The sequence below is a fragment of the Staphylococcus sp. GDY8P198P genome, assembly GCF_017891615.1.
Lineage (GTDB): Bacteria > Bacillota > Bacilli > Staphylococcales > Staphylococcaceae > Staphylococcus > Staphylococcus cohnii.
Genome location: NZ_JAESJQ010000005.1, coordinates 230687 through 288357, shown reverse-complemented (window position 1 = coordinate 288357; position 57671 = coordinate 230687). Strand labels below are relative to the sequence as shown.

Annotated in this window: 57 protein-coding genes (2 of these 57 running past the window's edge); 32 read left to right on the top strand and 25 right to left on the bottom strand. The window is 32.4% G+C overall.

All coding sequences use genetic code 11. The features are described 5' to 3' along the window. The 7 genes from hisD to KA824_RS05810 all read right to left on the bottom strand — a co-directional run. On the bottom strand, positions 1–930 hold the 5' portion of the coding sequence (gene hisD, locus KA824_RS05840; RefSeq protein WP_233422628.1) for a histidinol dehydrogenase. 333 nt of this gene lie to the left of the window's left edge; 930 of the gene's 1263 nt are visible here — the first part of the coding sequence; the start codon lies at positions 928–930; its stop codon lies off the left edge, out of view. After that, positions 920–1537, bottom strand: a complete 618-nt coding sequence (gene hisG, locus KA824_RS05835; protein ID WP_107384109.1) for an ATP phosphoribosyltransferase — start codon at positions 1535–1537, stop codon at positions 920–922. Before hisG ends, hisD begins: the two co-directional genes overlap by 11 nt. 16 nt (positions 1538–1553) lie before the next feature. Beyond that, positions 1554–2369 carry an ATP phosphoribosyltransferase regulatory subunit gene (locus KA824_RS05830; protein ID WP_107384108.1) on the bottom strand — a complete coding sequence of 272 codons (816 nt, stop codon included), beginning with the start codon at positions 2367–2369 and terminating at the stop codon, positions 1554–1556. 417 nt (positions 2370–2786) lie between these two features. Beyond that, positions 2787–4085, bottom strand: a complete 1299-nt coding sequence (locus KA824_RS05825; RefSeq protein WP_181187361.1) for a D-serine ammonia-lyase — start codon at positions 4083–4085, stop codon at positions 2787–2789. Positions 4086–4324: 239 nt separating this feature from the next. Next, positions 4325–6484: an RNA degradosome polyphosphate kinase gene (locus KA824_RS05820; protein ID WP_107386254.1), complete on the bottom strand. Its 2160-nt coding sequence runs from the start codon at positions 6482–6484 to the stop codon at positions 4325–4327. 67 nt (positions 6485–6551) lie between these two features. Then, positions 6552–8081: an exopolyphosphatase gene (gene ppx / locus KA824_RS05815; RefSeq protein WP_181187392.1), complete on the bottom strand. Its 1530-nt coding sequence runs from the start codon at positions 8079–8081 to the stop codon at positions 6552–6554. 165 nt (positions 8082–8246) lie between these two features. Beyond that, positions 8247–9785, bottom strand: a complete 1539-nt coding sequence (locus tag KA824_RS05810; RefSeq protein ID WP_107384104.1) for an AbgT family transporter — start codon at positions 9783–9785, stop codon at positions 8247–8249. A 192-nt stretch (positions 9786–9977) separates the two neighbouring features. On the opposite strand from KA824_RS05810, the gene KA824_RS05805 reads away from it, so the two are divergent. Beyond that, complete coding sequence (locus KA824_RS05805) at positions 9978–10796, top strand: SDR family oxidoreductase (protein WP_107384103.1); 819 nt, start codon at positions 9978–9980, stop codon at positions 10794–10796. Between the two features lie 115 nt (positions 10797–10911). On the opposite strand, the gene KA824_RS05800 is transcribed toward KA824_RS05805, so the two are convergent. Continuing rightward, the gene (locus KA824_RS05800; protein ID WP_107384102.1) at positions 10912–11988 is read right to left on the bottom strand and encodes a M42 family metallopeptidase; all 1077 of its coding nucleotides are present in this window, start codon (positions 11986–11988) and stop codon (positions 10912–10914) included. Positions 11989–12187: 199 nt separating this feature from the next. On the opposite strand from KA824_RS05800, the gene KA824_RS05795 reads away from it, so the two are divergent. After that, complete coding sequence (locus KA824_RS05795; RefSeq protein ID WP_107384101.1) at positions 12188–12703, top strand: thioredoxin domain-containing protein; 516 nt, start codon at positions 12188–12190, stop codon at positions 12701–12703. A gap of 257 nt (positions 12704–12960) precedes the next feature. Here the strand turns inward: KA824_RS05795 and KA824_RS05790 are convergent, their stop codons facing one another. Beyond that, on the bottom strand, positions 12961–14544 hold the full coding sequence (locus tag KA824_RS05790; protein WP_107384100.1) for an FMN-binding glutamate synthase family protein: 1584 nt from the start codon (positions 14542–14544) through the stop codon (positions 12961–12963). 179 nt (positions 14545–14723) lie between these two features. Here KA824_RS05790 and KA824_RS05785 point away from each other — a divergent pair, with 179 nt between their 5' ends. The 4 genes from KA824_RS05785 to KA824_RS05770 all read left to right on the top strand — a co-directional run bounded on the left by KA824_RS05785 (position 14724) and on the right by KA824_RS05770 (position 18468). Then, entirely contained in the window at positions 14724–15497 is a 774-nt protein-coding gene (locus KA824_RS05785; protein ID WP_107384099.1) for a CPBP family intramembrane glutamic endopeptidase, read from the top strand. A 115-nt stretch (positions 15498–15612) separates the two neighbouring features. Further along, positions 15613–16260 carry an ABC transporter ATP-binding protein gene (locus tag KA824_RS05780; protein ID WP_210133247.1) on the top strand — a complete coding sequence of 216 codons (648 nt, stop codon included), beginning with the start codon at positions 15613–15615 and terminating at the stop codon, positions 16258–16260. Beyond that, complete coding sequence (locus KA824_RS05775; protein ID WP_181187393.1) at positions 16260–17033, top strand: ABC transporter permease; 774 nt, start codon at positions 16260–16262, stop codon at positions 17031–17033. Before KA824_RS05780 ends, KA824_RS05775 begins: the two co-directional genes overlap by 1 nt. 256 nt (positions 17034–17289) lie before the next feature. Then, positions 17290–18468: an MFS transporter gene (locus tag KA824_RS05770; RefSeq protein ID WP_107384097.1), complete on the top strand. Its 1179-nt coding sequence runs from the start codon at positions 17290–17292 to the stop codon at positions 18466–18468. A 158-nt stretch (positions 18469–18626) separates the two neighbouring features. Here the strand turns inward: KA824_RS05770 and KA824_RS05765 are convergent, their stop codons facing one another. Beyond that, entirely contained in the window at positions 18627–19997 is a 1371-nt protein-coding gene (locus KA824_RS05765) for a CitMHS family transporter (protein WP_107384096.1), read from the bottom strand. 397 nt (positions 19998–20394) lie between these two features. Here KA824_RS05765 and KA824_RS05760 point away from each other — a divergent pair, with 397 nt between their 5' ends. From KA824_RS05760 to KA824_RS05715, 10 genes are all read left to right on the top strand, one after another. Continuing rightward, the gene (locus tag KA824_RS05760; RefSeq protein WP_210133246.1) at positions 20395–20991 is read left to right on the top strand and encodes a YdeI/OmpD-associated family protein; all 597 of its coding nucleotides are present in this window, start codon (positions 20395–20397) and stop codon (positions 20989–20991) included. A 259-nt stretch (positions 20992–21250) separates the two neighbouring features. Then, positions 21251–21811, top strand: a complete 561-nt coding sequence (locus KA824_RS05755) for a TetR/AcrR family transcriptional regulator (RefSeq protein ID WP_107384094.1) — start codon at positions 21251–21253, stop codon at positions 21809–21811. 179 nt (positions 21812–21990) lie between these two features. Then, on the top strand, positions 21991–22878 hold the full coding sequence (locus tag KA824_RS05750; protein ID WP_107384093.1) for a beta-keto acid cleavage family enzyme: 888 nt from the start codon (positions 21991–21993) through the stop codon (positions 22876–22878). Beyond that, on the top strand, positions 22878–23831 hold the full coding sequence (locus tag KA824_RS05745; RefSeq protein WP_107384092.1) for a 3-hydroxyacyl-CoA dehydrogenase NAD-binding domain-containing protein: 954 nt from the start codon (positions 22878–22880) through the stop codon (positions 23829–23831). The genes KA824_RS05750 and KA824_RS05745 overlap by 1 nt, the downstream gene beginning before the upstream one ends. A gap of 12 nt (positions 23832–23843) precedes the next feature. Further along, the gene (locus KA824_RS05740) at positions 23844–24311 is read left to right on the top strand and encodes a thioesterase family protein (RefSeq protein ID WP_107384091.1); all 468 of its coding nucleotides are present in this window, start codon (positions 23844–23846) and stop codon (positions 24309–24311) included. 286 nt (positions 24312–24597) lie between these two features. Beyond that, positions 24598–25782: a betaine/proline/choline family ABC transporter ATP-binding protein gene (locus KA824_RS05735; RefSeq protein ID WP_210133245.1), complete on the top strand. Its 1185-nt coding sequence runs from the start codon at positions 24598–24600 to the stop codon at positions 25780–25782. Beyond that, a complete protein-coding gene (locus KA824_RS05730; RefSeq protein WP_107386342.1) occupies positions 25782–26417 on the top strand; it encodes an ABC transporter permease in 636 nt (211 codons plus the stop codon). Before KA824_RS05735 ends, KA824_RS05730 begins: the two co-directional genes overlap by 1 nt. A gap of 15 nt (positions 26418–26432) precedes the next feature. After that, positions 26433–27374, top strand: a complete 942-nt coding sequence (locus tag KA824_RS05725; protein ID WP_107386343.1) for an osmoprotectant ABC transporter substrate-binding protein — start codon at positions 26433–26435, stop codon at positions 27372–27374. Then, a complete protein-coding gene (locus KA824_RS05720) occupies positions 27374–28066 on the top strand; it encodes an ABC transporter permease (protein WP_107384087.1) in 693 nt (230 codons plus the stop codon). Before KA824_RS05725 ends, KA824_RS05720 begins: the two co-directional genes overlap by 1 nt. A 15-nt stretch (positions 28067–28081) precedes the next feature. Beyond that, complete coding sequence (locus tag KA824_RS05715; protein WP_107384086.1) at positions 28082–28843, top strand: alpha/beta hydrolase; 762 nt, start codon at positions 28082–28084, stop codon at positions 28841–28843. Positions 28844–29068: 225 nt separating this feature from the next. Here the strand turns inward: KA824_RS05715 and KA824_RS05710 are convergent, their stop codons facing one another. The 9 genes from KA824_RS05710 to KA824_RS05670 form a co-directional block, all read right to left on the bottom strand. Next, positions 29069–30109 (bottom strand): acyl-CoA dehydrogenase family protein, encoded by a 1041-nt coding sequence (locus KA824_RS05710; protein WP_107384085.1) that lies wholly within the window; start codon positions 30107–30109, stop codon positions 29069–29071. Positions 30110–30122: 13 nt separating this feature from the next. Continuing rightward, complete coding sequence (locus KA824_RS05705; protein WP_107384084.1) at positions 30123–30884, bottom strand: ABC transporter permease; 762 nt, start codon at positions 30882–30884, stop codon at positions 30123–30125. A gap of 5 nt (positions 30885–30889) precedes the next feature. Then, positions 30890–31849, bottom strand: coding sequence for an ABC transporter substrate-binding protein (locus tag KA824_RS05700; protein WP_107384083.1), 960 nt, complete (start codon positions 31847–31849; stop codon positions 30890–30892). A gap of 13 nt (positions 31850–31862) precedes the next feature. Beyond that, entirely contained in the window at positions 31863–32603 is a 741-nt protein-coding gene (locus KA824_RS05695; protein WP_107384082.1) for an ABC transporter ATP-binding protein, read from the bottom strand. 241 nt (positions 32604–32844) lie between these two features. After that, on the bottom strand, positions 32845–33357 hold the full coding sequence (locus KA824_RS05690; protein ID WP_107384788.1) for a DUF4242 domain-containing protein: 513 nt from the start codon (positions 33355–33357) through the stop codon (positions 32845–32847). A 321-nt stretch (positions 33358–33678) separates the two neighbouring features. Then, positions 33679–34380: an antiholin-like protein LrgB gene (gene lrgB, locus KA824_RS05685; RefSeq protein ID WP_107384789.1), complete on the bottom strand. Its 702-nt coding sequence runs from the start codon at positions 34378–34380 to the stop codon at positions 33679–33681. Beyond that, entirely contained in the window at positions 34377–34820 is a 444-nt protein-coding gene (gene lrgA / locus KA824_RS05680) for an antiholin-like murein hydrolase modulator LrgA (RefSeq protein ID WP_107384790.1), read from the bottom strand. Before lrgA ends, lrgB begins: the two co-directional genes overlap by 4 nt. A 120-nt stretch (positions 34821–34940) precedes the next feature. Continuing rightward, on the bottom strand, positions 34941–35705 hold the full coding sequence (locus tag KA824_RS05675; RefSeq protein ID WP_107384791.1) for a response regulator transcription factor LytR: 765 nt from the start codon (positions 35703–35705) through the stop codon (positions 34941–34943). Next, positions 35702–37459, bottom strand: coding sequence for a sensor histidine kinase (locus KA824_RS05670; RefSeq protein ID WP_107384792.1), 1758 nt, complete (start codon positions 37457–37459; stop codon positions 35702–35704). The genes KA824_RS05675 and KA824_RS05670 overlap by 4 nt, the downstream gene beginning before the upstream one ends. Before the next feature lie 349 nt (positions 37460–37808). Here KA824_RS05670 and KA824_RS05665 point away from each other — a divergent pair, with 349 nt between their 5' ends. From KA824_RS05665 to pcp, 6 genes are all read left to right on the top strand, one after another. Continuing rightward, the gene (locus KA824_RS05665) at positions 37809–39200 is read left to right on the top strand and encodes an MFS transporter (RefSeq protein ID WP_107386345.1); all 1392 of its coding nucleotides are present in this window, start codon (positions 37809–37811) and stop codon (positions 39198–39200) included. Between the two features lie 231 nt (positions 39201–39431). Continuing rightward, positions 39432–41027 carry a M20/M25/M40 family metallo-hydrolase gene (locus KA824_RS05660; protein ID WP_181187366.1) on the top strand — a complete coding sequence of 532 codons (1596 nt, stop codon included), beginning with the start codon at positions 39432–39434 and terminating at the stop codon, positions 41025–41027. A 99-nt stretch (positions 41028–41126) separates the two neighbouring features. Next, the gene (locus KA824_RS05655; protein ID WP_107384795.1) at positions 41127–41567 is read left to right on the top strand and encodes a DUF805 domain-containing protein; all 441 of its coding nucleotides are present in this window, start codon (positions 41127–41129) and stop codon (positions 41565–41567) included. Positions 41568–41873: 306 nt separating this feature from the next. After that, on the top strand, positions 41874–42578 hold the full coding sequence (locus KA824_RS05650; RefSeq protein ID WP_107384796.1) for a DUF969 domain-containing protein: 705 nt from the start codon (positions 41874–41876) through the stop codon (positions 42576–42578). Further along, complete coding sequence (locus KA824_RS05645) at positions 42571–43497, top strand: DUF979 domain-containing protein (protein WP_181187367.1); 927 nt, start codon at positions 42571–42573, stop codon at positions 43495–43497. Before KA824_RS05650 ends, KA824_RS05645 begins: the two co-directional genes overlap by 8 nt. A 46-nt stretch (positions 43498–43543) precedes the next feature. Further along, positions 43544–44185, top strand: coding sequence for a pyroglutamyl-peptidase I (gene pcp, locus KA824_RS05640; RefSeq protein ID WP_107384798.1), 642 nt, complete (start codon positions 43544–43546; stop codon positions 44183–44185). A gap of 110 nt (positions 44186–44295) precedes the next feature. Here the strand turns inward: pcp and KA824_RS05635 are convergent, their stop codons facing one another. Continuing rightward, positions 44296–44796 (bottom strand): GNAT family N-acetyltransferase, encoded by a 501-nt coding sequence (locus tag KA824_RS05635; RefSeq protein WP_107384799.1) that lies wholly within the window; start codon positions 44794–44796, stop codon positions 44296–44298. A 120-nt stretch (positions 44797–44916) separates the two neighbouring features. Continuing rightward, positions 44917–45735 (bottom strand): membrane protein insertase YidC, encoded by an 819-nt coding sequence (gene yidC / locus KA824_RS05630; protein WP_107384800.1) that lies wholly within the window; start codon positions 45733–45735, stop codon positions 44917–44919. Positions 45736–45964: 229 nt separating this feature from the next. Between yidC and KA824_RS05625 the strand changes: the two genes are divergently transcribed. Further along, entirely contained in the window at positions 45965–46777 is an 813-nt protein-coding gene (locus KA824_RS05625; RefSeq protein WP_107384801.1) for a metallophosphoesterase, read from the top strand. Here the strand turns inward: KA824_RS05625 and KA824_RS05620 are convergent, their stop codons facing one another. Further along, on the bottom strand, positions 46778–47389 hold the full coding sequence (locus KA824_RS05620) for a C39 family peptidase (protein ID WP_107384802.1): 612 nt from the start codon (positions 47387–47389) through the stop codon (positions 46778–46780). It abuts the gene before it with no gap. Positions 47390–47551: 162 nt separating this feature from the next. Between KA824_RS05620 and KA824_RS05615 the strand changes: the two genes are divergently transcribed. Next, positions 47552–48022, top strand: coding sequence for a GyrI-like domain-containing protein (locus tag KA824_RS05615; protein ID WP_107384803.1), 471 nt, complete (start codon positions 47552–47554; stop codon positions 48020–48022). A 273-nt stretch (positions 48023–48295) separates the two neighbouring features. Here KA824_RS05615 and KA824_RS05610 read toward each other — a convergent pair whose 3' ends face one another. Continuing rightward, positions 48296–49501 carry a putative multidrug effflux MFS transporter TcaB gene (locus KA824_RS05610; RefSeq protein ID WP_107384804.1) on the bottom strand — a complete coding sequence of 402 codons (1206 nt, stop codon included), beginning with the start codon at positions 49499–49501 and terminating at the stop codon, positions 48296–48298. 260 nt (positions 49502–49761) lie between these two features. On the opposite strand from KA824_RS05610, the gene KA824_RS05605 reads away from it, so the two are divergent. Both KA824_RS05605 and KA824_RS05600 read left to right on the top strand, forming a co-directional pair. Continuing rightward, a complete protein-coding gene (locus tag KA824_RS05605) occupies positions 49762–50142 on the top strand; it encodes a GtrA family protein (protein ID WP_107386458.1) in 381 nt (126 codons plus the stop codon). A gap of 243 nt (positions 50143–50385) precedes the next feature. Then, complete coding sequence (locus KA824_RS05600; RefSeq protein ID WP_107385373.1) at positions 50386–51255, top strand: cation diffusion facilitator family transporter; 870 nt, start codon at positions 50386–50388, stop codon at positions 51253–51255. Positions 51256–51620: 365 nt separating this feature from the next. Here KA824_RS05600 and KA824_RS05595 read toward each other — a convergent pair whose 3' ends face one another. Next, entirely contained in the window at positions 51621–51983 is a 363-nt protein-coding gene (locus KA824_RS05595; protein ID WP_107384366.1) for an aggregation-promoting factor C-terminal-like domain-containing protein, read from the bottom strand. Positions 51984–52341: 358 nt separating this feature from the next. Between KA824_RS05595 and KA824_RS05590 the strand changes: the two genes are divergently transcribed. Further along, positions 52342–53028 carry a 2,3-diphosphoglycerate-dependent phosphoglycerate mutase gene (locus KA824_RS05590; protein ID WP_107384365.1) on the top strand — a complete coding sequence of 229 codons (687 nt, stop codon included), beginning with the start codon at positions 52342–52344 and terminating at the stop codon, positions 53026–53028. Between the two features lie 179 nt (positions 53029–53207). Here the strand turns inward: KA824_RS05590 and KA824_RS05585 are convergent, their stop codons facing one another. Then, positions 53208–53312: a putative metal homeostasis protein gene (locus KA824_RS05585; protein WP_017722768.1), complete on the bottom strand. Its 105-nt coding sequence runs from the start codon at positions 53310–53312 to the stop codon at positions 53208–53210. A gap of 219 nt (positions 53313–53531) precedes the next feature. On the opposite strand from KA824_RS05585, the gene KA824_RS05580 reads away from it, so the two are divergent. From KA824_RS05580 to adcA, 5 genes are all read left to right on the top strand, one after another. Further along, a complete protein-coding gene (locus KA824_RS05580) occupies positions 53532–54980 on the top strand; it encodes an MDR family MFS transporter (protein WP_107384364.1) in 1449 nt (482 codons plus the stop codon). A 118-nt stretch (positions 54981–55098) separates the two neighbouring features. Continuing rightward, positions 55099–55428, top strand: coding sequence for an ASCH domain-containing protein (locus KA824_RS05575; RefSeq protein ID WP_107384363.1), 330 nt, complete (start codon positions 55099–55101; stop codon positions 55426–55428). Positions 55429–55667: 239 nt separating this feature from the next. After that, complete coding sequence (locus tag KA824_RS05570; RefSeq protein ID WP_107384362.1) at positions 55668–56036, top strand: cystatin-like fold lipoprotein; 369 nt, start codon at positions 55668–55670, stop codon at positions 56034–56036. 29 nt (positions 56037–56065) lie between these two features. Then, positions 56066–56674 (top strand): DsbA family protein, encoded by a 609-nt coding sequence (locus KA824_RS05565; RefSeq protein WP_107384361.1) that lies wholly within the window; start codon positions 56066–56068, stop codon positions 56672–56674. A 212-nt stretch (positions 56675–56886) separates the two neighbouring features. After that, positions 56887–57671, top strand: the 5' portion of a protein-coding gene (gene adcA, locus KA824_RS05560) for a zinc ABC transporter substrate-binding lipoprotein AdcA (protein ID WP_210133244.1). The gene runs 748 nt beyond the window's last position; only the first 785 of its 1533 coding nucleotides appear in the window; it begins with the start codon at positions 56887–56889; the stop codon falls past the right edge of the window.

The following is a 57671-nucleotide window of genomic DNA, read 5'->3' as shown; positions in this document are numbered from 1 at the left end:
TGCAATTTGATTCATCAAATCACAAGCTTCTGTAAAGTTTTCTACTGAAATTAAGAAATGGTTATGTTTCAAACTGGCATCAACAATAGGTTGTCGTTTGATTTGTGTCATTGTGTGTTGGATGTTATTTTCTAATTGTTGTAACAAGTCTTTATCCTCACTGATGACAAATGTTCTAGCGAGTTCATCGTGTTCTGCTTGTGCAAATACATCATACGTAATTGCCTCTATGTCAGCTGTTTGGTCAATAATTAGCGCAATTTCACTCGGACCAGCAATTTGATCAATGCCAACTTGACCAAATAAATATTTTTTAGCATATGCAACATATTGGTTGCCAGGACCAACAATTTTATCCACTTTAGGAATTGTCTCAGTACCATACGCAAGTGCAGCGATACTTTGTGCACCACCAACTTGGTAAACCTGATCAACACCAGCAATATAACAAGCAGCAAGTACAATATCAGGTAGACCTTCAGGTTGAGGTGGCGTAACGGCCACTATATTTTTAACGCCTGCAACTTTGGCAAGTGTTACAGTCATTAACACAGTAGAGGGATAACTAGCTTTTCCACCAGGGACGTAGACACCTACACGCTCTAACGCATGATATAATTCGTAACATTCTGAATGAACTTGTTTATGATCTTGTTTAATAGAAGTTTGATATGCTTTAATCCTGTCATGACTTTGTTCGAGGGCTTCCCGTGTAGATGAGTCAATGCGTTGATAAGCAGTAAATAAGTCTTCTTTAGGTACTTCTAATTGTGATGTTTCTACTTTATCTAATTGTAAATTATATTCTTTTAAAGCAGCATCACCTCGAAATTTCACCTGATCACAAATTTCTTTTACGATTGGATATAAATCTTCATTTAGTGCAGATTGATTCAGGTAGTTATTTAAAAATGTTTCTTTATTTGTAATCAATGAGAGACACCTCCAAAGTTTTAATTAAATCTTCAATTTCAGTTGATTTTTTAAAATATGAGGCTTTATTTGTAATGAGCTTTGCATTGATGTTTTTAATTTGCTCTTTTTCAATTAAGCCATTTGACTTTAAGGTAGTCCCTGTTTGAACGATATCAACAATGCCATCTACCATATCAACCAAACAAGCCAATTCTACTGAACCAGATAGTTTTACAAGCTCAACATCCAAACCTTGTGCTTCAAAATATTGACGTGCTGTTTGTGTATATGAGGTAGCTACTTTTTTAAATTGATAGGCCTCTGGTTTAGCAGCAAGTGAAAAGTGACATTCGCCAAATGGTAAATCTAGTAAGTTGTTAATAAAATAATTGCCTTCTTCTAAAATATCACTACCGACGATTCCAATATCTGCAACGCCTTGTTCAACATATATTGGTACGTCACTACCTTTGACTAAAATAAATTGTATTTCATTAACTGTTATAAGTAATTGACGTTCTCTATGTTCAAGCGCATATGCTATTTCAATTTCTTTTATTTCATTTAGATAATTAATAAAACTTTTAAGTAATCTACCTTTTGCTAATGCGACAGTAAGCATGGTTTTCACTCCTTTTTTATAGTATAAATCCGAGTCCAAAGCCTTCTAATTTCCCTTTGTAAAATCCACCAGTTAGACGCTGAGTTTTATTGTTTTTTAAATGGCATTTCATGAATGATCCTTTGTAATAAGAACGTGGTGGTCTAGGGGTTATATCAAGGTGAATTTCAGTAATATTTTGTGATTTAAACCATTGCTCCCACCGATGTAATGACTGGATAGTACGATGATCATGCGGAAATAAATGGGTTAATAAATCAAGTTGTTCCGTAGTTTTAGTTGTGAGTAACTGTACCACAGGATGTGCAAGTCCTAACTGTGCAGTTAACTCTGAAATATTACGTTCTTGTATAAGGTTTAATATAGTTTGATTTTGTTCGTTAGCAGCTAATAATAAATCTATTAATTGATAATGCCCTAAAATGACAAAGTCGATATCATCATTCAACGTATACTTAATAAAGTTATAAAACGTTTTAAAATCGTTTTGCATATCTGTAATTGTTGGGTTGTAATGTTCGATACCTAACTGAGTGTAGACTTCGTTATTTCTGACGATGGGACCAGTATATGCTAAACGTTGCTGTTCAGGTTGATAGTTACTGTAGTAACGTAATAATTGATCTGTGAAATCATTACGCAAAGCAAAAATATGATGGTCATGTTGCCAAAAACTACGTTCCGTCATTTGTTGTAAATCATCAGGTGTAAGTGATTGCCAAGATAATGATTCTATAAAACTAAAATCAACAAGTTTAAAATCTGCTTGTTGAAAATGTTTTAAAAAAGCTAGTTCTTGTTCTTTATTATTAATAAGTGCTTTCGTATCCATAATATAATGACCATCCTTTATTAAATACTTTGTTTCTCTACCGAACTAAAGTAAATTGATAAAACATACTTTAACACAGTTGATTTTAGAATTCAATAAATATTCAGAAAATAATCTTTGCAAAGTGATTAAAATGGCTTTTATATCATATTTATGTGTATAAAAATAAAACCTAAAATTTTGCTTTAGGTTTTAGATTGAAAATAGTATTAGATGATACCACTTTAAGTCCATTGTATTGATAAAAAATAGCATTACATTCATGTTTAACGTCATCAATTTATATAGCAGATTATATATGATTTGATTTAGAGAAGACGTCGAACAACGCATAAAGTAGGGTGAAACTTTAAATATGAATGATTTAAATATTATCATTCGAGTGCCTGGTCAGATGTGATTCTAAATCGCTTAAGTTTATGATTGTTTGCCTTGAGCCACATACTTTAACATTTCTTCCTTAGGTACCATATTGCCACCAGTTGCCCATACGATATGATTTGCATCGGATAAATTAAAATGGTTTTTATCAGCATGTTCCAACACTGCTTTTAAACCTGCGAAACCAGATGCTGCAGAAGGTTCGACAAAGATACGTTCTTTTTGGCTTAGCTGATATAAATATTGGTACATTTGTTGATCTTCTACAGTAAAAGCACCATATAATAATGAATTCATTATATGACCAACGAGTTTTGAAGGTCTAGCAACAGCAAGACCATCTGCATCAGTACGGCCGTCTAATCCAATATCTGTTACAGCTATTTGGTCATGAAGTTGTGTCATCATACCTAATGTCATGCATGGCGCATGTGTAGGTTCAGCGAATAGACAATACACATGGTCACCAAATACTTGATTTAATCCAAAGGCAACACCACCTGGGCCTCCTCCAACACCACAAGGCAGATATACAAAAAGAGGATGTTGAGCGTCTACTTGTATGCCTTCATTATTAAGTTGTGTTTTTAACCGTAATGCAGCAACAGTATAACCTAAGAATAGATCAGCAGAACCCTCGTCATCTACGAAATGACAAGTAGGATCATTTTCTGCAGCTTTTCGTCCTTCAGCAACTGCGTATTGATAATCGGATTGGTGTTCAACAACTTCAACACCACGTGAACGAAGTAAGTCTTTCTTCCACTGACGCGCGTCACTAGACATATGTACGATGACTTGAAAGCCTAATTGTGCGCTCATAATGCCAATACTTAAACCCAGGTTACCAGTTGAACCGACAGCAACGGTATATTTACGAAAGCACGCTTTATATTTTGGTTCAGATAAAACTTTATGATTATCCGTATATTTTAAACCACATTCTTTTATAGCGATAGATTCAGCTAGTTTTAGAACTTCATATATACCACCTCTTGCTTTGATAGAACCTGAAATAGCAAGATGACTATCACATTTAAGCCATAATTTACCACTTTGTTCAAGTTGTTCAGAGTCAACTAATGATTGTTGCATAAAAGGAATTGCTTTTAGTGGTGATTCAATGAGGCCATGGTCTTTTTCAGTTTCAGGAAAAACATTACGTATATAGCTGCTAAAACGTTCTAGTCTTGTTGCAGCGTCTTCTATATCATCTAATGAAAATGGTAAAGTTTCATCATTACGGAAATTTGGATTTTTCCAAAATATCGGCCTATACTGTTGCATGTCATTGAGTAGGGGAAAGCTACTTTTTAATGTTTCAACATTTATCATAAATGACCACCTCATAAATTAGATTGTATTTAGTCATCATTATAGCAAAATTTGATACTTAAGATGTTATATACCTTATATACAAAAATAATATAGGATTAGAATGGTATGGGTCTATTATATTTAAAAATGGTTACGTCGTTTGAAAACGGCAAAGATGACTAGGATTTAAGGATTACCTGAGCTGTAGCTCATGCATAAAGTCCCACTAACTCAATAAATTGAGAAGTGGGACTTTATCAACGTTTAAACGTATCTTTAAGTTTAGAAAACCATCTATTTTTATGTTGTATTGGTACTTGTTGTGGAATGGTAGAAGCCTCTTTTAATTTTTGGCCAAATGTTATCGCTTCTTTCATTAAATAAGCCTGTGAATTTAATGGTGATAAATTATTATGAATGTAATGGTAATAACCTTGTTGGTCCTGATAACGACCCTTTTGATTATCTGATAATTGTAAATTCATATAATCTAATAAACGTTTAGCAATGTTTTTATCATCGACAGGGAATAAGATCTCGACACGTTTAATCATATTACGTGTCATCGCATCAGCTGAAGAGAGATAGATTTTTTCATCACCATTATTATGGAAATAATAGATACGAGAATGTTCAAGGAAACGGCCAACGATACTTACTACTTCAATATTATCACTGACATCTGGTATACCTGGTTTTAAGCAACAAATACCACGGATAATTAATTTTACTTTTACACCGGCACGAGAAGCTTCAAATAATTTAAGAATAATATCTTTATCTGTTAATGAATTCATCTTCATCATTATTTTTCCATTTCCGTTTTCACGATGTGATATGATTTCTTTATCTATTCGAGCTAAGAATACATCACGTATGTCGTATGGGGCTACAATGAGTTTATTATATTTAGGTTTCAGTGTATATCCACTTAGATAGTTAAAGAAGTTAATAGCGTCTTCTGCTATTTCTTGATTTGTTGTGATAATCCCCATATCTGTGTATAATTTTGCTGTTTTATCGTTATAGTTTCCAGTGCCTAAGTGTACAAACGACGTAAGCTGATGATTGTTTCGTTTGACCACAAGTGAAATTTTACTATGTGTCTTCAGATATGTCATACCATAAATAACATGACAGCCTGCATCTTCTAACATTCTTGCCCAGTGAACATTATTTTCCTCATCAAAACGGGCCTTTAATTCAACAAGAACAGTCACTTGCTTGCCATTTTCTGCAGCAGTTTTCAAACTATTAATTATAGGTGAATCTTTACTTACGCGATATAATGTTTGTTTAATAGCAATCGTGTTCGGATCATTTGCGGCGTCACGAATGAAATCTACAATTGGTTCAAATGATTCATAGGGATGATGGAAGAAAATATCACGTTTTAATGATAGCTTGAAAATGTCTTCATTACCCAAGGATTGAGGTGGCTGTGGTAGATACTTATTATATGTTAAATGTTTTAAACTGTTAGATAAATGGTCTACAAGATCGAATAGCAGTGTTAAATCTAATGGACCATCTACAAAATAAACATCATTATCGTGAACTTCCAACTGATTGATAATCCAAACGACATCTTCATAGGTTGCGTGTCTTCCGTCTATCTCTAAACGTACTGCTGTTCCTCGTTTACGTTCTTTTAAAAAGCGTTCTATTTCAATTAACAAATCTTCGGCACCATCTTCATGGATGGTTAAATCGGCATTACGAGTGATTCTAAAGGTGAAGGTATTTAACACTTCATAGCCAGTGAACAATTCATTAATGTAATATGTGATAATATCTTCCAACATTACAATATATTGAGTTTGACCTTGATTTAATGTATAAAATCTTGGAATTAATGATGGTATTTGTACAATAGCTGAATTAATTGAATCATCTGTATCAATATCTACAAATATATTCAAACTCTTATTGTTTAATTTTGGGAAAGGATGATAAGCATCGATACCTAATGGTGTTAATGTAGGTAGGATGCCCGTTTTAAATTCACGCTCTAACTGTGGTAATAAAGACTCTGGTAAAGATTCAGGTTTTGTCACTTCCACACGATGTTGTTTTAACAGCTCTACTAATTCGTTATAACGTGCATATTGTAAATCTACATACTTTTTATTTTTTATTTTAATTTGCTCAAGTTGTTCTTTCGGTGTGAGTTGCGCTTTGTTTTCAGGTTTATCATAGCCCATTTTAACTTGATCTTGCAGGCCAGCTACGCGCACCATAAAGAATTCATCCAAGTTAGAACTAAATATAGAAATAAATTTTAACTGTTCCAATAAAGGATTATTTTTATCTTCGGCTTCTTGTAATACACGATAGTTAAAATCTAACCAACTGAGCTCTCTATTATTATAATATTGTGGTAAATTTAAATCTCTCTCTCCCAATTTCTTTTGCATAATTCTAATTCCACCTTATTGTAGTCTTGTTAACATATTTTGCTACGTACAATTTATCATATGAATTTTAAGATTTTGTAAAGATGATAGAAAGATTCTCTTTTAAAATTTTCTCGATATGCTTTTTCTGTCTATGAGATTGATATTCTTCAGCAATCGGTTCACCAATGTAACGGACATATAAAGTATATGCGCCATCTTCTTCTTGTAATTCAACACTTTCTACTGGGCTGGTATGTGATATATTTAGCGCATTTACAAATTTGATGATACCGCCTAAAAATTGAACATGGTCCAATTCTTTGCCACGTAACCATTCGGTTTCTTGGCTATAAAATTTTAAAAGTGATTTATTTTTAAAACTTGCTAACATTGCGAGTTTGACGCGATCTTCATGTGGAAAACCATCAATCATTGAATTAGCTATAATGTAATACGTATGTGGTGAACTAGAATCAGCGTCAATAAATCTTCCTAAATAATATAAATATGCGCCTTCCGCAAAAAGTTCTTGTTCTTTTTTAGTAACTTGAATCTTATCTAAATCAATCAGTTGTGACAACAATGATTGAGCCAATTTAACACGTTGTTTTGCACTAGATTCTTCGATGCTATATTCATTTGCCAAATGATATAATGCATCTTTTCTTATATTTTCTTTTTTAAATTCTTGGGGATGACGTTCAGATATCAGCTTCATTATATAGCCTTCACGTAACCCTTTACGTGAGAAAGTGAAGTGGGTTGCATTGATTTGTTCAAATAAAGATTTGAATACAGATACTGCTGGAAGTATGATGTCTATACGATCTCTACTTAATCCATCAATATCTTTTAAGTCATCGCGTGAACTTTTTTTAATGATTTTATATACCTCATCCATATCTTCCTCAGACATCGAATAGTTATGAACACCGCCAATAGGATAGGAATGTTCTGACTGGTGAATGCGTGCAACGTTACGCGCTGATCCACCAATGCCGACTAAAGCGATTTCTTGGTCTTGCAACCATGGCAGTTGTTCGAATTGTTTAGATAAAAATTTTTCCATTGCCTTAATTGCAGATTTATCATTATGATCTTTATCTTCAAAGAACTTTCGCTTTAAAGTTACAACACCGAATGGAAAACTATGAGCCTCGATGATGGTCTTATCTTTGAATAAAGTAACTTCTGTAGAACCACCACCGATATCGATAGAAACACCATTTTCTACATCGGTAGTGTGGGTGATTGCATAAAAACCATAAAAAGCTTCTTCCTGTTCAGGAATAATTTTGATATTGATATTAAGTTCACTTTTAATATGGCTGATAATTTCTTTTTGATTCGTAGATTGTCTAATAGCAGCTGTCGCAACAGGATGTAATTCGTTGACTTCAAATTTATTAGCGACACTTTTAAAGCTGTGTAACGTTGTCGTCAACACCTCGATACCATCCTGGTTCATCGTTAAATCATCTGTTAAATATTGACTTAAGCGTGCTGGTGTTTTGATATTTAAAATTTCATTTAATCCTGTTTTAGCATCGAACTCAAAAATAACTAATCTAATTGTATTTGATCCGTTGTCTATTAATCCGATTCGTTCCATAATCTCCTCCTGTACATATGAGGTAAATAGTTATTATAAAGTTTATTTACCCACTTTCATCTTTAATATTACAATAAATAGCATGATTTGTGATATTTCAATTAAATATTGTTCAATCAATGACTGTGTTGTTTATATAGGTTAAAACTTAATCATGTTTATGTCATATTATTTGACGTTTAAAGGTCCTCCTGGGCCTAATGGCCAGCCTAGCAGGTACCATATAATCATGAATATTGGCCATACGATACTCAGAATAATCGTATAAGGCATTAAACTAGATAATAACGAGCCTAACTTCATATTTTTATCATATTTTTGAGCATAAGATAAAAGTAGTGGCAAATAGGGCATCATTGGTGTAATAGGGTTACTAATTGAATCACCGATTCTATACAACATTTGTGTGAATGCAGGATGAAAGCCAACAATCACCAACATTGGAATAAATATAGGAGCAAGTATTCCCCACTTTGCAGATGCACTACCGACTAATAAATTAATAAGCGCGCCTAAAAAAATCACACCTAAAATAAGGACGATTCCGTTTTGACCTTGAAGTACCTCAGCACCTTTTACTGCTACGATCATACCTAAATTACTCCATTCTAAAAATGCCAGTAATTGTGCTGCAAAAAAGACGATAACGATAAAAGATCCCATGGAAGCCATTGAATCAGAGAGCATTTTACCTAAATCTTTCGAACTGTTAAATTCTTTCATTATTATGCCATATACCAAACCAGGCACTAAAAAAATAAGCAAAATAATCAGCCCAACGCCATTGATAATAGGGGAGTCATTCAATAAACTACCAGTTTTAGCATTTCTTAAGAAACTATTTTGTGGTATTGCCATAAGGATAAGTAAAATAAGCGTTGTGATAAAACTTATATTTGCCCAAAACACAGCCTTACTCTCTTTAGACGTTAGACCGTGATTGTCATCATCAATTTTAATATTAGACTGCGTATCATCATATGATCCTAAACGTGGGATGACAAAGCGCATTGTCACCCAATAAACTGCTGGTAATAAAACAGCAACACTAGCTGCAATAAAGTACCAATTCATAGCTACATTAACTGTGATTTTATCAGAAACGATTTTTGTTGCTGGTTCTGTAAAAGCATAAAGCAATGCATCTGACATTCCTATCATGACGTTCGCAGAAAATCCACCAAGTGCTGATGCGTAAGCCATCGCTAACCCAGCAATAGGGTGATATCCTAATTTAATGAAGACCATAGCAGTTAATGGTGGCAAAACAATTGGTGCTGCATCACCAGCAGCATTACCAATAATACCTATGAGTATAATTACTGGTACAATAATTTGTTTCGGTGCTTTATGAACAATTTGTACCATTAATTTATCAAAATAACCTGTTCTTTCAGCTATGCCAACCCCAAGCATCACTGACAATACTAAACCAAGCGCAGGAAACTCAGAGAAGTTTTTGATCGCATCATTTAATATCATAGAAATACCATCTTTGCTTAAAATATTTTTGATAGCAATGGTATTTCCTGTACCAGGATGTTTTACAGTGACGTGAAAAAGTGAAACAATCCACGTAATGATTGCAAGTCCAAGACACATTAGAAAAAACAATATACTTGGATCAGGTAATTTATTTCCAATTTTTTCTACAATGTTCAAGAATTTATTTATCATTGTCGGTTTTTCTCTAATATTCGACGCCATTTTTATTACCTCCCCAATAAGTTATCGAAATTATAACAAACTCATTTTGAAATGAGTATGATAAATTTTGAATTTCTATAGAAAAGCATCTATGAAAGCTTTATATAAAGGTTTTAAAAGTGGTTGAAAAAGGAAATGCATTACAGAGTAATTAAATTAAAAAGAAGAGAAATAAAAGGAGATATGTTATAGATGAAAAGATTAGAAAATAAGATTGCTGTAATAACAGGCGCAAGTACTGGCATTGGATCTGCTTCTGCCCATATATTGGCTGAAGAAGGGGCACATGTTTTAGCTATTGATATTTCCGATTCTGTACATGATACTGTAAAAGCAATCAATCAGACAGGTAATAAAGCATCAGGATATATTGTTGATGTATCAGATGCACATGCAGTCGAAAGGCTGGCACAATCTATTCAAGAAGATTATGAACACATTGATATTTTGTTTAATAATGCTGGTATTGATAATGGTGCTGGACGTATTCATGAATTTCCAATTGATGTGTTTGATAGAATTATGAATGTTGATTTAAGAGGGACATTTCTAATGACTAAATTCTTTTTACCATTAATGATGTCAAACGGTGGCTCCGTCATTAATATGGCGTCATTTTCTGGAAATGCTGCAGATTTAAATCGTTCGGCATATAACGCTGCAAAAGCAGGTATCATCAATTTCACTCGATCAACAGCGATAGAATATGGACGTGAACATATAAGAGCGAATGCAGTCGCACCAGGTACGATAGAAACACCACTTGTAGATAAATTGACGGGTACCAAAGAAGATGAACAAGGGCAAATATTTAGAGAAAATCAGAAGTGGGTTACACCTTTAGGACGCTTGGGAACACCTGATGAAGTAGGTAAACTCATTGCTTTCTTGGCTTCTGATGACAGTTCGTTTATAACAGGTGAAACCATTACAATTGATGGTGGTGTGACGGCATACACTTGGCCGGGAGAAATGTTAAGTGATGCGCGTTGGAAAAACTCTACGGAATAATTCATATTAAGAATGATATAATTTGAAATTAATTGTTATTAAATATCATAAAAAAGCCGTAAACAAAGTGATGTTACTCATGTTTACGGCTTTAATTTTTATATATTTGAGTTGTTTACCAAATGATGTTATCTACTGCATCGTCGTTTAAAGATTTAACGATTTCAGTTACTAAGGCTACGGAATTTTTATAATCATCTGTATGCAATACAGAAACATTTGAATGCATATAACGTAGAGCTACCCCAATAGAAACTGTAGGAACACCTTCATTGGCAACATGAATACTTCCAGCATCTGTACCACCACCAGGCGTAGAATCTAATTGGATATCTATATTATGTTTTTTAGCTACTTTTTTAATATGATTAATAAAACCAACATGACCAACATTTGAAGCATCCATAATAATGACTACAGGTCCTTGTCCAATAGCTGTCTCACTCGTTTGACCAGACATACCTGGTGTGTCATAGGCAACAGCAACATCGACAGCAAGTGCTAAGTCAGGTTTGATCTTATTAGCTGCAACTTTAGCACCACGAAGACCCACTTCTTCTTGTACGTTTGCGCCTGAAACTAAATTAATATCAATGGATTCTTTTTTTAGGTTGTTTAAAACATCAACAGCAAGTGCACAGCCGTAACGATTATCAAAAGCTTTAGCAGTTAAGTACTTGCTATTTGCCAGTGTTTCAAACTCACTGTATGGTGTGATCATATTGCCGATTTCGATGCCGAATTGTTCAGCCTCTTTCTTACTTTTAACTCCAATATCAATAAACATATCTTTAATTTCTACATTTTTTTTACGTTCTTCCGGTGACAAGGCGTGCGGTGGTTTGGAGCCGATAATACCTCTGATTTTCTTACCTTCATCAGTTGTGACAGTTACTTTTTGAGATAACATCACTTGATTCCACCAACCACCAATCGGTGTGAATTTTAAAAATCCATCTTTATCAATTTGAGTAACCACAAAACCGATTTCATCTAAATGTCCTGCTACCATTAATGTCTTATTACCAGTAGATGTAGTTTTTTTACCGAAAATACCACCCAGATTGTCTTCAACAATTTCATCACTTACCGGTGACAAATAATCACGCATAAGTGTTTTTACTGCTTTTTCATGTCCTGCAATACCGTCAACATTTGTTAATGATTCTAATAATTTGATTGAATTGTTCATGTTATACCCCCTAATAAAAATATTTATATTCATTTTATCATGAACTACTTTATAAACTAATTGATTGAGCTTTGTTTTATTAATTTAATAGATTATATACAGCTGAAGTTTGCATTGAATGATTTAGTAAGACTAAACGTGTGCATTCACTAACTGTCCATGATTCAATATAATTATAAACAAAGTGGAGGGATAGACAATGACAGAAATTAATTATTTAACAATAGGCTCAGAATCAGCACCTATAAAAGTAGAATCATTTATCAATTTCGCTTGTCCGTATTGCAAAAACTACTTTTTCGCTGCAGACACTGTATTAAAGCCATTGATTGATCAAGGGAAAGTTCAACATACAATCAAACATTTTGATAAAACTAAACAAGGATTATTAAAAGGAACTGTAGCAAATATATATTTAAACTACCAACAACCTGAAAAAACTTTAGACATTATTCGTGAATTGTATAATACGCAAGCGCAATGGAAAGTTAACTTTGCGACAATTGAAACAAAAATGGAAGAAGAATATAATCTTGTACCACGTAAAGAAGCTGACGATCGTTCGTTAGCAATCAATGAAGAAGCATTTGAAAGAGGGATTAAAGGCATTCCGACCGTTTTTATTAATGGTAATTCATTTGAATTTAAGCCACTTGAAGATAAACAAGAAACAATAGAAACTAAGCTAACAGAGCAATTGAATAGTTCTATTTAAAAATGGAACTATTGAGAGATAAATATTTGCAAAATGAAGGCGTCGGGGACATCATTGATTCGTTCCAGATGCCTTCATTTTGTCATTATAGGTAATCATTTTATACTTTTTTCAATTCTAGTCCTTATTGTCACGGTGGGGCGACGAAAAAATTTAAAATAAAATTAGATTTCTGTTCAATGTATCTTTCTAGATGTTGTTAAAATTTATTTTTTAACCAAAGATGTTTGTGTGCTTGTCTGCTTTAATATTTGCAGTTAATTATAGTTTAGTAGTTTTAATTTATAATCATGTATGGATTGAATATTACCATCTTTCTTTATGATAATAATATGTTCTTTCGATATCTGAGTCGGGGAGGTTACACCTACAGCGGCAGCAATATTAAATAAACCTTCATGCAAGCTAGTTACAAAATTAGTGACGCGATATTTTTTTTCATCTATAATCAATCCTTTTTCACGCTTTGGATCTGTCGTTGCGACACCTACAGGACATGTGTTCATGTGACATTGTCTACTCATAATACATCCGACACTAATCATCATACCGCGTGCAACATTGACTAAATCAGCACCTAGACCTAATGCAATAGCAATTTTATCAGGTGTTACAAGTTTACCTGATGCAAACACTTTAATTCGATTGCGTATACCATACTTCTCGAGTACACCAGTTAAAATTGGTAAAGCAGTGAATAAAGGCAAACCTAGGCCATCTTGCAATTCTTGAAATGTTGCGCCAGTGCCACCTTCGCCTCCATCAATAGTAATGAAATTCGGAAATTGATTTGTTTCAATCATTGTTTGTGCGAGCGCTTCAACTTCTGATACTTTACTGATTACAATTTTAAATCCAACAGGCTTTTGACCAACTTTTTGTAATTGTGTAACCCAGTTTAATAAATCGGTTGGATCATCAATAGAGTCAAAGCGGTTAGGTGAGTTAATCGTCTTCCAAGGTTCAACATTACGAATGTCAGCTATTTCCTGTGTTACTTTATTACCTTGCATATGACCGCCTCGTGTTTTTGCACCTTGTGCTAATTTGATTTCAAAAGCTTTAACAGCATCTTTATTTGCTAACTCTTGGAAAGCATTGATATCAAATTGCCCTGACGCATCTCGTACACCAAATAAACCGGGCCCTATCTGGAAGATGATATCTGCATTACCTGATAAATGATGTTTTGATAATCCACCTTCACCTGTATTCATCCATGTTCCAGCTTGTCCTAATCCTTTTGATAGCGCCGTAATCGCATGACTCCCTAAAGCGCCATAACTCATTCCTGATTGACCAACCAGTCTTTTAAGTTTGAAAGGATGTTCCAATTCAGAACCCAAAATAATAGCATCTTCATCTGTTAAATAGAATGGATCTATCTCTGTTTTTGTACGGTGTTCATCACGATTAAATAGTCTTTCATTTTCAATTGTATAAATGAATGATGAAATCAACGGTGCCTGTTCAATATGTAATTCTTTAGATTGCAACGGAAACATAGTGTTTTGAATGTAAAAACCATCTTCATAATCTTTTTGTGTACCGAAACTAGTCATTCTCGAATTATATTTCCCAGCTAATACAATATTCGTGAAGTCATTACGAGAAAAAGGTTTACCCTTGGTATCTGCTAAAAATAAATATTGACGTAACTCAGGCCCTATTTTTTCTCCAAAATATCGAATGCGTGCGAGTAATGGATAATTGCGTAAAACACTATGTTGCTTTTGTCGTTTATCTTTAAAAAGTAATACCGCCCCTAAAACAAGTACGCTTATTAAACAAACAACAATGATTACGTTGACGATGAACTGTAAAATAGTCAAAATAGTCATGTAACATTCCCCCTTGATATAGTTATATAATACAACAAATTATACAATTTACAATGCGTTCTATAGTTATGGGGACAGAATGATTTATTCTTTTTTCAAAAAGAAAAGGTAAATCAACTTATAAAAATGATAAAGCATTGTGTTATATTATGGTTAAATAGCTACAAGGAAGGTGACATATGACTGATAAGCCATTAACAACACAACTAACTAAAAAGAATATTTGGCAGCATCAGAAGATTGTTAAAAGGGACTTTTGGTTAATCCCTATTTATATCATTGCCAATTATCTTATACCGCTTATATTAGCGCTGCTTTTAATCGCATCATATGGCATTTTTAACATAGGTAGCAAATATCATTTGAGCGATATGAATATACTGATTTTTGGTGGTGTTATTGCTGAAATATGTATCATATTAAGTTTTTATGGAATGCATATTAAAGAAAATGTTACAGCAATTGCGATCGATAGGTTTAAGGCAGTACGCAAATATATTTTGATTATTTTTATGGTATACATATTTACCCTCGTATTTAATAATTTATATGATTGGCTTATGACTTTGTTACCTAAGTCATTACAGTATAATGAAACGCAAAATCAATTGATTTTAGAAGCGCTGTTTCGAGACAATTGGATGCTCCCGTTTTTATTTTTAGATATTGTTATTTTGACGCCGATTATTGAAGAGTTATTATTTAGACATCTAATCATTCATGAATTAGGTAAGAAAATCACATATGCTGCTGCAAGTGTATTATCTGTCATATTATTTGCAGGAATTCATGTATTAGGGGCTACATCACCATTTGAAATAGGAAGCTATATTTTTATTGCGATTGGATTGGTGTTTGTGTATTTGAAAAGTGGGCGAAACCTAGCTGTATCAATTTCATTGCATGCTTTTAACAATTTTATCTCTTTTATTGCGATTGTATTTTTAAAATAATGTTAGTGTATGATATTTAACGTATGTTTTTGAATAAAACGGTTTAACGAAATAATGACAAGATATTAAATCGTCGTAATAGGGTATAACCTATATATTATTTAGGAGGTTCAAAATGTTAGAGCTCAGAAATGTTTCATATCGGATAGATAACCGACAAATTATTAACAGTATTAATTTGAAAATCAAATCTGGAGAAACTATTGCGATTGTTGGGCCTTCAGGAAGCGGCAAAAGTACATTGTTACGTTTGATTAATAATTTGATAAGTCCTACAGAAGGAGAACTATATTTTAATAATCAAGCATATGAAAATATTAATCCAGAAAAGTTACGAATGGAAATTAGCTATTTATTACAAGAAAGTGATTTGTTTGATAGTACCATTGGTGATAATTTAGCTTTCCCTGCACAAATAAGAAATGACAAGTTCAATCGTAAAAGAGCCAAATCACTTTTGAAGTCGGTTGGGTTAGGTCATTATAGCTTTGATACGAGCGTAAATCATCTTTCTGGTGGAGAACGTCAACGTGTAACGATAGCGAGACAGTTAATGTATAAACCCAAAGTATTATTGTTAGATGAAGCAACAAGTGCATTAGACGTACATAATAGTGAGAAAATTGAATCTTTAATCTTTAAACTTGCAGATGAAGGTATAACAATTTTATGGATTACACATAGTAATGATCAAAGTATGAGACATTTTCAAAAACGCATTAGAATTGTGGATGGACAGATTGAGAAGGAGGAGGAATTATGATGAGTACCACTGCATTAGTGCTTACTGCGACACTCCTTCTTTTTCCAATCATTGTGTCATACAAAGAAAAGTTGTATATCATTAAAGATTTACTCATTGCAACGTTAAGAGCAGTTGTTCAATTAGTTATTTTAGGTTATTTACTGCATTTTATATTTGATGTAAACCAAACATGGTTGTTGCTTTTATTTGTATTAATCATCATCATCAATGCATCATGGAATACGATAAGTAGAGCTTCACCCGTTATGCATCATGTGTTTTGGATTTCTTTTATCGCAATCTTTATTGGCGTAGCCTTACCATTAGTGGGTATTGTAGTCACGGGCGCAATTGAATTCAAACCTAATGAAGTGATTCCAATTGCAGGGATGCTTGGAAGCAATGGTTTGATTGCAATCAATCTTGCGTATCAGAATTTAGATCGTGAGTTTGTTAAAGAAATGAGTCAAATCGAAGCCAAATTAGCATTAGGTGCAAATCCAAAACGCGCTTCCAAAGGAACAATACGTGAAAGTATCAAAACGGCAATTGTGCCAACGATAGATTCAGTAAAAACGTATGGTATTGTTTCGATACCAGGTATGATGACAGGGTTGATTATCGGTGGTGTAGATCCATTGGAAGCTGTAAAATTTCAGCTATTAGTAGTATTCATTCATACGACAGCCACTATTATGTCAGCGTTGATTGCAACATATTTAAGTTATCGTCAGTTCTTTAATGAACGAGATCAATTAATTGCGCGACATATCCCTAAAGACAATCGCTAAACGTATTTTATACATGCTTGTTATCATGAACATTATTTTAATTTCTATAGTCAAATCTATTTTATGCGAAATTTTAAGCTGAGATTGGCAGGGAACGTGAAGAGGTATCAAAATGGTTTTTGATGCCTCTTCTGTTTCCTGTTTTTTGAAATGAATTTAAGAACATGTATTGCTAAGTATTCATATATATTGACGAATGGTTTATAATGTAGCAGTTATAGAATTTTGAAATCACATAAAAGAGAGGAGGATATTTATGTCAGTCATGCGCATATTTACCTTTATACTAAGTATATTTATTGTTGGAATGGTTGAAATGATGGTTGCTGGTATTATGAATTTGATGAGTAGTGATTTGCATGTTTCTGAAGCAATTATCGGACAATTAGTTACATTATATGCAATTACTTTTGCAATAGCAGGACCTATTTTAGTTAAGTTAACGAATCGTTTTTCACCACGTATGGTTTTATTATGGGCGCTGTTTGCATTTGTTGTAGGCAATATTATTATTGCAATTGCGCCTAATTTTTCTATTTTAGTTATTGGACGTATCTTATCATCTGCAGCTGCAGCTTTAATCGTGGTTAAAATATTAGCTTTAACTGCATTATTAACTGCACCACAACACCGAGGAAAAATGATCGGTATTGTCTATTCTGGCTTTAGCGGTGCAAATGTTTTTGGTGTGCCGATTGGGACAGTGATAGGTGATTTAGTTGGTTGGAGATATACGTTTTTATTTATTGTAATTATTAGTTTGTTCGTAGGCATCTTAATGTATATCTATATTCCAAAACTAAGTGATCATCTGTCATCAAATACTGAGACAGACACAGGATCAAGTCGTTCAAATACTTATTCCAAAGTGTTAAGACCTGTTGAAGTTACAAAATATTTGGGCATCACGTTTTTATTATTAGTAGCCAACTCGGTTACTTTCATTTATATTAATCCTTTAATCCTTTCCGGTGGACATCAATTATCATTTGTTTCAATTGCATTATTAATCAATGGTATTGCAGGAGTAATCGGAACATCAATGGGTGGCTTTTTATCAGATAGACTTACAAGCAAACGTTGGTTGGTCATTGCGACAGCTGTGTTTATTGTTATGATGCTACTGCTTAATATGTTTTTACCAGGAACTGGTTTGTTACTCATGATTATCTTTATCTGGAATATTATGCAATGGAGTACTAATCCAGCTGTGCAAAGTGGCATTATAGAGCATGTTGAAGGTGATACGAGTCAAGTGATGAGTTGGAATATGTCTAGTTTAAACGCAGGTATTGGTATCGGTGGTATTGTAGGTGGATTAGTAGTATCGAACTTAAATGTTTACGCAACTACTTATTTTTCAGCTGCAATTGCATTAGTAGCATTTATTTTAGTGATTAGCCTTAAAAATGTCGCTAAGTACAATAAAGCATAGTGATTTGGAGCATTGGTCAATCATTATGTATGACTCCAAAATAAAGCTATATATAAATGAAAAATGGGAGTGGAACAATGAAATGTATGTAATTTCAGTTCCACTCCCATTAATCATTTTTGCGCAAATGTTTTTACTAAATTAACACAGTTCATAAATTAAAATGTTACTACACCGATGAACATAGCGATAATTAACATGACGATGGCAAATCCCCATATCCAAAAGAAAGCATATTTAATATATGTTCCCATATTTGCTTCGGCAAGCCCAATCGCTAACCATAACGCAGGTGAAAATGGGCTGACAAACGTACCGATAATATTTCCAATTAACATTGCATATGCTGTTGATACAGACGATACACCAAACTGACCGGCTGTTTGTTCTACAATAGGTAAGATAGCGAAATAATAAGCATCCGTACTTGTTAATAGATCTAGTGGAACACCGAAGATACCGACAATAATGTGTAAGTATGGTCCAACGGCATTTGGAATAATATGGATAAAGCTTACTGCTATTGCTTCAAGCATACCAGTTTCATTCAATACGCCTAAGAACATACCAGCAGCGATAATTACGGCTGCCATCATAAGTGCGTTTGGCGCATGTGCTTTAAGTCTGCTCATTTGTTCGTCTACATTTGGGAAATTAATAATTAAAGCAATCGCAACACCAATCATAAATGCAAATTCGGGCGGTGCGATATTAGCTAGCATTGCTACAATGATAGCAAGCGTGAGTATGACGTTGATCCAATTAATCCAAGGCTTAGTAACAGCAACGCCACGAATCGGAAATTTAATATCTTGATCTTGTTCATATATTTCAACCAATTTATGTATATCTACGTCTTGTGTATTAGATACTTCTCCTGAATTGATTTTACGTTGTATGATTGCTTTTTCTCGAAAACCCAAAAATACAGCGAATAGTAAAACTAAAACAAAACCGATGATTTGAACTGGTATGACACCATACCATAATTCGTTTACATTTTTAATATTAATCACTGAAGCTGTACGAGCCATAGGGCCACCCCATGGCACCATGTTCATAATCGATGCACTCAGTCCGAGCAATAAAAGTAATAGATAACGATTCATATTTAGCGCCTTATACAAAGGCAATAATGCAGGTATTGATAATAAAAATGTTGTTGCGCCAGCACCATCAAGTTGAGCGAATATTCCGATAATTGCAGTTGCAATACAGACAACTACAACATTACCTCTAGTAAGCAAAATCAAACGTTTTACTAACGGCTTAAATAACCCAGCGTCACTCATGATACCGAAGAATATAATTGCAAATATAAACATGATGACGACGTTGATAACTTGATCTAAACCACTATTAAAAAATTTTACTAAATCACCAATATTGTAACCTAATATTAATGCACCCAAACTTGGTATTAAAATCATACCCACAACTGGACTAATACGTTTAGCAATTAGTAATCCAACAATGGAAATAATAATAATTAACCCCATAATTGTTAGCCAAACACTCTCTTGTTGCATAAAATATCCCCTCCAAGTATTAAAGCGCTTACAAAAAACTGAACAAAAAATTGTTCACACTTCAAAAAATGATTAATTATAAGTGTAACAGAGAAAATAGGCGTGTATAAGTTATATATATAAATAATTATATAATTTTACTTATATTAAATTATAAGTAAAACAAATGTGCTTTTTGAATTGTATTATTATGCTAGTGAAGCGTTTTTTCAGGTGCGTGTAAAAAATGCCAATAAATAATTGTTCTAATTTTAAAAGGGGCTGAAGCAATATTTTAAATTCTGAAGAGCATCAAATCGTTTTATATTTTAGGAAATTAGGATATAACATAATATAAAAGAATGTATAGATTAAATGTATATGTTTATAGTAAAATTAAAATAAAAGGCGGTATGTTATGAGTGAATCAATTAAAAACGATAAAGTAGATGCGTTTATTGAGCGCTTAGATCAATGGCAAGATGCATTTAAAGTACTAAGAAATATAATCAGTCAAACAGAATTAACAGAGGATTATAAATGGATGCATCCATGTTATACTTTGGACAATAAAAATATAGTTATCATTCAAGATTTTAAATATTATTGTGCATTATTATTTGAAAAAGGCGCTATTATGGAAGATCCATATCATACTTTAATTCAACAAACAAAAAATGTTCAAGCTGCTAGACAATTAAGATTTGAAAGTTTAGAAGAAATAGAACAACGTAAAGAGGAAATCGCTTGGTATGTTGAAGAAGCCATTAGAGTAGAAAAATCAGGTAAAAAAGTACCGATGAAAACTACGGAAGATTTCGATATGCCAGAAGAATTGAAAAATAAATTAGAAGCGTCGTCAGAGTTAAAAGAAGCATTTAATAATTTAACACCAGGAAGACAACGTCAGTATATGTTTTATATTGGTGATGCTAAACGTGCTTCAACAAGGAAAAATAGAGTCGAAAAATATATCAATCATATCTTAGAAGGTAAAGGCATGAATGATAAGTAGCCAATTTTAGCTTTAGTGTAACTTAGGATATCAATGACAACAAAAGTGCCTGTGATTATCAAAATCTTTTAAGCGTATTTTCAAAAAACTTGAAACATATTTTTGTTTAACCAAACCTTCGTATTTCTGTAAAAATGGACAAAACGTAGTTTGTAAAAATTATAATAATGTTGCAACTTTATCATTTATCGTTTATAGTTTGCTCGAATATAGATATAGCAGATGAACAAAGTAATATTTTGTAAGAGAAGGTGTAGATATGGCAAGAGTGTCTAAGCGTATTCAACTATTAGAAGCAGCAGCGGCTATCGTAAATGAACAAGGTAGTGAGTATTTAACACTTGATGCAGTTGCTAAAAAAGCTGGTGTTAGTAAAGGCGGTTTACTGTATCATTTTAAAAATAAATTCGCATTGATACAAGGACTTGTGGATCATGCAGATGAGTTGTATCGAAATAATGTGAATGAACATGTTAAAAATGAGTCACAAGAAGTTGGCAAATTATTGCGCGCATTTATTGAAGCTACTAGAGAACACCGTTCAGAAAATGCATCAATTACTTCTGGCATGCTAGCTGCACAGGGTATAAATAGTAATTTATTGTTGCCGCTACAAGATACCTATAAAGATTGGCAAGATAAAATTGAAAATGATGGTATTGATAAAGTCGATGCAACAATTATACGATTAGCAGTGGATGGCTTGTGGTTATCGGAAATATTTGGATTAGATGCATTAGATGAAACAATGAGAGCAAAAGTTTTAGAACGATTAACATCTTACACAGAAAACACGCAAATTGAATTAAGAGATGCATGAAAAAATTAAAATTATAAAAAAATAATTAAATTTCTAATTCGTTGAAAGCGTTGATAATATAGGGATAAGTGATGGTACATCATCACTTATCCCTTTTTTTAGGTGTTTCAAGGGTTGAAACTAAACCGTCCGGTTGGTACACTATCAATTGTGATCAAAACTCTGTTGGAGGTTTATATATGAAAAAAGTTATGCTAACAGCAGCTTTAACAGGTGCTGGAGATACTGTAGAAAAAAATAAAAGTGTTCCTGTAACACCTCAAGAAATTGCAGATTCAGCAATTAAATGTGCAAAGGCAGGCGCTACTGTTGCACACATTCATGCGCGAGACCCAGAAACAGGCGGCATCAGCCATGATGTTGAATTCTTTAAAGAAGCAGTAAGATTAATAAGAGAAGCTGATGAAGATATTATTATTAACATTACTTCAGGTGGTGGCGGAGATTTTATTCCTAACCTTGAAGATCCATATACAGCAGGTGAAGGTTCAGATATGCAAACACCTGAAGAAAGACATGAAGCAATTGGCGCATTATTACCAGAAATGTGCACACTTGATTGTGGTAGTGTGAATATGGGTGACGCTGTTTACTTAAGTCCAGCTGATTGGTTAAGAAAACAAGCGCAATTAGTAAAAGATGCAGGTGTAAAGCCTGAATTAGAATGTTTTGATAGTGGACACATTTCATTTGCAAAACAATTAATTAACGAAGGTCTTATTGAAGGAGAACCAATGTTCCAATTCTGTCTCGGTATCCCATGGGGTGCTGAAAACGATGCAGAGACAATTGAATACTTTAAAACACGTATTCCTGAAAATGCACATTGGTCAGCATTTGGAATTGGAAGAATGCAATTACCAACTGTAGAAGAAGCGGCGAAACGTGGCGGAAATGTCCGTGTAGGTTTAGAAGATAACTTGTATTTATCAAAAGGCGTAAAAGCCTCTAATGAACAACTTGTTGAACGTGCAGTAGAAATATTAAAAGAATTAGATATCGAACCGATGACGCCAGCTGAAGCGCGTGAGCAATATCAACTTAGAGATCCAAAAGGAGGCAAATAATGAAATTTGCAGTTGTAGGTACAGGCGTTATAGGTAGTGGCTGGATTACGCGTATTTTAGCGCATGGGCACGAAGTAATCGCAACAGATCCAAGTGAAGGCGCTTATGAAAGAATGTTAAAACAAGTGAAACAAAATTGGCCATATGCTGAGCAATTAGGTTTAGCAGAGGGCGCGTCTTTAGATAATTTGTCGTTTACGGTAAGTTTAGAAGAAGCTGTTAAAGATGCAGATCATATTCAAGAAAACGTTCCAGAAATTGAAGATCTGAAAGCACAGGTATTAATAGAAATCGATACCTATGCCCGTCAGGATGCCATTATTGGTTCTAGTACTTCTGGTATTATGCCTTCAGAATTACAACAAAATTTAAAACATCCTGAACGTTTAGTTGTTGCACATCCGTTCCATCCTGTATACATTTTACCATTAGTTGAGATTGTGCCTGGTAAACAAACAGCTGAAGCTGTCACAGTAAAAGCAGAAAAAGTATACGAAAGTATTGGTATGGATGTACTACATGTCAGACATGAAATTGAAGGACACATAGCGGATAGATTGATGGAAGCGTTATGGAGAGAATCTCTACACATCGTTAATGAAGGAATAGCGACTACTGAAGAAGTAGATAAAGCATTTACACATGCAGCAGGACTACGCTATGCACAATACGGACCATTTATGACATTCCATCTTGCTGGAGGAGAAGGCGGCATGCGCCATATGTTAAAACAATTTGGTCCAGCATTGAAAAAACCATGGACAAAATTAATTGCGCCTGAATTAACACAGGATTTATATGACAGTGTAGTAAATGGGTGTGAAACAGCTTCCCAAGGACAAACAATGTCAGAACTAGACCAAAAACGTAATGAATTCCTAGTTAAAGTGAAAAAGTTAGCAGAAGCATATTGGCCTGAAGATACTGCATCGATGAAAAAAAGTTCTAAATAAATGGAGGATCATATGTCTCAATTTCAATATCAAACCACGGTTAAAGATATTTGGGTAGATCATAATCAGCACATGAATGATGCTGAGTATAATCGAGTATTTAGTGATGCTACAGATGCGTGGCTGGTATCATTAGGTTTAGATATTAATACAATTAAAAAATTGAATTATACAGTGTTCACTTTAGAAAATCATGTGGTGTATTTAAAAGAAATAAACGTAGATGAACTTATTACTGTCAACGTAAGCTTATATGATTATGATACCAAGCGTTTACATGTTTTTATGACTTTAGTAGATGCTCAAAATAACCGTTGCGCAACATATGAAGTAATGCTTATGGGAATGGACACTACAATAGGAAGACCAGCAGCTTTCCCTGAACAAATAAAAAATGCTATAGATGATTATGCTAAAGTTGGAACGATTCATGAAGCGCCAAAAGAATTAGGTCGATTAATTGGCATAAAACGAAAATAATATTTTTAAAACATTGTTTTGAGCTATTGAATTGATAATTAATTTCAATAGTTTAATTAACAAAACTTGCGGTTATAAATTGTTTATTTTCATTTGTTGAGTTATCTTAATATATAGGATGAAAAAATTAGTCAAAATTGATATTTTTGACCAACACATGAATAAAGTAGGGCTAGTTGTGCTACATGTTTTTACTTATTTTCGGATTTGTATAACATCCACAGTTAGCCCTATATTTATAAATGAAATATTAAATGAAAATACAAATATAGAAAGGAATTAACACATGTTAAGTATAAAAAACTTATCTAAAGTCTATGGTGGAACAAAAAAAGCCGTAGATAATATTTCATTGGAAATCGAATCTGGTGAATTTATTGCATTTATCGGTACAAGTGGGAGTGGGAAGACCACTGCTTTAAGAATGATAAATAGAATGATTGAAGCTACGGAAGGTGAAATTGCAATCAACGGTAAAAATGTTCGCAAAATGAATGCCGTTGAATTACGTAGAAAAATTGGTTATGTGATACAACAAATTGGATTAATGCCTCATATGACAATTAAAGAGAATATAGTCTTAGTACCTAAATTATTAAAATGGTCTGATGAAAAGAAAGAGAAAAAAGCTAAAGAATTGATAAAATTAGTAGATTTACCAGAAGAATACTTAGATAGATATCCTTCACAACTGTCTGGAGGACAGCAACAACGTATTGGTGTTGTGCGTGCTTTAGCAGCTGAACAAGACGTCATTTTAATGGATGAACCATTTGGTGCGCTAGATCCAATTACGAGAGATACATTACAAGATTTAGTTAAAGAACTGCAACAAAAATTAGGTAAAACATTTATTTTTGTCACACATGATATGGATGAAGCGATTAAATTGGCAGATAAAATTTGTATTATGTCTGAAGGAAAAGTCGTTCAATTTGATACACCAGATAATATTTTACGTCATCCTGCAAACGATTTCGTACGTGATTTTATCGGTCAAAACAGATTAATCCAAGATAGACCAAATATGAGAACTGTAAAAGATGCAATGATACGACCAGTAACCGTTCATGCGGATAATTCATTAAATGAAGCGGTTAAAATTATGAGAGATCGACGTGTCGATACATTATTTGTCGTTGGTAATAATGATAGATTACTTGGATATTTAGACATAGAAGATATTAACCAAGGTTTGCGTGCTCATAAAGAACTCATTGATACGATGCAGCGTGATATATACAGAGTAAGAGTAGATAGTAAATTACAAGATACAGTGCGTACCATCTTAAAACGAAATGTAAGAAATGTACCAGTTGTAGATAGTGATGAAGAGACATTGATTGGACTAGTTACGAGAGCAAACTTAGTCGATATCGTTTACGATAGTATTTGGGGCGAATTAGATAAAAATGTCAGTGCACAAAAAAATGCTATTGTTGAGCCCGATAATGTAGGAGCTGATAAGTAATGAAAGACTTTGTAGAGCAGTATGGTGGGCAACTGATATCAAAAACAGTTGAACATTTCTATATCTCAATCATCGCTTTGTTAATTGCTATCGTCATCGCTGTACCATTAGGTATTTTATTATCAAAAATGAAAAGAACATCTAATGTTGTGCTGACCATTGCTGGTGTGTTACAAACGATACCAACATTAGCAGTATTGGCAGTAATGATTCCGATTTTTGGTGTGGGTAAATTACCTGCAATTGTAGCATTATTTATTTATGTATTATTACCAATATTAAACAATACTGTATTAGGTGTACAAAACATAGATGACAACATTAAAGAAGCAGGCACAAGTATGGGTATGACACGCTTTCAATTAATGAAAGATGTGGAATTACCGTTAGCCTTACCGCTTATATTAGGAGGTATTCGTTTATCTTCTGTTTACGTAATTAGTTGGGCAACTTTAGCCAGTTATGTAGGCGCAGGCGGTTTAGGTGACTTTGTATTTAATGGATTAAACTTGTATGACCCACTAATGATTGTAAGTGCAGCAGTATTAGTTACTGCTTTGGCGTTAATCGTAGATTTCTTACTATCACTGGTAGAAAGATGGGCTGTACCTAAGGGATTAAAAGTATCCAGATAATTTGAGGAGGACATTATGAAGAAATTGAAACAATATGCTATTGTGCTTGTGTTGTGTCTGACGGTCTTATCTGGATGTAGTTTACCGGGATTAGGTGGCAACAGTTCAGAACAAGATGTCAAAATCACAGCACTTGCAACAAGTGAATCACAAATTATGTCTCATATGCTGAGACTATTAATAGAACACGATACAAATGGCAAAATTAAGCCAACATTAATTAATAATTTAGGATCGAGTACGATTCAGCACAATGCATTAGTAAATGGTGACGCGAATATGTCAGGTGCTAGGTATAATGGCACAGATTTAACTGGTGCGTTAAATGAAGATCCGATTAAAGACCCTAAAAAAGCTATGAAAGCAACTCAAGATGGTTTCCAAAAAAAATTCGATCAAACGTTCTTTAACTCTTATGGTTTTGCTAACACTTATGCGTTTATGGTCACTAAAGAAACAGCAGAAAAATATAATTTAGAAACTGTATCTGATTTGAAAAAACATCCAGAACTTAAACTTGGTGTAGATAGTTCTTGGCTAAACCGTGAAGGTGACGGTTATCCTGGATTTACAAAAGAATATGGTTTTAAGTTTGATACTATCAGACCAATGCAAATTGGTTTAGTATATGATGCATTAAACTCTAATAATTTAGATGTAGCTGTAGGTTATTCAACAGATGGGCGTATTGCAGCATATGACTTAAAAGTATTAAAAGACGATAAACAGTTTTTCCCACCATATGATGCGAGTGCAGTTGCTACGAATGAATTGTTAGATAAACATCCAGAGTTAAAACCAATCATCAATAAACTAGACAAAAAAGTTTCGACATCTGAAATGCAAAAACTTAATTATCAAGCAGATGGTGAAGGACAAGAACCAGCAGTAGTTGCTGAGAACTTCTTAAAAGAACATAATTATTTTGAAAATGATAAGAAAGGTGGTCAAAGCTAATGGAAGGTAATTTATTACAACAATTAGTAGAATATTATTCAGTCAACTATGGCTACCTTTGGGATTTATTTTTAAAACATTTATTAATGTCTGTTTATGGTGTGTTATTTGCATCTATTGTTGGTATTCCAATTGGTATCCTGATTGCACGATATAGTAAATTTTCTGGCATTATTATTACCATCGCTAATATTATTCAAACCGTTCCAGTTATTGCAATGTTAGCGATACTCATGCTCGTTATGGGATTGGGTACCACTACGGTCGTAGTAACAGTATTTTTATATGCGCTATTACCGATCATAAAAAATACCTATACAGGTATCATGGGTGTTGATGCGAATATTAAAGATGCTGGTAAAGGTATGGGTATGACGCGAAACCAAGTGCTAAGAATGATTGAGTTACCTTTATCACTCTCTGTAATATTGGGTGGATTAAGAATAGCACTTGTTGTTGCAATTGGAGTTGTAGCAGTCGGTTCATTTATTGGTGCACCTACATTAGGTGACATCGTTATCCGAGGTACAAATGCTACAGATGGTACAACATTTATTTTAGCTGGTGCGATTCCAATCGCATTAATTGCTATCATTATTGATGTAGGTTTAAGATTATTGGAAAAACGTTTAGACCCATCGCATAAAGCAGAAAAAAGAAGTAAACAAAAACCACAAAGTATTAATGAATAGAAGGTCGTGAAATCATTGGCATTATTATCGATTAATTATAATTCAAAAACAATAGGTATGCATCATCATTTTATGGTGATTCTTCCAGAAGATGAAAGTTATTTCAAAAAAAGTACGCAACCTAAGCCATTAAAAACGCTTTTATTACTACATGGATTATCCAGTGATGAAACTTCATATATGCGTTATACAAGTATCGAGCGCTATGCGAATGAGCATCAACTTGCAGTTATTATGCCTAATGCAGATCACAGTGGTTATAGTAATATGGTTTTTGGTCATAAGTATTATGACTATGTATTAGAAGTACTTGATTATGCGCATCAAATTTTACCTCTGTCACAAAAGAGAGAAGATAATTTTATCGCAGGTCATTCTATGGGTGGTTATGGAACGATTAAGTTTGCATTAGCTGAAGGACATCGATTTGCTAAAGCTTGTCCCTTATCGGCTGTATTTGATGCTCAGGCGTTTATGGATTATGATTGGTACGATTATTCCGGAGAAGCTATTGCAGGCGTCTCTAAAAACGCAACAGATAATGAACTGGATCCGTATTATTTGGTTGATCAGGCTATTCAACAAGATAAAAAGATACCAGATTTATTAATCATGTGTGGTACAGAAGATGCGCTACATGAAGATAATAAAAAATTCATTAAATATCTAGATGAAAAGCAAATTTCATATTGTTTTGAGGATGGACCTGGTGAGCATGATTATGCTTATTGGGACTTTGCCATTAAACGTGTTATGGACTGGTTAGTTAAAGCATAGTATATGGTAAATAACATCTTTAAATAATGAATAAAATCAGAACGATGAAATCAGTTTAAATATAAAAAGGGCTAATCCACTTGATAGGGATTAGCCCTTTTGTACTGTACTAGGTGATTAATTTGTAATATTGTCGTATTTTTGATGTAGTCATTTGTTTTTGAAAAGCATAGATAACTATAATAAATCTGCTGCTTCGATTTTTTGGTTTTTCTATATATACGTTTACTGAGCTGTAGTGCGGTATTCTTCCTCTAATTTTCCTAAATGTCTCAATGTAGGTGTAAGTGCTGCAAAAAAGAATCCTTCTTTTAATTTACGTGCTTGTGGTGCACGTGGAGAGTATGCTCTAGAACCACCGTTGACCATTGAAGCTTGGTTTACTTCTAATAATAGATAACCAGCTTCTTTTTTAATTTTGATCAGTTGGGCAAAATCATCGTCCAGATGATTGTTGTCAATAATATGATAAAATGCGCTTTTAAGTTGTTTATATTGTTGTTCATATGCATTGATATCAAATTCTAAATATTTATTGATGCCATTTTGTGCGTCGGAAAATTTATGAATTAAATCTAACGAATCTCTGATTGAGCCGAGTGCTATAGGAATTTGTAAAGCTACAAATTGTGGTCGAATAGCAGAAGCAAAGCTTTTTGCTTCTTTTGTTATAATTTGTGATTCAGGAATCTCTACGTTATTCATTTCAATAGAAAACGTAGCTGACCCATTGACACCTAAGAAATTTGATTTTTCATCTAAAGTAATACCTTCTTGGTTGGCTTTTACAATAAGCATGACTAATTCATCTGTATCATTTGCCTTAGAAATTGCTCCGAAATAATGATCGGACGCAATATTACTTATTGCAGGCAATTTACCATTAATAATTAATGTATTGTCATTATAATGATGTGATAAATTAAATGATTCCAAATCGTTGAAAGATTTCATAGGGTTAGATAAACCTGTTGCTCCTAAAATTTCTCCATTTAACAACTGTTTTTGTAAAGTTTTATTTAAATGTGGTTGATTTGCGTTTTGTAAATATGTTGAAAAAGCTAATTGGCACCATAAACAAAAGCCTGTAGTTAAACAAGATTTTGAGACTTCCTCAATAACTTCTGAGTTGTTTTTTAAGTCATTTTCAGAAAAATAGCCATCTTTAAATAAACCTTGAATAAATGGTCTTGGGTAATAACTTCCCTCGTCAATTTCAATAACATAGGGATCTAATTCTGTTTCAATACGTTTTTGTAAAGTCATATAAATTACTCCTTTATTCTCCAAATCTAATTAAAATTAATTTTTCTAAATAACTAATAATTCTATCTATAATAAATCCAAAGAGTCCAATAAAGAAAATAGCTGATAATACATCTTCTAAATTTAACATATTGCGTGCATCTACGATTAAAAATCCTAGACCAGATTGGGCTCCAATCATTTCACCTGAAACTAAGAAAATCCAACTTGTTCCCACTGCCATGTGAATACCAGCCATAATATGTTTAAATGAAGCGGGGAATAAGATGTTACGGTACAATGTCCACCCAGTTAAATTCATATTTGATGCTATTTTTAAGTATTGAGGCTCAACATTTCTAACGCCTTTAATCGTACTAAATACGATCGGGAAAAAAGCAGCGATAAAGATGATAGCCATTGCTGGTAAACTTCCAATGCCAAACCATAAAACGACAAATGGTGACCAAGCAATAGGTGAAATAGGTCGTATAAGTTGAAATAATGGTTCTATTGCAGTGTGCAATAAACTACTGCGTCCTAAAAGAAAACCTGTCGGAACACCAATTAAAATTGCGATACTAAATCCAACGAAGAATCGAAACAAACTGATGCCCAAGTGTGTGAATATTTCCCCGGTAATAATAAAATGCCAAATACTCTGTGCTACTAAGATCGGCCCTGGAAGTAGTATAGGTTTATAATTCCCAACCCAAATGACGCATTGCCAAATAAATAAGAAAAGTATGAATGTTAGTATAGGTAAAGTTTGCTTTTTAATTAAATTGACTGACATGCTGCCTATGCCTCCTTATATAGTGTTGGATCAACGAATGATTTATACGATGGTGTTTTAAATAACTGATGTTGGTTGACCAAATGTGTAATTTCTTGATAACCATCTTTTTTAATAGATAAATCTCCATATGATGTCCATTCTGCGGATTGTGTCAATACTTTTTTGTCTTGTTTAAAGTGTTTAGACATAATATCAACGCTTTTTGATTTATCATCCATTTGATATCCAGCTTTTTTATAATCAGCGATAAAACTTTGAGCAACATGTTTTTGATTTTTTATTAGGTCAGTTCTAAGTACTAAAGCACAACAGTATGCATCGGGAATCACTTCATTACCATGTTTTAAAGTTTTTCCACTGCCCAACTTTTCTCCTAATGCGCCGAAAGGTTCAGCCACAGAATATCCAGAGATTCTATGTTCATTAAGTGCAGCTGGCATTTCTGCTGGAGCCATTTCATGATAACTGAATGTTTGATTATTTAAATTTAATTGTTTTCTCATTTCTTCCAATAATAAGTAATGTGTTGAATAACGATGGGGGATAGCAAAACGATATTGACTCCCATTACTAAAGTCATTCACTGTTTCACCTTTTTGTCCCATAATGACATTACCTTCATGATGTCCTAGCGCAACTGCTTTAATATCAGCACCTTTTTGTTTGGATTTCATAGCTAATTCTATCAAAGTTGATGCGCCATCAATCCTTCCGCTATTTAATGCATCCATAAGATCTGGCCAATTATTAAACTTAATTAATTTTAATTTGTAACCATTATGTTTGGCTTGTGCTTTTACTTTTTGAGTCATCATTAAGTTAGCAGAATGTGTAATTGGCAAGTAACCAATTTTTAATGTCTTTTGATCTTGACCATGGTTATTATTCTTCTGAACAGATTGATTACTACATGCACTTAATATAAGGATTATAATTATTGGAAAGATGATTATTTTTTTCAATAGTTACAACTCCTTATATGTAATATTCGGGTTCTGCTTGATGATGATTTAATGCGAATTTTTCCATAATGTTATTTCTTAATGTTAATAAATAACTATCATTTCTATTTCTCGGATGTGATTGTTCAATTGAATATTGGCTTATAATATTACAACCATCTCCGAGTAAGATAATGTGGTCAGAAAGATAAATGGCTTCATCGATGTCATGCGTAACTAGAATTATCGTAGCTGTAGAACGTTTTTGGAGTTGTACAAGTTGATCTTGTAATTTATAACGTGTAAAAGCATCAAGTGCGCCTAATGGTTCATCCATCAATATGACTTTTGGTTGATGTACCTGGGCACGACAAAGTGCCACACGTTGTTTCATTCCTCCAGATAATTGCTCAGGAAATGTCTTCCCTTTATGATCTAAATCAACATATTTTAAATAATTATTGATTTCATCATCACTAATTTCATGATTTAATCCTAAACGAATATTGTCATTTATATTTTTCCAAGGTAGTAAATTATGATGTTGAAAAATCATTAAACAATCAGGTGATGGATTTTGCTTTAATTGATCTTCAATTGTAACAGTGCCTGATGAAGGTGTTAAAAAACCGCCTATAATGTTCAACATGGTAGATTTACCACAACCACTTTTACCTAGAAAAGTTATTATTTTGCCTTTTTCAATATTTAAATTGAAATCATCGATTACACGATGGTCTCCAAATTGATGTTGGATGTGATTAATGCGAATCATGACAACACCTCTATTATTCCTATCTATTTAGTAAGTTTTTTGATAAAAAAAAGAGCGGTAGAAATCTAAAATGTATCATTTGATTTCATATTGCCGCTCCTTGAATAGTCTTAAGGTTATTTATAAGTTTGATCAAATCGTCAGTTCAAATTTGTATGACTGTTTTCATTGATACTTATAAATAACTTTTGCTAACTAAATCTGCGCAATTATAAATTTTAATTATAAAGAAAAGATTTAGTTATAATTTTTCAATATCGTCAATAGGTGTATCTACAGCTTTTCTTGCACGACGAACGGCATCTTCATCAGGTGCATCATATAAGCAGATACATTTTGACATATCTTCACATACATAAGTACGTTGGAATTGAACTTCAGGTACTTCTTCATAGTGGACAGAATTTTTCTTTTTACGCGCTAAATATTGGTCCATTGTAATACCTTCTGGGATATTCCACGTAACTAGGTAATCAACATGTGCATCGCCTTTTTTAACTTCTTCTAAATCTTTACCTACTAAGCGAACTTCTTTAACTAAATTAATATTGATAGATGCATCTTCAAGAAATTGTTTAGCTTCTGTGTCATTGTTAGCTTCTACAATAAAATAGCCGTGTGTTAAGTCTTCTGTTGCTTGAACTTCAATCAATGTTGGTACTTCACCTGTAGTAAGTTTTGCTGCTTTATCTTCTAAGTCTTTTTTAGACTTTGCGAAATCAAGATTATTTGCTTCGAGTAAATATAATGTCATTTAATAGAACCTCCAATGTTAATAATAAATGTATAATACAATAATTCTTATCAAAATACAAGGATATAAAAGTATATTATTTTAATTTTCTGATAATTGTTTAAAATTTTATTCTATGAATAGGACACTTTACAATGAGTTTGAACGGGTGTGTACATTAAATGTATTAGACACAACTGAAGTGAAATAGTAGGGGGAACGAGTAACTAAGTTTTGTAAAACTAAAAAAACGTCAATTTCTATTATAAATATAGAAATTGACGTTTAACATTTAGCTCGACTTGTTTATGTTTCAAGCGTTTTTAGTTTTGAGCTTAGATATTATAGTAAAACTGTTGCTAAAATTGGTGCGACAACGACTACGATAACACCTACGATTACAAGTGAAATAGAGGCCATTGAAGCTTCTGTCTCACCAAATTCTTGTGCGGATGACACTCCTAATGAATGACCACTTGTACCAAGTGCTAGTCCACGAGCAATAGGGTTTGTAATGTTAAATAACTTAATGAGTTTGGAACCTAAAGCATAGATAATGACACCATTTAAGATAACTGCTAGTGATGTTAATTCTTTGATACCACCAATATCAGCTGATACTGGTAATGCAATGGCAGTTGTAGCACCTTGTGGTAACATAGATGCAATGATTTCATTTGAAAATTGGAAAGCATTTGCAATGAAATAGATAAATACCAACGCAGCTGTTGTTCCAAAAGCAATGCCACCAAGTATCTGTTTCCAATATTTCTTAAGTACATCGCGTCGTTTATATAATGGAATTGCAAAACAGATAGTTGCAGGTTCTAAAAAGAAATTGATAATGTCGCCACCGATTTTATAATTGGCATAGTCTATGCCTGTTAATTTTAGGAAAGCAATACCAAAGACCATGCTGACAAATAATGGGGTGAATAAAAAGAAGCCATTTGTCTTCTTGAATAAAATCGTCGCTATGATAAAAGGTATAATTGATAATAAAATTCCGAAATAAGGTGTGTTAATGCCCAAATGATCTATCATAATTTTTCCTCCGCTAACTGATTAGGTTTTCTTTTCTTAGGTATAAATGATTTCGTAATTAGCATTTGTGAGAAAAATCCTGTGCATAGTAATAACAAGATTGTAGAAATGATAATTAGTAATATAATCAGAATAGGACTCTGACTTAATACGCCTAATGAATTAATAACTGATATACCTGCAGGTACAAATAAGAAACCAATATTATTTGTTAGCGTCGTACCAACTTTTTCAACTTCCCCAAGTTTAACAATCCCTGTACATAATGCAATAAATAATAAGACTAGACCTATCACTGATGCTGGCATAGGAATAGGCATAAAACTTTCGATGATATTTGATAAAAGCATGATGATTGCCAACACTAGTACTTGATGAAAAAAGTTATATGTTTTTGAATGGTTTGGCTGTTTCTCAGCTTGTTTTATGTTTGTTTCCATATTGTATTTCCTCCCGAATTAATCTTGAGTTAATTATAATATGAAAACGGTTACTGATAGTCGTTTTAAAGGTGAATTACGAAACGTATATGCTGAGTTGCATTAATTACGACGTGACACTCAAATTAATCCCATATCTTGCTTGAATGTTTTCATATATGAACGACTAACTTGGAATTTTAATGCATTTGTCATAGTGAGTTGGTAGGTATAGTTAAACCAATGTTCAATTGTTTGTATGTGTACTTTATTAACAAGAGTGGCACGGTGAATTCTCATAAACAAAGGGTTTGCAATTTTTTTCTCGTAATGATTAAGTGGCTCAGTTGTATGATAATTTTCTTGTAAGGTATTGATTGTGGTAATACCGTTATTGACAGAAATAGCAATAATATCTTCTAAATTAATGATATGAATACGCTCATCTACTTCAATAGGTAATACCATTTGTGATGTTGGTGCATTATCTTTTTGTGTGTCATTTGGATGCTGAATCACTTCAGTTGCTTGTTTGTAACTGTCATGATCTAGTGCAATTTCAACTTTGTGAATAGCTTGGGCAATACGTTTTTGTTCGAATGGCTTTAAAATATAATCCGTTGCATCTAGTTCAAATGCTTTAACAGCGAAAGTATCATGCGCTGTAGCAAATATAATATGTGGTGGGTTTTGCATTTTATTAATTTTATTAGCTAAATCTAGTCCACTCTCTTCCATTAAATTAATATCTAAAAAGATTACATCATAATGATCATAAAGTAAGAGTTCTAATGTCTCTGAAACATTTTCTGCTTCATTGATTACCTCAAAGGTACGAATTTCATTTAATAAGTAATGTAGTTCGTTACGCGCTAAAGGTTCATCATCTACAATAATTGCTCTCAATGTTTATCTTCCTCTCTTATATAAAATGGAATTATATAACTCACGTTAGTACCGTCTTTGCTAGAATGAATATGCATTTTAGCCGTAATGCCAAACAAGCCTTCTAATCTGTGGTTTAAATTTTCTAATGCGCTACCTGTGCCTAAATCCGAATAAACACGTGTTTTGCCTATGTTATTAATTTTATCATCCGGGATGCCTGAGCCATTATCTTCAACTGATATATATAATCCATCTTCTGTTTTATAAGCAGTTACGATAATACGATTGTTATATTTACGATTTTTAAAGGCATGTTTGATTGCATTTTCTATAAGTATTTGTATCGCAAATGGTGGAACAAGCGCACCATAACATGAGTCTTCAATATTAAATGAAACATCAAAACGATCTGGATAACGTGCTTGTTCAAGTGATAAATAAGCCTCGACTTGTTGTAATTCCTTCTCAAGTGAAATGGTATTATTCCGTGCACCTTGCAAATTTGAACGGAAAAATTGACTGAGTTGTAACAGTAATTTTCTCGCCTTTTCACTATCAATTCTGACTAAGGCAGAAATTGTGTTGATGGCATTGAAAAAGAAGTGTGGATTTACTTGTGCTTGTAGTGATTTGATTTCAGCATCTCTAACCAAAGCACTTTGTGTTTCAGCTTGTCCTAATTCAAGTTGACTAGAAAAAATCTCTGCAAGACCAGAAGCTAATTGTTTATCGGAATGAGAAACATCATGCTTATTTGTAAAATATAGTTTTAAAGTTCCAACAACATCATTCTTAACGCTTAGTGGAACGACAATGGCTGCTTCGAGTGGGCATTCAGGGTGATTACAACCAATATCTTCCCTTGAATATGCTTCTTTTAAAGTACCTGCTTGAATTGCTTGTTTAGAAAGATTAGTAATGATTTGTTTTTGCGCAACATGATGATCACTCGCCGCACCCACATGCGTTAATATATCTTTTCGATTGGTGATAGCTACTGCCGAAACACGCATAAGATTTAAAATAATGGTAGCTGCTTGTTTGGCAGAATGTTCATTTAATCCTGACCGGAAAAATGGTAATGTTTCATTTGCTAGTTGTAGGACATCATGTGTTTGTATTGCGCGTGTTTCTTCTTCTTGCTTAATTGTTGATAATATAATTGATAAAAAAATTGCAGTTCCGATTGAGTTGATTGAAATCATAGGTAAAGCAATGAGTTTAACTAAAGACCAAGCATGCTCTGTATTATCAGAAAAAATTAAGATACAAATCATTTGAATAACTTCTGTAGTACCGCCAATGATCGTACCTTTAACAATAGTAGGATACTGTCGTGCACGCATTGCTCTATAACCAAAATAACCTGATACTAGTGCGATAAATATAGATGAAATTAGATAGATATAAGCATCTGCACCACCAATATAAACACGGTAAATGCCTGAAATCATTGCTACAAAAATAGCAACGAATGGTCCTCCAATTAAACCTGAAACGCCGATAGTAAGCACGCGCGTATTTGCGAGAGAAGCTTCAGGATCTAAATGATTATAGACACTGCCATTAACGACTTCATTACCGTTAATTTGTATGCCTGTAAAGTTTGAAATCATAGAGAAACATCCGAAGATAATGATGAGTTGCCATTGCGAACTTCGTTTATCTCTTTGGTTCATCATTGTTTTAAAATGATTAATATTCATTAATATATAAGCGATAATAATAATAAGACCTACACGTTCTAGTAATAAAATAAATAAATTTAACATCTCATACACCTTTATAGATAATTTGTCTATCTAGTATAATACATATATTTGATAATGCATTAATTATTCTTTTAGAAAGGATTAGAAATTTTAAAAGGTGTCAATATATTTTGTGGAATAATCAAAAAAAGACACTTAATACACTTTGCGTGCTGTTTTTTAGCAATAAATTGAAGTAAATGTTATTTTTATCTTATTGACTTTTTCAAAAAAAAATTTTGAATTTTAAAAAGTCATATTTACTATGTAATCATTATTATAAGGCAAGAGGAAATGTTTTGAAGCTTGAAGCGTTAAATCATTGATAATGATTATAGTTGTTTCACGGGGATTTAGGAGGCAAAATTATATGGAATCAGAACAACCATTTGAAGGAGATAACAGACTTCTTTTAGGTATTTTTTTAAGCGTAATAACATTTTGGTTGTTTGCTCAATCGCTCGTTAATATCGTTCCTGCATTAGAATCATCTTTCTCAGCTAGTTATGGAACAATTAATGTAGCTGTAAGTTTAACCGCACTTTTATGTGGTTTGTTTGTTGTAGGTTCAGGAGGTCTTGCTGATCGGTACGGTAGAGTTAAAATGACTTATATCGGTTTGACTTTAAGCGTTCTCGGATCATTACTTATTATCATCCCGGGATTTGTCCCTTTACTTGTACTTGGGAGAGCAATACAGGGATTATCTGCGGCATGTATCATGCCTTCAACATTAGCAATTATAAATGAATACTATATTGGAAGAAGGCGACAACGCGCGTTAAGTTATTGGTCTATTGGTTCATGGGGTGGTACTGGCATTTGCTCATTCTTTGGTGGTATCATGGCTACATTTGTTGGATGGAGATCTATATTTATTATTTCGATAATGGTAGCTTTAGTGTCTATGTATTTAATAAAACACACACCAGAAACAAAAGCAGTTCAAACTGAGTCATCAAAGCGTGCCAAATTTGATTTTGTAGGGCTAATTATATTAATAGTTGCAATGCTGAGTGTCAATTTAATCATTACACAATCTTCAAATTATGGTTTCTTTTCGCCACTTATTTTGATGTTAATTGTGATATTCATCATTTCAATTATTGTATTTGTATTATTTGAAAACAAAGTTAAAAACCCTTTGATAGATTTTAAACTTTTTAAACACAAAGCATACAGTGGTGCTACAGTTTCAAACTTTTTATTAAATGCTGTAGCAGGGACACTTATTGTTGCGAATACTTATTTTCAATCAGGATTACATTTCACATCGTTTCAATCAGGGATGATGACCATTACTTATTTAATAGCTGTTTTAATCATGATTCGCGTTGGAGAAAAGATTCTTCAGGAGGTAGGTCCTAAAAAACCTATGCTTATTGGTGCAGGACTTAATGCGATAGGTATTCTATTAATCTCTTTCACATTTTTACCAACGACTGTTTATGTTATCAGTTGTGTGTTAGGTTACTTAATTTATGGTGTAGGCTTAGGTATGTATGCAACACCTTCAACAGATACAGCTGTTACTACTGCGCCGGAAGATAAGGTAGGTGTCGCATCAGGCGTATATAAAATGGCATCTTCACTTGGTAACTCATTTGGAGTAGCAATTTCAGGTACAATATTTTCTATTATGTCTACTAGCGCTAATATTCATGTTGGTGCCATGTATGGACTATGGTTTAATGCTGCACTAGCAATCATTGCATTTATATTTGTATGGATATTAGTTCCGAAAAAACAATTCAACAATTAGTATATAGTAATAAGATTTATGAAATTAATAACAAAATGAAATGCATCCTTAATGCCAGGTTAAATCTCTAGCATTGAAGGGTGCATTTTTAAATTGGTCTATAAGTCATAAACCAGAGGAATAAACGCTAATAGTATGAGTAAGTTAGTACGGAATATATAGTGATATTATTGGTTATCATTAGAAAATCATATTATAATTTAGTAAACGCTTACAAGGAGGTTTGGATTGATGCAAACTTTATGGCAAAATGAACAAAACCGTTTAGCTTTACTAAAACAACTTGTAAATCACCAAACAATTACGAATACACAGGGAGAAAAAACATTTCCGAATCTGGTAAAGCAACTGTTATTACAGCTTGATTATTTTAAGACTAACCCTAAGCAAATACAAAAAATATTGACGGATGATGATAAAGAAGCACTAATAGCCTTTTATCATGGTTCTCAATCAGGTAAAACCATTGTACTCGTAAGTCATTATGATACAGTTGGCATATCAGAATTTGGTTTAGCTCATGATTTAGCTTGTAATCCTGACAAATTAGAACAATACTTTTTAGAAAATCAAAACTATTTGGATGAAGGCGCAGTGCAAGACCTACACAGTGGAGACTATTTATTTGGTCGAGGCATCATGGATATGAAAGCAGGTCTCATGCTACATATGTCTTTAATTGAATTAGCATCGATTGAGCAATGGGATATTAATCTTATTTTAGTTACGGTTCCAGACGAGGAAGTAAATTCTTCTGGTATGAGAAAAGCAGTAGAAAAATTAGCGGAATTAAATGCTACTTACGATTTGGATATACAATTACATTTGAATAGTGAACCTACTTTTCAGCAAGCTGCATCGGATGAAAAACATTATATATACTCTGGCTCAATTGGTAAAATCATGCCAGCAGTACTGTGTTATGGAAAAGAAACACATGTTGGCCAACCTCTTGAAGGGATGAGTGCTAACTTTATGATGAGCTATATTACACAAGCAGTAGAGTATAATACACAGTTAAAAGAGTATTTTGAAAATGAATCCACTCCAGTACCTGTTACATTAATGATGAAAGATATTAAAGATACATATGATGTACAAACGCCATTTAAAACTATAGGATTATTTAATTTCTTTTTATTCAATAAAACGCCTAAAGATGTTTTTAGAGAATTTATAAATACAGTCATCACTGCTGTTGATCGTTGTGAATCAGATTGGTTGTCTGTATTAGAGGCAGAGGATTACCAATTTGATAAAAAAATTAATGTTTTGACATATGAGCAACTTAAGCAATACGCCATCAAAAAATATGGTGAGAAAACAATAGTTAATATTATAGATCAAACATTACAAGAAACGCCAGAGTTGCATTTGCAGAATATTCATATTGCCGATAAGTTGATGCAAATATGTAAAAATATTGCTCCTGCTGTAGTGACATTTTTTGCCTCACCTTATTATCCTGCTGTCAATGCTTCATATGACAAACGCGTAGCATCAACTATATCATTAGTGAAACATACATTAAACGAGCAATTTCAACGTAGCAGTGAACAAGTTCATTATTTTAATGGTATCAGTGATACAAGTTATCTAAAGTTTGATGGGGATATGGAACAGATGGCTATATATGAACAAAATACACCTAATTACAATCGAACTTATGTCATTCCTTTTAAGTCAATAAAAACCATCAGTGCACCTACATTGTTGATAGGGCCAATCGGTAAAGACGCACATAAATTGAGTGAGCGATTGCATAAGCAGAGCGCATTAATAGAATTGCCTGTTGTACTAGAAAAAGTTGTTAAATCATATATTTAAAGTAGATAAATAGTTACTACTTGTTAGAGGGTGAGTTATTACGCTATTATGAATTATAAATGTTAAAATAACCTTAATTGAAAAAATGGAGTGTCAAATATGATAGAGGCGTACAAAGAATTTTGGAAAAAATATATAGATTTTCAAAGTAAATCTAATAGATTAGAGTTCTGGACACCAGTACTGATTCATATTGTTAGTATATTTATAGTAGCTATTATTGGTGTTATTGCTTTTATTTCAGGTGCTTTTATTGTTGCTACAATTTTGTCAGTATTGGTTGGGATTTTTGTGTTGGCGATGATTATACCAATGTTTGCTGTAACTTTGCGACGGTTTTATGATGCAGGAAGAAGAAGAACTTCTGCCATTATTCTTATTGCTGTGTCTATTATTGTAAACATTTCATTTGATATGATTCAAATCAATAGTATCGCTATTATACTGAATGTAATTGCATGGATTTGTACGATTATACTAATTATTGAAACATTACTACCTTCTCGTAGTGAAGCGGATGCTAACTTAAAATGGTTATAGCATTTTAAATTCGGATGAACAAATGAGAAATAAATATTTATATGTATAATTTATGGTAGTATCCAAAAGTTTAATGTGATAGTGGAGAAATAAGTTGAGGTTGAATACGCTTGTTTTAATAAAATTAAATCAATATAAAACTTGTTTTTTATTGATTATAAGCCGATATCATTGATAGTCTGAAACATTTTTAGATGTTTCAGACTTTTTTTGTTTATTTTAGAAAATTACAAAAAATATTATCTGAAAATTCATTGTATTAAAAAAAGTAAACCTTTAATATAAAAGAAGAAAGGAGGAGATAACATGGAATGGTTGAAATTGATTGGAATTTTAATTATAGTACTTGGCTTTTTATTCAAGATTGATACGATTGCTGTGATTTTAATCGCTGCTGTAGTGACAGGACTTGTATCAGGTTTGAATTTGTACGTTATTCTTGAAACATTAGGAAAAGCTTTTGTCGATAATCGTTTAGTAACACTTTTTATTTTAACATTACCTATGGTGGGGTTAATTGAGCGATTTGGTTTGAAAAAGCAAGCCTCGAATATGATTGGTAAGGTGAATAAAGTTACGAGTGGGCGATTAATGACCATATATTTATTCATTAGAGAGTTAGCAGGTGTTGCTTCAATACGTATTGGCGGACATCCACAGTTTGTGCGTCCATTGATTAATCCAATGGTACAGGGTGCGTTAAGAACACGTTATAATTTGCAAGAACATGAAGTAGACGAAAAAGATATCGAAAAGATTAAAGCGCAGACTTCTGCGATGGAAAATTATGGTAATTTCTTCGGTCAAAATTTGTTTGTAGGGGCAGCAGGTGTATTGCTAATGGTTGGTACGTTTCAATCTTTAGATATTAAGGTGAATGCCATTGATCTTGTATTAGCGTCATTACCTATAGCTGTTATTGTCTTTTTCATTGTGTGGATAAATAATATCAGATTTGATAAATATTTAGATCGGAAATACGGTAAAAAGCAGGTGGATAGACATGAGTGAGCAAACATTAAATCAAATTTTAGAACTATTTTACATATTAATTGGTTTACAATTACTTTATACCGCATATCGCGTGTTAAAAGCATCAACAAATAGCAAAAAATATGGTACAGCTTTATTTTGGATTTTATTAGCCATTTTATTTATTGCGGGTCCATATATCCCCAATGTTATCAACGGTATATTTATCATAGTTATGGGTATACTGACACTTTGTAAACAAGTGGTTATTAAAAATATTATAGATGTTAACGAAGAGCAAGGTAATGATGGTTCACAAAAATATGGGAATAAATTATTTATACCAGCTATTGTTTTAGCTGTAGCGGCGATTATCGTTTCTAACTGGACGCCACTAGGTGGGGCAATAGGTTTAGGTGTTTCTTCGATATTAGGCTTACTTGCCGCATATATCGTCATTAAGCCAAATGGTAAATATATACTTTACGATAGCGACCGTCTAACACAACAAATTGGAACAGTTGGTATATTGCCACAATTTCTTGCTGCGCTAGGTGTACTTTTTACAGTAAGTGGTGTGGGTGACGTCATTTCGAAAGGCATATCTTCTTTTTTACCAGAGGGCAATCATCTTATAGGTGCAGCTGCATATGTCATTGGCATGGTACTTTTTACAATGTTAATGGGTAATGCATTTGCTGCATTTACAGTTATCACGGCGAGTATCGGTATCCCATTTGTTATCGTTCAAGGTGGGGACCCTGTTATAGCTGGTGCGCTTGCTATGACTGGTGGATTTTGTGGTACGTTATTGACACCTATGGCAGCTAATTTTAATACTTTACCAGTTGCGTTATTAGAAATGAAAAGAGAATTCGGCGTGATCAAAGCCCAAGCGCCAATTGCACTTATATTAATTTTGGTACATATAGGATTAATGTATGTTTGGGCGTTTTAAAGCATAAAAAGTATGTCTTAAATAAAATGAAAAGGGGATGTTAATGATGAAAATTTTAGTAACAGGATTTGATCCTTTTGGTGGAGAGAAGATTAATCCAGCACTGGAAGCCGTTAAATTATTGCCGAATGAAATTGAATCACATCAGATTGTGAAGTTAGAAATACCTACAGTTTTTAATAAAAGCAAAGAAACTATAGTTAATAAATTAAAACAAGAACAGTATGATGTTGTATTAGCAATTGGACAAGCTGGTGGAAGATTTGAATTGACGCCAGAACGTGTAGGCATAAATATTGATGATGCACGTATACCTGATAATGAGGGTAATCAGCCGATAGATGAAGTTATTCAATCATCAGGTGATGCAGCTTATTTTTCAAACTTACCAGTTAAACGCATGACAGAAGCAATTAAGTCTGCAGGTGTACCAGCGAGGTTGTCTAATACAGCAGGTACCTTTGTATGTAATCATATTTTGTATCAACTTGGATTTTTACAAGCAACACAATTTCCAAACATTAAATTTGGTTTTATACATGTGCCTTTTATTCCGCAACAAGTAACAGATAAACCTGAAAAACCATCTATGTCTATTCAAACTATTGCAGAAGGTTTGGAAGCTGCGCTCAAAGCGATTATAGAATCAGATGAGGACATCAAAATTGCTTTAGGTGAAACACATTAAGTTACTTATAGAATAGTGCATTGAAATGAAAAAGCAGTGACATGCTATGATGATAGCTGGTATCACTGCTTTTTTAGCGCATAAAACTGTGCTTATGTTTCATTGATTTTTTAATAATCATGCTCATTTCTTGAATAATTCATACGAACTTCATAATAAGTTTTTCCGAAATAAGTAGCTTGTTTATCATTGCTCATTTTAAATCCAATTTGTTCATAAAAATGGATTGCATTTTTATTTTCTTCGACTACCCATAGGGTTACATTATCAGGATAAGATAATTCCAAAGCGCGCTGTGTAAGTGCATAACCAATCATATGACGCTGATAATCTTCCAGTAAATAAAGTGCGAATATTTCGCTCCAGTCGTCAGAAGAAGATGAGGATTCTGTTTTACCATAAGATATGAAACCTACTACTTCGTTTTCAACAAGCGCAACTAATGTTGGAACATCGTGTAAATAAGACTTCCTGATAAACTGCACTTTGTCTAGGTTTTCTAAGTAATTATTTTTTGATAAATGATCATAAGTTTCTAACCAACTTTCATAATGGACAAGTGCTTTACCGTATTTATCTGCTTCAGTTAATGTTCTTATCGTAAATTCCATACATCTTCCCCCTTTGTTTATCAAATTGTAAATATTATAGCATCTAATTATGCGTAAAAGAAATTTTTGAATTCAAATCAGGTAAATGAAAGTTTTACAAAATTCAATATAACGACATGACTAATTGTTTAGTTCAGTGTTAGCTTTATCGAGAGAATGCTCTAATTTTAAAGCTTCTTGTTTTGCTTGTTTAGAGTAATATGAATGGGCAAAATGCATTTGTAAAATTAAAAATAACCCACTAAATGTCCAATATAAACCAAGTGCTGCTGCAGAATGTAAGGATATGTAAGTTATAAAAATAGGTGACAATATCATCATTATATAATATGTTTTGCGCTGATTTTTAGGGTAATGCATTGCATTTACAAGAGGTTGTATGAAATAAATAACAGCTGCAATTAATGATATCCATAGATCTGGTTTTGTTAAATTGAACCATAAAAAATGGGGGAATTGATCTATTCCACCACTGCTAGGAAATTTAAGTGTCACGATTAAACCAAATAATATAGGCAATTGTATTAAAATTGGTAAACAACCGATAACACTATTAATTGGATTAATATCATAACGTTTATAAATAGTCATCAAAGCCTTATTAGCTTCACGCTTTTCTTCCTGTGTTTGTGCATCACTTACGCGTTGTTTTATATTATCAATTTGTGGTTGTACTATTTTTGTTTTTTCTCTCATCAGATGCATGTTTTTAACTTGTATTAACATAAACGGCATCAAAATAAGGCGAATCGTCAGTACAATCGTGATGATTGCTAAGCCATAATTATTACCAAATAACTGTCCTAAACCATGCAAAAACATATCAATAGGTTTTACAAATATATAATAAAATAAGCCATTTCTATCCTCTTGTTTTGAATAATCACAAGCAGTTAAAATTAAAGGTAGAAATATTAAAACAATCCATTTTTTATTCATGTATTATTTCCTCCTGCTCGAATTGTGAACAATGTAACTTTAACATATTGCATACAATGTTTAAATATTATTTAATTTGTTTTAAAAAACATTTATATGAAGCGTATACATGCATTAAGACAAATCATTTATTGAGTGATATTTAAATGAATACAAGCTGAACATTTAATGAATAAATTGAAGTTATGTCATAATGAAATTGTTAAAAGAGAAGAGGAAAGTGATAAATATGTTAATAGGCATGATTTCAGATTTACATATCGATAGACATAATAAGCTGACGCCTAAAGATTATGAGCAAGCACTAGTTGCAGTTATTAAGCAACAAAAAATTGAATTATTACTTATTGCCGGTGACGTTTCAAATCATTATAAATTAACGCAATCATTTGTGAAGGAAATCGAGATGCAAACAAAGATAAAAGTACTCTTTATACCAGGAAATCATGACTTTTGGTCAATGGATACTGACGCGACTTCTTCTGAGATTTTAGATACTTATATCGAAATGGATAATTGCTTAATTGATGAACCGTATGTCATTAATGATGAGTGGGCGATTGTAGGTAATACAGGCTGGTATGACTATACTTATGCGCATTCTAAATTCTCTTTAGAACGCATTGCGCGCAGGAAGTATTATGGTGCAACATGGCAAGATAAAGTGAAAATAGATTGGGAGATTGAAGACAAAAAATTGTCAATGATAGCTGCCAAACAGGCGATGAAAGATATTGAAAAAGTAAAAGACAAAAAAATTATATTAATGACACATATCGTGACACATCGTAAATTTGCGGTACCAATGCCACATAGAATATTTGATTATTTTAATGCATTTATAGGTACTTCAGATTTTGATGAAATTTATACGCGATATGATATTAAATATAGTATTATGGGGCATGTTCATTTTCGAAATGCTTTTGAAGAAAATGGAGTGACATATATTTGTCCGTGTCTAGGTTATCAACGAGAGTGGCGTACACCATATATAGAACAGGAAATTAACCATGCGTTACATAAAATAGAAATTAATTAATCACTCTTGAAAATGAATACTCATGCGCCCAGGTGCATTATAACTGTTTTCTAATTTCTGTTTTTTAATTTTTATAATTTGATATTTATTTGGAAAAACAGCAGGTAGAACAATTGATTTTCCTAAATTAGACCATAATGGATCGATATAATAATAATGCTTGTCATCATAACCAATAAGCACTGTAACATGAATATTTGATACTAGTTGATGATGTGTATTATCAATTTTAAATGTTTTGCTAAAAGGTTTTTGTCCTAAAACAGTGTGATAAATGATGACAGGTTGGTCTTTATCAATGATGTCACATAATGCATTTAGTGATTTTCCAGTACTATTAACAATACGTTTATCATACGTTTGTAAATAAGGTACTAAGGCAGTAGGGAAAATTGTTTGATGGTGACCCCATTTCACCCATAAGTGATGACCTACATAGCCTTTGTATGGATTATTCGCATGTTTAGGCCAGTGTTTCATGATATGTGTTGCTGGTATATTGTGATTATTGAATTGTAATATCATTGCACTTGCAATGCCTTCGCATCCCATAATCATGGGAATCGGAAATAATTGACTGATTGGTTTAACGGATAATATTTTTTTGTTCATAGGTAGAGACTCCTGTATCAATTAGTAAGAAAGATTAACATTAATTAATACGTTTATTATATATCTATATCAGTTTAAGTACCTACAAAGATGCTTGAATTATAGTTAATATTAGATATAATTTTATGAAATTGGTTATAATGTGCGAAAGGAGTTGAAAACATGGATTATAGAATAGAAACATTATCTGAAAGACCAGTACCAGTTGTAGGGGTAAAAAAGAAATATGCAACTGGACAAAAAGCACAAGAAAATATTTTTAAGTTTTGGATGGAATTTGAAGCAATGGGCTACAAAGATCGCTTGATATCACAAAGCAATCAATATCTAGAGGGGTTATTAGGTGTTTGTTTACCTAAAGAAAATGGTGAAATGCATTATTTAATAGGTGTGACAAGTGATGAACAGCAAAGTGAGTGGGAACAAGTTGATTTAGTAGAGGGTAGATATTTAGTATTTGATGCTAAAGGCCCTGTTCCGGAATCGATTAAACAAGCAATGCAAACTATTCATAGAAATATCTTACATACTTTAGATTATGAATTGCGGAGTGCTCCTTTTTTTGAATTATATAAACCAGGTGAACTACATTCAAACGACTATATCACTGAAATTTGGTTCCCAATAAAATAGTAAAGAATAAATTTTAAAACTAAAATATAAAAAATATCGCTAGTAATGCATAAACGTCCATCTCTATAACAATTCAAATAGGAATGGACGTTTTTTGCGTTTATAGAATTTTATAAATCGATAAGCTGAAGCAACCTAAGATAAAGAAACCTCTAAATGTATGCTTGGACACGCATTTAGAGGCTTCTATATTAGGGGAGAATTCAAGTTCATACACTACTTATTCATTTGTTAGTATTGATAACGGTATGAATTGTATTTTTTAACAGTGATTCATGTTATTCGCTTATTTATAAGAATAGACTTTAACACGATTTCTAACACAATGATTAGTACAGCAGTAATAATCAAAATAATTGTATATGGTAAGATGCTGTATTCACCTTGTAATCCCACTAATGGTGACATGATACCACCAAGTATAAATTGAAATAGACCTAGTAAACTTGAGGCATTGCCACTACCGCCAGTACGAGATTCCATCGCTAATGCAAAACTTAATGGTCCGATACCAGTTACAGGGCATACATTTAAAAAGAATGCGATAACTAATACCCATAATGGTAAATGAAGCATTAATGTCACAATAATTAGCACAACGCCCATTAATTGAATGATTGTTAAAATAATTAGCAAAAAGTATCTATTCATATATGCGACAAGTTTGGCTGTAAGTTGACTCATAATAATAAGACCAATACCGTTAAAGGCAAACAAATAACTAAATTGTTGAGGTGTCATGTCATAAATTTTTTGCGTAATGAACGGTGCCGCAGATGAGAAACTAAATAGCATTACGTAAGTTAAACCTTGTAAAATCATTGGAATAATAAATGCAGGTCTTTTTAATAAATGAGCAAAATCTTTAAAAATAACTTTAAAATTGAGTTTAGCTCGATTTGGTGTATGCGTTTCTTCTAAATAGCGGATTGATAAAAATAAAATAATAACACTTACGATTGTCAAAATTACAAATATTGCTTTCCAATTAGATATCGTTAATGCATAGCCGCCTATGATTGGTGCAATAATGGTAATGATTCCGTTGATTACGAGTAAAGATGCTAGTCCTTTAGCTAACGCTTTACCTTCATGTTGATCTCCCATAGTAGCTTTAGCAATTACTATAGCACCTCCGCCAGTTAAACCTTGAACTAGACGCAAAGTGAGTAATATACTCATGGAAGCAGTGAAAACCGCCAGTAAAGAAGCTAGTGCATAGATTGAAATGATAAATAATGCCACTTTTTTGCGTCCATATGCGTCTGACAAAGGACCGAAAATAAATTGACCAATAGCAAGACCAATCATTGCAAACGATAAAGTAAGCTGTGATTCAGATACAGATGTATTAAAGTCATGTTGCACATTGGGTAATGATGGCACATACATATCTATGGTTAAAGGGCCAAATGTAGTCATGATACCCAACACAATAATGACCATAGTTGGTAGTTGGCGGTTTGAAATCTTGTCCATGTGTGAAACTCCTTTAAAATTCTCTCTAATGTTTAATTATAAACATGTTATCTCGTTTTGTAATTACAAATGAAACTAATATGTTAATTACCATGTATTTTAGAAAAATAGAGCAATTAAATTTAGCTACTTTTAATTATTTATATAATACAAAACATACATATATATGATAAAGTATTATACTAGATATAGCGCATTAATTATATGTTTTTTGATAGTAATCATATAAAATTATATGGGATTTTACTAAGGAGTAAAAAATGAATTTAACTAAAACACACTATGAAGTGATTAAATTTGTGATTGTAGGCGGTATGAATACTTTAAATTATTACATTGTCTATCTTTGTTTATTGAAGTTATTAGAAGTGAATTATTTAGTTAGTCATATCAGTGGATTTATCATTAGTTTTGTCATTTCTTACTATTTAAATTGTTACTTTGTTTATAAAGTGACACCAACTTGGCGTAAATTCTTAAAGTTTCCATTAACTCAAGTTGTCAATATGGGCATGCAAACGTTATTATTGTATATTTTTGTACAATGGTTTGGTATATCAACTGTGATAGCACCTTTTGCAGGGCTTATCATTACAATACCTATAACATTTGTCCTTTCTAAATATATCCTAAGAGATTAGTAAAATTTTTAATAAACCCACATTTTAAATATATTTATTTTATGAGAGCAAGTTTCAGAATCAAAAATATGATTTGATTCAAACTTGGTCTCTTATTTTTGCTCAATTTTATAATTAATATTAGGATTGGCTAAAAAAATAATTAGTTTATTTATATTAAATAATTTTTGAATAAAAATCGTTGTAAATATGTTTGTGATGAGTCATAATAAGTATTCAATCATACTGAAGGTGGAAAGTAAGATGAGTCAAAAAGAAAAATTGGAAACAGCGCAAAAAGGTGCTTTTTTAAGTTTAATCGTCTACATCATATTATCGGTGACTAAATTTATCGTAGGGTATTTATATAATTCTGCAGCTGTAAAAGCAGATAGTTTAAATAATATGACAGATATTATTGTTTCTTTGGCAGTAATTATTGGTTTGAAAATTTCTATTAAACCTGCAGATCAAAACCATCCATATGGACATTTGAAATCTGAAAATATTTCATCATTACTCGTGTCATTCATTATAATGTTTGTTGGTATTCAAGTCATTATAGAGAATGTTCCTGAATTATTCACAAATGAACATCATACCCCTAATATTATAAATATTTATGTCAGTGTCATCAGTGGTTTGATTATGCTAGTTGTATTTTATATTAATCAAAGCATTGCTAATCGTACGAAAAGTAGTTCATTGAACTCCGCAGCTAAAGATAATTTGTCAGATGCGTTAGTGAGTTTAGGTACTGCAATTGGTTTAATTTTTACACAATTTGGATTTCCAGTAATTGATACGATATTAGCCATTATATTAGGCTTACTCATTATATATACTGGTTTTGGTATCTTTAAAGAATCAATTTTTACATTAAGTGACGGTTTTAATGAGCAAGAATTAGAAGCTTATAAAAATTATGTGTTAGAAATTGAAGATGTAATCGAAGTACAAAATATTAAAGGTCGTTACCACGGAAGTAGTGTTTTTGTAGATGTAACGATTGTAGTAAAATCAGATTTATCTTTGGAAGAAGCACATCACATCTGCGACAAAGTAGAACAACATATGCACAGCAAAGGCATTTCTTCAGTTTATGTACATCCTGAACCACAGTCAATACAATAAATGCGATGTCGAGAAAGTATATGATTGTGATTATTATCATGGTTTTTATTTATATTAAACTAATAAACTATCAAATGATAACTTGAATTAAGGTATTTAATGAGTATTGATATACAAATATAATATGTTTCAGTTAAAATTTTATTAACTTATTTTAGAATAAAAAAGTCCGAGACATTTTTGTCTCGGACTTTTAAAATATAAAGCAAGTCAGAAGATGGTTGAAGGGCATATATGTTTTAACTCCTTCAAACCATCTATGTTTAATTTAATAATTTATAGCGAAATAGGTTAGCATCGTTTTTAAAAAGTGATTTCTAGCCTATTTTTTATCATACATTTTGGGTTAATGTATAAAATTAGTCTTACCACCAACCATTTGCAATACGGAATTCGATTGCTGCATCAATTGAGCCATAACGATCTTCAGCGTATTGGATCATACCTTTTGTTTGTTCAGTTACAGATCCAGTACCCCAAGCTTCTTTCGTTTGTCCTAAACCTCTATATCCTAATTCATTTACCGCATCTGGATTTCCACTTGATTCTGGCATTACAATGTTATCCCAAAGCGCTTTTGTACCACCAGCAGCAATAAATTCACTATACACGTCATTGTTTGCTTGAGTAGTTTCTGCAGCATCAGCTGTAGAAGTATTTGAAGTTAAACCAACACCAGCTGTAGCGATTGTTACTGATGCGAATGAAGCTAATAATAATTTTTTCATTTGAAAAATCCTCCTAATAATTGTTTGTTTTAAACAGTTTCAAATTGTATTTGTTAATTAGCATGGATGTTTTTAAAATATTTTTGTTTGTCTATCGTATTGCTCCGTTCATCAACGTTTACAACTATAACATCATTTTTTTATAGGTAGGTTACAGAAAAATAAAAATAAAAAGTCATTTATGAATAAATGAATACAATCATTTCAAAATCAAGTGTAAATTGTTATAATTTTAATGTATGGCATGAGAAATTATAGATAAAGTATTGTCGTAACAGGATTTATATCTGTGTATCACTGTAATATTTTTGTAAAAGTAGTGATAATATCATTTTATTCAATGGAAAGAAGGAATATTATGCCAAAACTAATTTTATGCAGACATGGTCAAAGTGTTTGGAATGCTGAAAATCTATTTACAGGTTGGGCTGATGTAGATTTATCAGAACAGGGAAGAACTGAGGCAGTGACGTCGGGAAAAAAATTAAAAGAACAGGGTATAGAGATAGATATCGTCTTTACATCTTTATTGCAACGCGCCATTAAAACTACGTTTCACTTATTAGATGAATCTCAACAGTTATTTATTCCAGTTATTAAATCTTGGCGCTTAAATGAGCGTCATTATGGTGGATTACAAGGTTTAAACAAAGATAAAGCTAGAGAAAAATTTGGTGAAGAACAAGTACATATATGGAGACGTTCATATGATATAGCACCACCTGCGCAAAGTGATGAACAAAGAAAAGATTACTTAAATGATAGAAAATATGAACATTTAGATAGAAGAGTTATGCCTGAATCAGAAAGTTTGAAAGATACTTTAATTAGGGTGATTCCTTATTGGAACGACCAAATCTCACAACAGTTATTAGATGGAAAAACTGTGCTTGTTTCTGCGCATGGTAATTCATTGCGTGCATTAATTAAGTATATAGAAGATGTATCAGATGAAGATATTGTAGGATATGAAATCAAAACAGGGGCACCTTTAATATATGATTTAACGGATGATTTAAAAGTGATAGATAAATATTACTTATAATACTTTTATAACTGTACAAAAAATGAAATGACGTAGTAAAGTAATAAATAACTTAAATAAAATGATGGCTGATTCTGAAATATATAAATGTATATTTTCAGGAATCAGGCCACATCTTAGAAGTGATATGACAAAACCAAAGATAAAAAACATTTGGTTTTGAAGTATTACTTCTATTTTTATTTATTGCGCTTATGTTGTTGGATAATTTTGCGTGCACGCTTGCGTGTTTTGATATTAGGACTATTTAAATTACGGCGTGCTGTTTGTAAATCTAATTTCATGGTGATGACCTCCTTTATCTATAGATATTATGTAAGAAAAAACTTGGAATGTAAATAGTAATTATTACGATTTGTAACATTTTTTAAATCTTACAAAATAAAAGTTTAAAATATAACTAATATTTTAAGTATTTTTAATGATAAATTAAACTAAAATATGTATAATGCAGAAATGCGACTAAAAAGAGTTGATAAATTATAGAATACAGGAGTACAAAAATGGATCAAAAGACGAAAATTATAATGATTTTGATGATGTTGTGTGGTGGGTTTTTTGGATTATTAAATGAAACCTTATTAACAACAGCATTACCAAGCATAATGAAAGATTTTAAAATAGATTACACACAAGTACAATGGCTTACTACAGCCTTTTTATTGACTAATGGTGTAATTATTCCATTGTCAGCAATGATAATTCAAAGATATTCAACAAGAAAAGTATTTTTAACTGCAATATTTATCTTTTTTATAGGGACTTTAATCGCAGGATTTAGTCCAAACTTTTCTGTTTTATTAAGTGCACGAATTGTTCAAGCACTTGGTTCTGGTATTATGATGCCACTGATGATGACAACAATATTAGATATATTTGAACCTCATGAAAGAGGTAAATATATGGGGACATTTGGTTTGGTTATTGGTTTAGCACCGGCAATTGGACCGACACTATCAGGTTATTTAGTAGAGTATTTAGATTGGCGTTCATTATTCCATGTGGTTGCGCCAATTGCTGCACTTACTTTTATAGGTGCGCTTAAATTCGTCAAGAATGTCGGTACTAATCGAAAGACACGTATTGATATTTTATCAATTATCTTATCCGTGTTCGGTTTTGGTGGTTTGCTTTATGGTACAAGTTCAATTTCCCGTGATGGCTGGAACGATCCAATCGTATTGACTACTGTTATAGGTGGCATTATTTTAGTTGCGGCTTTTATTTTCCGTCAAACACGTTTAGAAAATCCACTCCTTGATTTTTCAGTGTTCAAAGATAGTCAATTTGCTGTAGGTATTATCATAATGGCTTTTACTATGATTTCAATGATTGGTTCTGAAACAGTGTTACCAATGTTTGTACAGAATATTATGAATGACTCAGCACTCCAATCAGGATTAATTTTATTACCTGGAGCTATCGTAATGGGGATTATGTCAGTGATTTCAGGTTTACTCTATGAGAAATATGGCGCTAAAATATTAGCATTTATTGGAATGTTTATTGTAGTTGTAACAACTTCTTATTTTGTAATCATGGATGAACATACCTCACCAGCGATATTAGCAACAGTATATGCCATTCGTATGATTGGTATCGCACTTGGTTTGATGCCATTAATGACACATACAATGAATCAGCTAGCACCGGAAATGAATGCACACGGTTCTTCGATGACAAACACTATACAACAAATATCTGCATCTATTGGTACAGCAGGTTTGATCACAATTATGAGTCAAGTTGCCAAGAATTACACACCAAATATGTCTGATTTTAAAGATATGAGTCAAAAACAAATGACAGCAGAAATTCAGCATCAAGCATTGCTAAGTGGATATCATGGTGCTTTTTGGTTTGCAGTCATCATATCTATTATCAGTTTAGTAAGTGTATTTATGTTGAAAAGCAAAAAACAACTTAAATTAGAGGAAGAAAATGCTAAATAATTAAAATTGAACATCATGTTAAGTCATGCGAAATTTTCTTGTAAAAGATATTAATATTATGATACTTTGATATCAATATAATAATAATGAATGGAGCGTATGTATTATAGAACACTCGATGCATTTAAATAACGAACCTTTTCAATTAATGAAAAACGAAGTAAAGACTATTGAAGTTAGATTGAATGATGAAAAAAGACAAGAAATTAAAAGTGGCGATTATATTGTATTCAAAAATATAAAGACTGAAGAAACATTAAAAGTGCAAGTTAAGGAAATTGTAGTGTTTTCATCGTTTCAGTCACTGATGAATCAATATACTAATGAAGAAATTGGCGCGAAAACAGACGATCAACTTTCTCAAAAATTAGCAGCTATATATCAAATTTATTCACAAACTGATGAACTTAATTACGGTGCATTAGCAATCAAAGTGGCACTAATATGATGAAAATGAAATTAATTGATTTATAGTTAGGATAAAGTTGTAGCATTGATGAAAATTTAATTTGCATACGGTAAATATGACACTTTCGTTAAATTCATTTATTAATGAATTTTTCGGAAGTGTTTTTATATAAATATAAAAATAATGTTATTGTTCTAGTACATCAAAGATTTTCGTTGTAAGATAAGAGTTATGGTTGAATAATATTAGATATGATAAGTAATATTAGGAGTGTAAATATGAAAAAATTAATGATGATGGTGTTCATTTCTATAATCATTATAGCTGGGTGTAGTAGTGGGAAATATGCTGATGAGATTGACAAAGCAGTGAATCAACAGAAAAAACAACAAAAGCTTTTAGCTGATAAGCAAAAGGGTGATGTGGAATCTAAGTTTGATAAAAAGAATGCGAATATCTATGTTTATGACAAAGGAAAATATGTGACTATTGCTTATAAACCATTAAAAGATGATGATGAAGTTCATTTTTATACATATAAAATAACTGATGATAAAGCACATTACTTAAAAAACTTTAATTCAAAATCATATTCACATGCCCATGATGCGGATTATAAAGAAGAAAATATGAACCTAGAAGAATAAAACAAGATAAGAAGGTGTGTTTTTAACAAATGAAGAAACGTTGGATAAGTTTGTTATTAATGGCAGTATTAATTTTTGTTTCCGCTTGTTCGAATGACAATCAAAATGTACATCAAGATGACAAATATGGAAAAGATGGCAAGATTAAAATTATTGAATACGGTGATTTTAAGTGCCCATATTGTAAAAAAGTAGAAGAAAATATTATGCCTAAATTAAAAAAAGAATATATTGATACGAAAAAAGTAGATTATCAGTTTGTTAATATGGCATTTTTAGGAAAGGATTCGATTATAGGTTCAAGGGCAGGTCATGCAGTAAAACAATATGCCCCTAAACAATATTTAAATTTCCAAAAATTAATGTTTAAGCAACAGCCGAAATCAGAGGAAAATTGGATCACCGAACAACTCGTTGATCAACAAATAAACCAATTGGAAATTTCAAATGATAAAAAAGAAAAGATAAAAACAAGCTATAAAACTAAAGAAAGTAAATCGTGGAAAGCAGCCGAACAAGATCATAAACAATATAAAGAAAACCATATTGAAACAGCGCCCACAGTTTTTATAGCAGGAAAAAAAGTAGAAGATCCATATAAATATAAGAATTATAAAAAAATACTTGAAGAAAGTTAACTTTCAAGGCATAGAGACAAAGTATAATATCATAAGCTCGTCACTGAATTTCTGAAAAAAACAGTGACGGGCTTTTTTAGTTAATAAAAAAAAGGATATCTTAACTTCTTAAATCGAAATAATTACGAAAAACCTGAAATAAGTATTGCGTATTTCAAAAAGTACGGTTATAATTTTAAATCGTAATCATTACTATTTGAGGAGGAGTAAGAATGAAAAAATCAATATACATACTGTCATTTGTCATTGTATTAGCGTTAATCGTTATTGGTTGTAGTGCTACAAAGTCAAACGAATCAAAAGGTAACGACAAGATAAAAATTAATACCACTGTATTTCCATTAAAATCGTTTGCCAATCAAATAGGCGGAAAGTATGTTTCAGTTAAATCTATTTATCCTAGTGGTGCAGATTTACATACATATGAACCAACACAAAAAGATATAATGAATGCGAGTAAAGCAGATATGTTCCTGTATACAGGTGACGATTTAGATCCTATTGCTAAAAAAGTGGCAGCAACAATTAAAAAGGATAATAAAAAGTTATCATTAGGAGATGAAATTGATAAAAGCGAATTATTAACTGATCAGCACGACGAAGAACATGAGGAACATGAACATCATCATGGACATCATCACGGAGGTTATGACCCTCATGTATGGTTAGACCCTAAATTTAACCAAGTATTTGCAAAAGAGATTAAAGATAAATTAATAAAGCAAGATCCTAAACACAAATCTTATTATGAAAAGAATTATAAAAAATTGAAAGAAGATTTGATGTCAATAGATCAAAAAATGAAAAACATTACTGAAGATAAGCAAGGCAATACCGTATATATATCACATGAATCTATTGGTTATCTTTCAGAAAGATATGGATTTGTCCAAAAAGGTATACAAAATATGAATGCTGAAGATCCGTCCCAAAAAGCATTAGCAAAAATTGTGAAAGAAATTAATGATTCAGGGGCCAAATTCATTTTGTATGAAGC

Excerpts from the sequence above, each read along its gene's own strand:
- hisG (WP_107384109.1), bottom strand. The coding sequence starts at position 1,537 with ATGCTTACTGTCGCATTAGCAAAAGGTAGATTACTTAAAAGTTTTATT.
- KA824_RS05830 (WP_107384108.1), bottom strand. The coding sequence starts at position 2,369 with ATGGATACGAAAGCACTTATTAATAATAAAGAACAAGAACTAGCTTTT.
- KA824_RS05825 (WP_181187361.1), bottom strand. The coding sequence starts at position 4,085 with ATGATAAATGTTGAAACATTAAAAAGTAGCTTTCCCCTACTCAATGAC.
- KA824_RS05820 (WP_107386254.1), bottom strand. The coding sequence starts at position 6,484 with ATGCAAAAGAAATTGGGAGAGAGAGATTTAAATTTACCACAATATTAT.
- KA824_RS05810 (WP_107384104.1), bottom strand. The coding sequence starts at position 9,785 with ATGGCGTCGAATATTAGAGAAAAACCGACAATGATAAATAAATTCTTG.
- KA824_RS05805 (WP_107384103.1), top strand. The coding sequence starts at position 9,978 with ATGAAAAGATTAGAAAATAAGATTGCTGTAATAACAGGCGCAAGTACT.
- KA824_RS05800 (WP_107384102.1), bottom strand. The coding sequence starts at position 11,988 with ATGAACAATTCAATCAAATTATTAGAATCATTAACAAATGTTGACGGT.
- KA824_RS05795 (WP_107384101.1), top strand. The coding sequence starts at position 12,188 with ATGACAGAAATTAATTATTTAACAATAGGCTCAGAATCAGCACCTATA.
- KA824_RS05790 (WP_107384100.1), bottom strand. The coding sequence starts at position 14,544 with ATGACTATTTTGACTATTTTACAGTTCATCGTCAACGTAATCATTGTT.
- KA824_RS05785 (WP_107384099.1), top strand. The coding sequence starts at position 14,724 with ATGACTGATAAGCCATTAACAACACAACTAACTAAAAAGAATATTTGG.
- KA824_RS05780 (WP_210133247.1), top strand. The coding sequence starts at position 15,613 with ATGTTAGAGCTCAGAAATGTTTCATATCGGATAGATAACCGACAAATT.
- KA824_RS05775 (WP_181187393.1), top strand. The coding sequence starts at position 16,260 with ATGAGTACCACTGCATTAGTGCTTACTGCGACACTCCTTCTTTTTCCA.
- KA824_RS05770 (WP_107384097.1), top strand. The coding sequence starts at position 17,290 with ATGTCAGTCATGCGCATATTTACCTTTATACTAAGTATATTTATTGTT.
- KA824_RS05765 (WP_107384096.1), bottom strand. The coding sequence starts at position 19,997 with ATGCAACAAGAGAGTGTTTGGCTAACAATTATGGGGTTAATTATTATT.
- KA824_RS05760 (WP_210133246.1), top strand. The coding sequence starts at position 20,395 with ATGAGTGAATCAATTAAAAACGATAAAGTAGATGCGTTTATTGAGCGC.
- KA824_RS05755 (WP_107384094.1), top strand. The coding sequence starts at position 21,251 with ATGGCAAGAGTGTCTAAGCGTATTCAACTATTAGAAGCAGCAGCGGCT.
- KA824_RS05750 (WP_107384093.1), top strand. The coding sequence starts at position 21,991 with ATGAAAAAAGTTATGCTAACAGCAGCTTTAACAGGTGCTGGAGATACT.
- KA824_RS05745 (WP_107384092.1), top strand. The coding sequence starts at position 22,878 with ATGAAATTTGCAGTTGTAGGTACAGGCGTTATAGGTAGTGGCTGGATT.
- KA824_RS05740 (WP_107384091.1), top strand. The coding sequence starts at position 23,844 with ATGTCTCAATTTCAATATCAAACCACGGTTAAAGATATTTGGGTAGAT.
- KA824_RS05735 (WP_210133245.1), top strand. The coding sequence starts at position 24,598 with ATGTTAAGTATAAAAAACTTATCTAAAGTCTATGGTGGAACAAAAAAA.
- KA824_RS05730 (WP_107386342.1), top strand. The coding sequence starts at position 25,782 with ATGAAAGACTTTGTAGAGCAGTATGGTGGGCAACTGATATCAAAAACA.
- KA824_RS05725 (WP_107386343.1), top strand. The coding sequence starts at position 26,433 with ATGAAGAAATTGAAACAATATGCTATTGTGCTTGTGTTGTGTCTGACG.
- KA824_RS05720 (WP_107384087.1), top strand. The coding sequence starts at position 27,374 with ATGGAAGGTAATTTATTACAACAATTAGTAGAATATTATTCAGTCAAC.
- KA824_RS05710 (WP_107384085.1), bottom strand. The coding sequence starts at position 30,109 with ATGACTTTACAAAAACGTATTGAAACAGAATTAGATCCCTATGTTATT.
- KA824_RS05705 (WP_107384084.1), bottom strand. The coding sequence starts at position 30,884 with ATGTCAGTCAATTTAATTAAAAAGCAAACTTTACCTATACTAACATTC.
- KA824_RS05695 (WP_107384082.1), bottom strand. The coding sequence starts at position 32,603 with ATGATTCGCATTAATCACATCCAACATCAATTTGGAGACCATCGTGTA.
- KA824_RS05690 (WP_107384788.1), bottom strand. The coding sequence starts at position 33,357 with ATGACATTATATTTACTCGAAGCAAATAATCTTGATTTCGCAAAGTCT.
- lrgB (WP_107384789.1), bottom strand. The coding sequence starts at position 34,380 with ATGATAGATCATTTGGGCATTAACACACCTTATTTCGGAATTTTATTA.
- lrgA (WP_107384790.1), bottom strand. The coding sequence starts at position 34,820 with ATGGAAACAAACATAAAACAAGCTGAGAAACAGCCAAACCATTCAAAA.
- KA824_RS05670 (WP_107384792.1), bottom strand. The coding sequence starts at position 37,459 with ATGTTAAATTTATTTATTTTATTACTAGAACGTGTAGGTCTTATTATT.
- KA824_RS05665 (WP_107386345.1), top strand. The coding sequence starts at position 37,809 with ATGGAATCAGAACAACCATTTGAAGGAGATAACAGACTTCTTTTAGGT.
- KA824_RS05660 (WP_181187366.1), top strand. The coding sequence starts at position 39,432 with ATGCAAACTTTATGGCAAAATGAACAAAACCGTTTAGCTTTACTAAAA.
- KA824_RS05655 (WP_107384795.1), top strand. The coding sequence starts at position 41,127 with ATGATAGAGGCGTACAAAGAATTTTGGAAAAAATATATAGATTTTCAA.
- KA824_RS05650 (WP_107384796.1), top strand. The coding sequence starts at position 41,874 with ATGGAATGGTTGAAATTGATTGGAATTTTAATTATAGTACTTGGCTTT.
- KA824_RS05645 (WP_181187367.1), top strand. The coding sequence starts at position 42,571 with ATGAGTGAGCAAACATTAAATCAAATTTTAGAACTATTTTACATATTA.
- pcp (WP_107384798.1), top strand. The coding sequence starts at position 43,544 with ATGAAAATTTTAGTAACAGGATTTGATCCTTTTGGTGGAGAGAAGATT.
- KA824_RS05635 (WP_107384799.1), bottom strand. The coding sequence starts at position 44,796 with ATGGAATTTACGATAAGAACATTAACTGAAGCAGATAAATACGGTAAA.
- yidC (WP_107384800.1), bottom strand. The coding sequence starts at position 45,735 with ATGAATAAAAAATGGATTGTTTTAATATTTCTACCTTTAATTTTAACT.
- KA824_RS05625 (WP_107384801.1), top strand. The coding sequence starts at position 45,965 with ATGTTAATAGGCATGATTTCAGATTTACATATCGATAGACATAATAAG.
- KA824_RS05620 (WP_107384802.1), bottom strand. The coding sequence starts at position 47,389 with ATGAACAAAAAAATATTATCCGTTAAACCAATCAGTCAATTATTTCCG.
- KA824_RS05615 (WP_107384803.1), top strand. The coding sequence starts at position 47,552 with ATGGATTATAGAATAGAAACATTATCTGAAAGACCAGTACCAGTTGTA.
- KA824_RS05610 (WP_107384804.1), bottom strand. The coding sequence starts at position 49,501 with ATGGACAAGATTTCAAACCGCCAACTACCAACTATGGTCATTATTGTG.
- KA824_RS05605 (WP_107386458.1), top strand. The coding sequence starts at position 49,762 with ATGAATTTAACTAAAACACACTATGAAGTGATTAAATTTGTGATTGTA.
- KA824_RS05600 (WP_107385373.1), top strand. The coding sequence starts at position 50,386 with ATGAGTCAAAAAGAAAAATTGGAAACAGCGCAAAAAGGTGCTTTTTTA.
- KA824_RS05595 (WP_107384366.1), bottom strand. The coding sequence starts at position 51,983 with ATGAAAAAATTATTATTAGCTTCATTCGCATCAGTAACAATCGCTACA.
- KA824_RS05590 (WP_107384365.1), top strand. The coding sequence starts at position 52,342 with ATGCCAAAACTAATTTTATGCAGACATGGTCAAAGTGTTTGGAATGCT.
- KA824_RS05585 (WP_017722768.1), bottom strand. The coding sequence starts at position 53,312 with ATGAAATTAGATTTACAAACAGCACGCCGTAATTTAAATAGTCCTAAT.
- KA824_RS05580 (WP_107384364.1), top strand. The coding sequence starts at position 53,532 with ATGGATCAAAAGACGAAAATTATAATGATTTTGATGATGTTGTGTGGT.
- KA824_RS05575 (WP_107384363.1), top strand. The coding sequence starts at position 55,099 with ATGCATTTAAATAACGAACCTTTTCAATTAATGAAAAACGAAGTAAAG.
- KA824_RS05570 (WP_107384362.1), top strand. The coding sequence starts at position 55,668 with ATGAAAAAATTAATGATGATGGTGTTCATTTCTATAATCATTATAGCT.
- KA824_RS05565 (WP_107384361.1), top strand. The coding sequence starts at position 56,066 with ATGAAGAAACGTTGGATAAGTTTGTTATTAATGGCAGTATTAATTTTT.